Source organism: Corynebacterium sp. UMB6689 (assembly GCF_030215295.1).
GTDB lineage: Bacteria > Actinomycetota > Actinomycetes > Mycobacteriales > Mycobacteriaceae > Corynebacterium > Corynebacterium aurimucosum.
The window spans coordinates 1-57,671 of sequence record NZ_JASOLS010000010.1; the positions used below are offsets into that span (position 1 = coordinate 1).

General features: G+C 61.9%; 48 protein-coding genes, 3 tRNA genes and 1 pseudogene (1 of these 52 running past the window's edge). 17 read left to right on the forward strand and 35 right to left on the reverse strand.

Annotated features, from left to right (window positions below; genetic code table 11):
- Positions 1-283 precede the first annotated feature (283 nt).
- The 7 genes from QP363_RS06955 to QP363_RS06985 are packed head-to-tail and all read right to left on the reverse strand — an operon-like array spanning position 284 to position 8,290.
- Positions 284-1,030, reverse strand: a complete 747-nt coding sequence (locus QP363_RS06955; RefSeq protein WP_284763642.1) for a GntR family transcriptional regulator — start codon at positions 1,028-1,030, stop codon at positions 284-286.
- A gap of 56 nt (positions 1,031-1,086) precedes the next feature.
- A complete protein-coding gene (locus QP363_RS06960; protein ID WP_070644659.1) occupies positions 1,087-1,761 on the reverse strand; it encodes an SDR family oxidoreductase in 675 nt (224 codons plus the stop codon).
- 17 nt (positions 1,762-1,778) lie between these two features.
- Positions 1,779-2,966, reverse strand: coding sequence for an alkylhydroperoxidase domain protein (locus QP363_RS06965; protein ID WP_284763646.1), 1,188 nt, complete (start codon positions 2,964-2,966; stop codon positions 1,779-1,781).
- A gap of 29 nt (positions 2,967-2,995) precedes the next feature.
- Positions 2,996-4,696: an ABC transporter ATP-binding protein gene (locus QP363_RS06970; RefSeq protein WP_284763648.1), complete on the reverse strand. Its 1,701-nt coding sequence runs from the start codon at positions 4,694-4,696 to the stop codon at positions 2,996-2,998.
- Position 4,697: 1 nt separating this feature from the next.
- On the reverse strand, positions 4,698-5,552 hold the full coding sequence (locus QP363_RS06975) for an ABC transporter permease (RefSeq protein WP_070443618.1): 855 nt from the start codon (positions 5,550-5,552) through the stop codon (positions 4,698-4,700).
- Positions 5,549-6,574, reverse strand: coding sequence for an ABC transporter permease (locus tag QP363_RS06980; protein ID WP_070719355.1), 1,026 nt, complete (start codon positions 6,572-6,574; stop codon positions 5,549-5,551). The genes QP363_RS06975 and QP363_RS06980 overlap by 4 nt, the downstream gene beginning before the upstream one ends.
- Complete coding sequence (locus tag QP363_RS06985; RefSeq protein ID WP_284763653.1) at positions 6,575-8,290, reverse strand: TIGR04028 family ABC transporter substrate-binding protein; 1,716 nt, start codon at positions 8,288-8,290, stop codon at positions 6,575-6,577.
- A 56-nt stretch (positions 8,291-8,346) separates the two neighbouring features.
- On the opposite strand from QP363_RS06985, the gene QP363_RS06990 reads away from it, so the two are divergent.
- The gene (locus QP363_RS06990) at positions 8,347-10,236 is read left to right on the forward strand and encodes an FAD/NAD(P)-binding domain-containing protein (RefSeq protein WP_284763656.1); all 1,890 of its coding nucleotides are present in this window, start codon (positions 8,347-8,349) and stop codon (positions 10,234-10,236) included.
- 53 nt (positions 10,237-10,289) lie between these two features.
- On the opposite strand, the gene QP363_RS06995 is transcribed toward QP363_RS06990, so the two are convergent.
- Positions 10,290-11,450: a cystathionine gamma-synthase gene (locus QP363_RS06995; protein ID WP_070443606.1), complete on the reverse strand. Its 1,161-nt coding sequence runs from the start codon at positions 11,448-11,450 to the stop codon at positions 10,290-10,292.
- A gap of 206 nt (positions 11,451-11,656) precedes the next feature.
- Here QP363_RS06995 and QP363_RS07000 point away from each other — a divergent pair, with 206 nt between their 5' ends.
- Both QP363_RS07000 and QP363_RS07005 read left to right on the forward strand, forming a co-directional pair.
- The gene (locus QP363_RS07000) at positions 11,657-12,568 is read left to right on the forward strand and encodes a mechanosensitive ion channel family protein (protein ID WP_253287096.1); all 912 of its coding nucleotides are present in this window, start codon (positions 11,657-11,659) and stop codon (positions 12,566-12,568) included.
- A 2-nt stretch (positions 12,569-12,570) separates the two neighbouring features.
- Positions 12,571-12,960, forward strand: coding sequence for a globin (locus QP363_RS07005; RefSeq protein WP_070443600.1), 390 nt, complete (start codon positions 12,571-12,573; stop codon positions 12,958-12,960).
- Here QP363_RS07005 and ald read toward each other — a convergent pair.
- The 6 genes from ald to QP363_RS07035 all read right to left on the reverse strand — a co-directional run bounded on the left by ald (position 12,957) and on the right by QP363_RS07035 (position 20,193).
- The gene (gene ald / locus QP363_RS07010; RefSeq protein ID WP_070729507.1) at positions 12,957-14,039 is read right to left on the reverse strand and encodes an alanine dehydrogenase; all 1,083 of its coding nucleotides are present in this window, start codon (positions 14,037-14,039) and stop codon (positions 12,957-12,959) included. The two genes, QP363_RS07005 and ald, sit on opposite strands and share 4 nt — an antisense overlap.
- Positions 14,040-14,339: 300 nt before the next feature.
- Positions 14,340-14,996: a hypothetical protein gene (locus QP363_RS07015; protein ID WP_070644648.1), complete on the reverse strand. Its 657-nt coding sequence runs from the start codon at positions 14,994-14,996 to the stop codon at positions 14,340-14,342.
- Positions 14,996-15,454 carry a thioesterase family protein gene (locus QP363_RS07020; protein WP_070443562.1) on the reverse strand — a complete coding sequence of 153 codons (459 nt, stop codon included), beginning with the start codon at positions 15,452-15,454 and terminating at the stop codon, positions 14,996-14,998. Before QP363_RS07020 ends, QP363_RS07015 begins: the two co-directional genes overlap by 1 nt.
- Positions 15,455-15,503: 49 nt before the next feature.
- The gene (ettA, locus tag QP363_RS07025) at positions 15,504-17,174 is read right to left on the reverse strand and encodes an energy-dependent translational throttle protein EttA (RefSeq protein ID WP_070443559.1); all 1,671 of its coding nucleotides are present in this window, start codon (positions 17,172-17,174) and stop codon (positions 15,504-15,506) included.
- A gap of 80 nt (positions 17,175-17,254) precedes the next feature.
- Positions 17,255-17,899, reverse strand: a complete 645-nt coding sequence (locus tag QP363_RS07030) for a single-stranded DNA-binding protein (RefSeq protein ID WP_070443557.1) — start codon at positions 17,897-17,899, stop codon at positions 17,255-17,257.
- Between the two features lie 221 nt (positions 17,900-18,120).
- Positions 18,121-20,193, reverse strand: coding sequence for a cytochrome c oxidase assembly protein (locus QP363_RS07035; protein WP_070443551.1), 2,073 nt, complete (start codon positions 20,191-20,193; stop codon positions 18,121-18,123).
- Between the two features lie 76 nt (positions 20,194-20,269).
- Between QP363_RS07035 and QP363_RS07040 the strand changes: the two genes are divergently transcribed.
- From QP363_RS07040 to QP363_RS07050, 3 genes are all read left to right on the forward strand, one after another.
- Complete coding sequence (locus tag QP363_RS07040) at positions 20,270-20,551, forward strand: LysR family transcriptional regulator (protein ID WP_070443549.1); 282 nt, start codon at positions 20,270-20,272, stop codon at positions 20,549-20,551.
- A gap of 60 nt (positions 20,552-20,611) precedes the next feature.
- Positions 20,612-20,685, forward strand: a tRNA-Arg gene (locus QP363_RS07045).
- A 76-nt stretch (positions 20,686-20,761) separates the two neighbouring features.
- Positions 20,762-21,394 (forward strand): hypothetical protein, encoded by a 633-nt coding sequence (locus QP363_RS07050; protein ID WP_070719340.1) that lies wholly within the window; start codon positions 20,762-20,764, stop codon positions 21,392-21,394.
- Here the strand turns inward: QP363_RS07050 and QP363_RS07055 are convergent, their stop codons facing one another.
- A complete protein-coding gene (locus QP363_RS07055; protein WP_070443435.1) occupies positions 21,395-21,580 on the reverse strand; it encodes a PspC domain-containing protein in 186 nt (61 codons plus the stop codon).
- A gap of 127 nt (positions 21,581-21,707) precedes the next feature.
- On the opposite strand from QP363_RS07055, the gene cmrA reads away from it, so the two are divergent.
- The gene (cmrA, locus tag QP363_RS07060; protein WP_070644644.1) at positions 21,708-22,520 is read left to right on the forward strand and encodes a mycolate reductase; all 813 of its coding nucleotides are present in this window, start codon (positions 21,708-21,710) and stop codon (positions 22,518-22,520) included.
- Between the two features lie 47 nt (positions 22,521-22,567).
- Here the strand turns inward: cmrA and QP363_RS07065 are convergent, their stop codons facing one another.
- A complete protein-coding gene (locus QP363_RS07065; protein ID WP_070443432.1) occupies positions 22,568-24,112 on the reverse strand; it encodes a sodium:alanine symporter family protein in 1,545 nt (514 codons plus the stop codon).
- Between the two features lie 269 nt (positions 24,113-24,381).
- Between QP363_RS07065 and orn the strand changes: the two genes are divergently transcribed.
- The 4 genes from orn to QP363_RS07085 all read left to right on the forward strand — a co-directional run bounded on the left by orn (position 24,382) and on the right by QP363_RS07085 (position 26,759).
- Positions 24,382-25,014, forward strand: coding sequence for an oligoribonuclease (gene orn, locus QP363_RS07070; protein WP_246815673.1), 633 nt, complete (start codon positions 24,382-24,384; stop codon positions 25,012-25,014).
- A gap of 48 nt (positions 25,015-25,062) precedes the next feature.
- Positions 25,063-25,135 (forward strand) — tRNA-His (locus QP363_RS07075).
- Between the two features lie 190 nt (positions 25,136-25,325).
- The gene (locus QP363_RS07080) at positions 25,326-26,186 is read left to right on the forward strand and encodes a siderophore-interacting protein (protein ID WP_216380493.1); all 861 of its coding nucleotides are present in this window, start codon (positions 25,326-25,328) and stop codon (positions 26,184-26,186) included.
- A gap of 27 nt (positions 26,187-26,213) precedes the next feature.
- Positions 26,214-26,759: a DNA-3-methyladenine glycosylase gene (locus QP363_RS07085; RefSeq protein WP_070719336.1), complete on the forward strand. Its 546-nt coding sequence runs from the start codon at positions 26,214-26,216 to the stop codon at positions 26,757-26,759.
- A gap of 42 nt (positions 26,760-26,801) precedes the next feature.
- Here QP363_RS07085 and sucD read toward each other — a convergent pair whose 3' ends face one another.
- The 3 genes from sucD to QP363_RS07100 form a co-directional block, all read right to left on the reverse strand.
- The gene (sucD, locus tag QP363_RS07090; RefSeq protein ID WP_144656649.1) at positions 26,802-27,680 is read right to left on the reverse strand and encodes a succinate--CoA ligase subunit alpha; all 879 of its coding nucleotides are present in this window, start codon (positions 27,678-27,680) and stop codon (positions 26,802-26,804) included.
- An 8-nt stretch (positions 27,681-27,688) separates the two neighbouring features.
- The gene (sucC, locus tag QP363_RS07095) at positions 27,689-28,861 is read right to left on the reverse strand and encodes an ADP-forming succinate--CoA ligase subunit beta (protein WP_284763762.1); all 1,173 of its coding nucleotides are present in this window, start codon (positions 28,859-28,861) and stop codon (positions 27,689-27,691) included.
- Positions 28,862-29,079: 218 nt separating this feature from the next.
- Complete coding sequence (locus tag QP363_RS07100) at positions 29,080-30,309, reverse strand: Ig-like domain-containing protein (protein ID WP_070729985.1); 1,230 nt, start codon at positions 30,307-30,309, stop codon at positions 29,080-29,082.
- A gap of 289 nt (positions 30,310-30,598) precedes the next feature.
- On the opposite strand from QP363_RS07100, the gene QP363_RS07105 reads away from it, so the two are divergent.
- Positions 30,599-30,671, forward strand: a tRNA-Lys gene (locus tag QP363_RS07105).
- 39 nt (positions 30,672-30,710) lie between these two features.
- Here QP363_RS07105 and QP363_RS07110 read toward each other — a convergent pair.
- From QP363_RS07110 to QP363_RS07130, 5 genes are all read right to left on the reverse strand, one after another.
- Positions 30,711-31,226: a 2'-5' RNA ligase gene (locus tag QP363_RS07110; protein WP_284763670.1), complete on the reverse strand. Its 516-nt coding sequence runs from the start codon at positions 31,224-31,226 to the stop codon at positions 30,711-30,713.
- Positions 31,227-31,237: 11 nt separating this feature from the next.
- A complete protein-coding gene (locus tag QP363_RS07115) occupies positions 31,238-31,999 on the reverse strand; it encodes an ABC transporter ATP-binding protein (RefSeq protein ID WP_070443416.1) in 762 nt (253 codons plus the stop codon).
- Entirely contained in the window at positions 31,990-33,105 is a 1,116-nt protein-coding gene (locus QP363_RS07120) for an iron ABC transporter permease (protein ID WP_236659388.1), read from the reverse strand. Before QP363_RS07120 ends, QP363_RS07115 begins: the two co-directional genes overlap by 10 nt.
- A gap of 2 nt (positions 33,106-33,107) precedes the next feature.
- Positions 33,108-34,244, reverse strand: a complete 1,137-nt coding sequence (locus QP363_RS07125) for an ABC transporter substrate-binding protein (protein WP_070645947.1) — start codon at positions 34,242-34,244, stop codon at positions 33,108-33,110.
- 267 nt (positions 34,245-34,511) lie between these two features.
- On the reverse strand, positions 34,512-34,790 hold the full coding sequence (locus QP363_RS07130; RefSeq protein ID WP_010191207.1) for a DUF3618 domain-containing protein: 279 nt from the start codon (positions 34,788-34,790) through the stop codon (positions 34,512-34,514).
- A 198-nt stretch (positions 34,791-34,988) separates the two neighbouring features.
- Here QP363_RS07130 and bcp point away from each other — a divergent pair, with 198 nt between their 5' ends.
- A complete protein-coding gene (bcp, locus tag QP363_RS07135) occupies positions 34,989-35,459 on the forward strand; it encodes a thioredoxin-dependent thiol peroxidase (RefSeq protein WP_070443412.1) in 471 nt (156 codons plus the stop codon).
- Positions 35,460-35,462: 3 nt separating this feature from the next.
- Positions 35,463-36,101 carry a TetR family transcriptional regulator gene (locus QP363_RS07140; RefSeq protein ID WP_070443410.1) on the forward strand — a complete coding sequence of 213 codons (639 nt, stop codon included), beginning with the start codon at positions 35,463-35,465 and terminating at the stop codon, positions 36,099-36,101.
- Between the two features lie 13 nt (positions 36,102-36,114).
- Here the strand turns inward: QP363_RS07140 and QP363_RS07145 are convergent, their stop codons facing one another.
- The 6 genes from QP363_RS07145 to QP363_RS07170 all read right to left on the reverse strand — a co-directional run bounded on the left by QP363_RS07145 (position 36,115) and on the right by QP363_RS07170 (position 48,580).
- Positions 36,115-36,540 carry a holo-ACP synthase gene (locus tag QP363_RS07145; RefSeq protein ID WP_284763763.1) on the reverse strand — a complete coding sequence of 142 codons (426 nt, stop codon included), beginning with the start codon at positions 36,538-36,540 and terminating at the stop codon, positions 36,115-36,117.
- A 36-nt stretch (positions 36,541-36,576) separates the two neighbouring features.
- A complete protein-coding gene (locus QP363_RS07150; RefSeq protein ID WP_201829201.1) occupies positions 36,577-37,329 on the reverse strand; it encodes an ATP-binding cassette domain-containing protein in 753 nt (250 codons plus the stop codon).
- A 2-nt stretch (positions 37,330-37,331) separates the two neighbouring features.
- On the reverse strand, positions 37,332-38,390 hold the full coding sequence (locus tag QP363_RS07155) for an ABC transporter permease (protein WP_070729988.1): 1,059 nt from the start codon (positions 38,388-38,390) through the stop codon (positions 37,332-37,334).
- A complete protein-coding gene (locus QP363_RS07160) occupies positions 38,387-39,382 on the reverse strand; it encodes a substrate-binding domain-containing protein (RefSeq protein WP_070719325.1) in 996 nt (331 codons plus the stop codon). The genes QP363_RS07155 and QP363_RS07160 overlap by 4 nt, the downstream gene beginning before the upstream one ends.
- A gap of 97 nt (positions 39,383-39,479) precedes the next feature.
- On the reverse strand, positions 39,480-48,404 hold the full coding sequence (locus QP363_RS07165) for a type I polyketide synthase (protein WP_284763764.1): 8,925 nt from the start codon (positions 48,402-48,404) through the stop codon (positions 39,480-39,482).
- A 5-nt stretch (positions 48,405-48,409) separates the two neighbouring features.
- Positions 48,410-48,580: a hypothetical protein gene (locus QP363_RS07170; RefSeq protein ID WP_168163690.1), complete on the reverse strand. Its 171-nt coding sequence runs from the start codon at positions 48,578-48,580 to the stop codon at positions 48,410-48,412.
- A 37-nt stretch (positions 48,581-48,617) separates the two neighbouring features.
- On the opposite strand from QP363_RS07170, the gene QP363_RS07175 reads away from it, so the two are divergent.
- On the forward strand, positions 48,618-49,385 hold the full coding sequence (locus QP363_RS07175) for an HNH endonuclease family protein (protein ID WP_284763687.1): 768 nt from the start codon (positions 48,618-48,620) through the stop codon (positions 49,383-49,385).
- Positions 49,386-49,513: 128 nt separating this feature from the next.
- Positions 49,514-49,669: pseudogene (locus QP363_RS07180) on the forward strand (ABC transporter permease subunit); the annotation flags it as partial.
- A 60-nt stretch (positions 49,670-49,729) separates the two neighbouring features.
- Here the strand turns inward: QP363_RS07180 and QP363_RS07185 are convergent.
- The 5 genes from QP363_RS07185 to pflB form a co-directional block, all read right to left on the reverse strand.
- Entirely contained in the window at positions 49,730-50,929 is a 1,200-nt protein-coding gene (locus QP363_RS07185) for an SPFH domain-containing protein (RefSeq protein WP_284763688.1), read from the reverse strand.
- Between the two features lie 106 nt (positions 50,930-51,035).
- The gene (locus tag QP363_RS07190; protein WP_284763692.1) at positions 51,036-52,286 is read right to left on the reverse strand and encodes an alpha/beta fold hydrolase; all 1,251 of its coding nucleotides are present in this window, start codon (positions 52,284-52,286) and stop codon (positions 51,036-51,038) included.
- 4 nt (positions 52,287-52,290) lie between these two features.
- Entirely contained in the window at positions 52,291-53,160 is an 870-nt protein-coding gene (gene pflA / locus QP363_RS07195; protein ID WP_284763695.1) for a pyruvate formate-lyase-activating protein, read from the reverse strand.
- Positions 53,161-53,412, reverse strand: coding sequence for an autonomous glycyl radical cofactor GrcA2 (grcA2, locus tag QP363_RS07200; RefSeq protein WP_039676708.1), 252 nt, complete (start codon positions 53,410-53,412; stop codon positions 53,161-53,163).
- A 35-nt stretch (positions 53,413-53,447) separates the two neighbouring features.
- On the reverse strand, positions 53,448-55,559 hold the full coding sequence (gene pflB / locus QP363_RS07205; protein ID WP_284763698.1) for a formate C-acetyltransferase: 2,112 nt from the start codon (positions 55,557-55,559) through the stop codon (positions 53,448-53,450).
- A 355-nt stretch (positions 55,560-55,914) separates the two neighbouring features.
- On the opposite strand from pflB, the gene QP363_RS07210 reads away from it, so the two are divergent.
- Positions 55,915-57,671, forward strand: partial view of a solute carrier family 23 protein gene (locus tag QP363_RS07210; protein WP_070645927.1) — the 5' portion only. It continues 166 nt past the right edge of the window; the window shows 1,757 of its 1,923 coding nt (coding positions 1-1,757); its start codon is at positions 55,915-55,917; the stop codon falls past the right edge of the window.

Here is a 57,671-nt window from a genome sequence, read left to right on the forward strand (position 1 = left end):
GCACGCGGGGATCCCTGACCACGGCTAATGCGCCACAAAATGCAGCGGGGTGTACCGGGACTCTTAAGCCCTTAAAGAACTAAACCCGCCAACCGTTAGAAGGGGGACGGGAAACTAGGAGATCCCAGACCACAGTTCACATGCCGCAAGATACAGCGGGAGCAGCGGGCCCTTTAGCTCTTAAAGAACGAGACCCACCAACCCGATGGTGGTTGGCGGGTTTCCTGGAGTACACGTTCGTATTCCCGGCGGGGAAAACTTATGGCGCTGCCCTCGCTGGTGTCTAGTCGAGGGTCGGCGTGGGATCCTCGCCAATGACGACCTCCACCGTGGCCGCATCAGGGCGCAGGGTCTCTTCCAGCTGAGCGGCTACGACGCCGCCCTCTGCCTTGATGGTTCTCGTAATGCGTAGGACCGGTTGGTTCCGACCTACTCCAAGGGCTTTCTGCTCCTCCGTGCGAGCGGTGGCGGCCACGAGCGAGTCCCGCTTAAACACGGGTGTCAGGTCAAGCTCCGTCAACAGCTCGGTCAGTGGCTTCTGCACATCCTCTTCCGTAAGTCCTGGTGCTAAGACTTGCGGGATAAAGAGCGTGGAGGCCATGATGGGCGAGCCCGCCGACACCTGCACCGTACGGCACTCCCACAGGGAATCCCCCTCCTCAATCCCAAAGGCGGAAGCAAGGTGCCCGGGAGCATCAATGAACATCAGCGACAGCACCCGCACCTCAACATCGAGGCCATGTTCACGCAATTGATCGAGGGCACTGCGGCCACTCGTCAGGCTCAACGTGGGCGGGGTGGCACGCACGAAGGTGCCACCGGTGCGCCCACGCTTGCGATCAATGAGGCCCTCAATCTGGACGATGTCCAGCGCGTGGCGCACCGTCATGCGCGCCACCTTGTATTCCTGAACCAATTCCCGCTCGGTGGGAAAACGGTCACCCGGCTTTAATTCGCCGGATTCAATCTTGCTCCTAAGCGAATCCGCGATCACCAAATAGGCGGGGCGGCGACGTTGAGAGGTGGACACGCCTCATAACTGTACCCTGTGCTGGGTTTTTCGCATCTTGAGAGAAAACGCGCCACCTACTTACGCTGGTTCAACTCAATGCGCGGGCGCACACGGATCTCAGTGAGCTGCGTCGTCGGCCCAGCATCAACGGTGGTGCGAATAGCCTTCGCCACCTCGACCGGGGCGATGACATGCTCCGGATTGTAATCCTGCAAGCCCTGCAGCATCGGGGTATCCGTCGGACCCGGCGCGACGGTGGACACGCGGATGCCGAGTTCGCCGAGGCGGAGGCCGTCGGCAAGCGCGTAGAGTGCGTGCTTCGTGGCGGCGTAAATGACGTTGTCACCATAGGAGTGGATGCCGGCACCGGAGTTGATGAACACCGCGAGGCCCTCCGCCGCACGCAGCGCAGGCAGCAGAAGGCGGGTCAGCTCTGCTGGCACGTGCACGTTGAGGTCCATCTGCGCACGCCAATCTTCCGGGCTAGCGCTTTCCACTGAGCGCTTATCCGCCCGGGCCGCCGCATGCACGAGCACGTCCACGCGCTCCAGTTCAGAAAGCTCGGTGGGAAGCGCCGCACCATCAAGTAGCGACAGCAGGTCGATGCCCACCGGCACGATGTTCTCCGCCTCCGGCAGCTCCCCGGCGCGCCGCCCTAATGCATACACGCGGTGGTCTCGCGCAAGGTCCTTGATGATCTCCCTGCCCATTCCACCGGTTGCCCCGGTCACAACGGCAGTCTTCACCATGATTGTTCCTCCTTCAGTTAGCGGAAGCGCTTCGGCACATCCGGCTCCCCCAGCGTCAACATCAGGCGATTTGCCCAGTTGAAGAACGCGGAGGAGTTGATGACATCGATGATTGCCAGCGTATCGAAACCCACCTCGCGGAGACCATCCACGTGGGAGGCGTCGAACGCAAAGGGCGACTCGGTCAGGGCCAGGGCGGCGTCACGGATGGCGGACCACTGCGCCGAGCCCAGGTCAGCAGAAACGCCCTCGTCGAGCAGGCGGTCAATCGCTGCGGCGTCACCGCCCTCCTCCTTGGCGCGCTGCTGGTGTACCGATGCGCAGTACTCGCAGCCATTGAGGCGCGAGACCACCGTGGCGGCCAGCTCACGCTGGGCGCGCCCCAATCCGCCGTCGGTGTTGTAGAAAATGTCCAGGTCCGTCAGCGTGCGCGCCTTGAGCGCTGCCGGGTCGCGGGCCAGCAGGCGGAAGTACTCCATGTCGATGCGCTCGGGCTTAATCAGCGCGTCACGCTGCGCGTCGGTGAACTCCTCCTTTGGCTGCGGCGGCACCCACGGCTTCCAGCCTAGGGTGTGTGCCACAAAGCCCTGCGGCTTGACGACGTCCGGCACCAACGTCCCCTCCCCCGGCACCCACTCCGGAGTCTGGGTGGGACGCGGCGCCGCAGTCACAGGCGTGGGCTGGGCGGCACCGGCCAGCACAGACAATCCGTGCGCCACACGCAGTTGGAAGGACAGGAAGCTGACGATCTGTCCCAGGGTCACGATGTCATCGTTGGACCAGCCGGCTGCCTGGAGGTGACCGATCGCGGCCGGGGAGGCGTCCTTGGGGTGGAAAGCCAGAAGGTGGGCGAAGTCGAGGGCGGCGGCGAGACGTGGCGAGCCGTCGAAAAGTGTGAAGCCGCCACCAGAGTATGGGCCGGTGGTGATGCCGCGCTCCACCGCGCGGGCTACTTCTGCGGCGAGCTCCTCGGATTCCTCCGCCAGCAGGTCGGAATAGAACTCCACCGCCTGCGGAGCCTGGTAAATGCCAGCAACAAACGTCGCGATGGCGTAGCGCTCCGCATAGCTGAACGTGCCGGACTCTTTAGGCTCAAGGAGCGCGGCGAAGGAGGCCTGCGCATTCTCCTTAGCTTCAGGCCGGCGCTCGCGCAGCTGGGCGACGTCCTCGCTTGCATCCGCCAGTAGGTTAATAATGTCTGCCATGAACTAATCCTTTCTTGATTGGCCCCAGGCTACAGGCCGAGGTTGAGGTCACCGGCGCGGTAGCGCGAGCCGGGGATGGCCTCGATGAGCTTCCGGGTAAACGGTGACTGCGGGTTGCTAAAGACCTCGGCCGTGGGCCCGCATTCCACCTGCTGGCCCTTCGAGAGCACGGACACGGTATCGGAGATCTGGTTGACCACAGCTAGGTCGTGCGAGATGAAAATGTAGGTCAGGCCAAGCTCCTCCTGTAGCCGGGCCAGCAGCCGCAGGATTTGGGCCTGCACGGTGACGTCGAGGGCGGAAACGGCCTCATCGAGGATGACCAGCTCCGGCTCCACAATCATCGCGCGGGCGATGGCCACACGCTGGCGCTGGCCGCCGGAAAGCTCGCGCGGGCGCCGGTCATAATAATCCGGGTTAAGGGCGACCAGCTCGAGGAACTCTTTGGCCTTGGCTTTCGCGCTGCTTGCCGACGCCCCCTTCAAATTCCGCAGCGGCTCCGCCACCGTCTGGCCAATCGTCTGCTTGGGGTCCAGCGAGCCATAGGGGTTCTGGTAGACCAGCTGGATGTTGTTTCGCTCTTCGCGCGAGGCCTTGCCGCGCAGGCCTACGATGTCGCGCCCGCCGACGGTGATGCTGCCCGCAGTCGGGGTATTGAACATGGCGATGCTGCGCCCGGTGGTGGTCTTGCCGGAGCCGGACTCGCCCACGATGGCGTGGGTCGAGCCCTTAGCCACGGTGAAGGAGATGTCATCGACCGCGGTGAAATCACCGAAGCGCTGGGTCAGGCCTTCGACGCGCACCAAAGGTTCGCCGGCAGCGCGAGTAGTCGGCGCGCCGGTAGATTCAGATGAAGCACGCTGAGTGCTTAGGTTGCCCTGGGGTGCGACGGCGCGGGCAGTTGACGTGCCGGCGTCGGCGACGGTGAGGGAGGGGGCGTCGGCAAGCAGGCGTTTGGTGTAGTCGTGGCGCGGGTTGGTCAGCACTGTGGCGGCTAGGCCTTCCTCGCGCAGCTGGCCAGACTCCATGACCACGACGCGGTCGGCGCGGTCACCGGCCACGGCTAGGTCGTGGGTAATGAAGAGGATGCCCATGCCGAGCTCTGCGCGCATGTCATCGAGGAGGTCGAGGATGATCTTCTGCACGGTGACATCGAGAGCAGAGGTGGGCTCGTCGGCGATGATGAGGTCCGGCTCCAGTGCCACCGCAGCGGCAATGAGTACGCGCTGCTTCATGCCGCCGGACAGCTCATGCGGGTACTGGTGATAGCGGCGCGCAGGGTCATCGATGCCGACGCGCTCCAACAGCTCCAGTGCCTTAGCCTTGCGCTCTGCAGCGCTGCCGACCTTGTGGATGCGCAGCCCCTCCTCCACCGAGGCGCCGATGGTCTGGACCGGGTTGAGGGAGTTATTGGGGTCCTGCGGGATCAGCCCGATGCGACGCCCTCGCAGCTCACGCCACTGACGGCGGCGCAGCGAAGTGATATCGCGGCCATCGAAGGTGATGGTTCCGGCGTCGATGGTGGCATTCGAGGGCAGCAAACCGATGGCTGCCATGGCGGAGGTGGTCTTGCCGGAGCCGGACTCGCCCACGATGGCGGTCATCTGCCCAGGATGCACCTCGAGGCTGACGCCCTGGACCGCGGGAACGTCACCACCTGCGGTGGAATAGGACACGTTGAGGTCCCGCACGTGCAGCAGGGGCTGCGCTGCATTCTTTGAAACAGACATGTTAGGCCTCCACGGGGAAGTTCTGGGACAGACGGTTGGCGGACATCACCACGGCCACCAGCGCGATGCCGGGCAGGATAATGAGCCACCAGGCGGTGGCCATGAAGTCGCGGCCCTCGGCGATGATAAGCCCCCACTCCGGGGTCGGAGGCGGGGCGCCGTAGCCCAGGAAGCCGAGGATCGACAGCTGCAGAATGGCGGTGCCGAATTGAAGGGTGGCCAGGGCAATAACCGGGGTGAGTGAATTGGGAAGGATATGGCGGAAGAGCACGGTGGCGTGGGTGGCGCCCGCACCGTACGCGGCCTCGATGTAGTCCGAGCTGGCTACGGAGATTACCTGGGAGCGGGCCAAGCGCGCGAAGGTCGCCACCGAGGTCGCACCGACAGCCACCGCCGCCTGTACGGAACCAAAGCCCAGCACGATGATGATGGACAGCGACAGCAGGATGCCCGGGATGGACAGCAACACGTCGACCACGCGCATGAGGACGGTATCCACCGCTCCGCGCAAAGAGCCGGCGAGAAGGCCGATCAGCGTGCCGACGACCAGGCCGACGGCCACGGCGATGAGCGCGCCGAGCAGCGACTGGCGGGCACCGTAGATGATGCGCGCGTAGAGATCGCGTCCCACCGCGTCTGTTCCCATGATGTGCCCGGACTCTCCCGGCGGCAAGAGGGCCACATCGGTGCCCGCATAAGGGTCTGCTGAGGTAAACAAGCTCGGGAACAGGGCCGCCAAGAAAGCGATCGCGAGGATCACGATGGCGATGATGGAACCCGGCGCGAGCCACGGGTTAGAGGTCTGGCGGCGCGGCGCCCGTGTAGAACGCAGCGGCTTAGTGTGCGTCATGCTCATGAGCGCACCGTCCTTTCCGAAGTAGTGGCCGAGGAGTCAGTCGCCGGAGTGGCGGCGGAATCTGTGCGGTGAGCAGAACTGCGTTCCGAGGTGCTGGCGCGCAGGCGCGGGTCCAGCACCGGGTAGAGCAGGTCCACCACGAGGTTGATGATGATGTAGGAAGTGGCGGCGATGAGAACCACTGCCAGCAGAACCGGGGTATCGCGGTTAGCCACGGCCTGGGCCACCATGTATCCCAAGCCGGTGCGGCCGAAGACGGTTTCGGTCACCACGGCACCGCCAACGAGTTCACCGAAGAGCAGGCCCGCCATGGTCAAGGTAGGCAGCAACGAGTTACGCAAGACGGTGCGCCAGAAAATCCCGGACTCCGAGGCACCGCGTGCGCGTACCGCTTGAACGAAGGGCCGTGATTGCGTCTCGTCGATGGAGCGAATCAGCACCTGAATCAACGGCGCGGCCATGGGCACCGACAGCGTCAGGGTAGGTAGGATGAGGCCCTCCACGCTGCCGGGTTCGATAACGCGCACCCAGCCCAGCTGGAAGGAGAAGAACTGGATGAGCAGGATGGCAATCCAGAATCCCGGCAGAGAGACCATGAAGGAAGGCAGGCCTCGGAAGAAGGAACCGATGGCACCGAGCCCCGGCAGCGTCGCTAGGAAGGCAACGAGCACGGCCACGATGAGTGCCACGCCGATGGCGCTGGCGGCGAGGATGAGGGTGTGGGGAAGGGCGTCGGCAAGCAGCGTAGCTACCGGGGCGCCCGACTGCGTCGAGTTACCAAAGTGCCCGGTAAGGAAGCCACCCAGGGACGTGAAGTACTGCACGAAGAGCGGCTTGTCCGCGCCCATTTCCTCCCGGATGGCGTCAATCTCCGCCTGGGATAGGCCCAGAGCGGGGTCGCCGAAGCGGGACTGCACGGCATCCGACGGCAGCGCCGACAGAAGCAGGAAGGCCACGGTGTAGGTAATGAGCAGCACGAGGAGGGCCTGCCCAATGCGGCTGAAAATCTGGCGAGTTGTCATTTATTTCTCCTCCTCATTCGATGCTGCGCGCTGCGGCGCGGCGTCGATGCTGACCTCGTAGAACCACGGGCGTGCCACCGATTCCGGGCTAAAACCCGAAATGCCCGGCCGCACGGCATAAACCACGGGTTCCTCGAAGAGCGGGAGCACATAGGCCTGCTCGGTGAGGTAGTCCTGGACCTCTTCCGTGGCCTTGGTGCGGCCTTCTTTATCGGGGGTATCGAGGACGGCGTCGAGAAGCTCCTGCAGGTGTTCGTCGATGGGATTGCCCTCCGCGTCCTGGTTGAGGAAGGCATCGCGGTTGTTGATGCCGTAGAGCGAGGTGATGACGTCGTAGTCGGCGCGGCCCACCATCGAGTGGTAGATCTGCACCTTGTTGATGTCCTTGGCATCGGCATTCTGGGTGGCCTGGTCACCAGCATTGACCTGGATACCAATGCCCAGGGCGCGCAGCTGATCCTGCACCATGGTCATGACTTCCTTGGAGCGCGGCTGCGGCAACGCGGTGTTGGTGCGCAGGACGAGGCGCTGGCCGTCCTTGACGCGGATGCCATCGGGCCCGGGCTCCCATCCGGCCTCATCGAGAAGGCGCTTGGATTCCTCCGGGTCGAAGGTATAGGCGGCGGACTGGTCCTTATACGCCAGGCCGGTCTCGGCCACGGAGGAGGTGGCGAGCGGGTAGGACTCGGAGAAGAGCACGCGAAGGATCTCCTCGCGGTCCACGCCGTGGATGATGGCCTCGCGCACGCGCTTGTCTTGCAGCAGCGGGTGGTCGAAGCGGAAGGCGAACTGGTTGTTCATGGAGTTCGTGCCGCGTGAGACGATGTCAACACCTTGTTCTTTCAGCAGCGGCTCCTGCGGGGCTGAGATCTGGCGGGCGATATCGGCCTGGCCGGAAAGGATTGCTCCGGTGCGCACGGATTCCTCGGCGGCGAGGATGTAGTGGACGCCGTCGATCTCCGCGCGGCCCTGGTGCTTGGCCGCTGGTGGGGCCCAGTCGTAGTCCTCACGGGTCTTGAGCTTGAGGTCGGTGCCGATTTCTTCCGACTCCACTACAAAGGGGCCAGAGCCAATAACGTTGACCGCGTTGCCGGGGCCGAAGCCCTCGTTGTCTAGAGCCAACGTGGAATCAGAGAGCAGGCCGGCGTTATAGGCGGAGGTGGCTTGGAGGAAACCCGGGGAGGGCTGAGTGAAGTAGAACTTCACGGTGTCCTCGTCCACGACTTCGCCGCGGTCATAGTTGGCGATCTGCTCGGAGCTGGTCAGCGTGCGGGATTTATCGCCGCGGCCGAAGAGGTCGAAGTTGGCCACGACGTTCTCGGCGGTCAAAGGAGAACCATCGGAGTAGGTGACGTCGGTGCGGATAGTAAACGTGTATTCCGTGGCATCGGCGTTGACCTTGGGCATCTCCGTGGCGATCCATGGCGAGAGTTCCAGGGTCTCGGGATCCTGATAAAGGAGGCGGTCGGTCAGCTGGTTGACCACGCCACCGTTGGGGTAAAAGCCGGCGGCCGGCGGATAGAGCGTGCGGAAGAATTGCGGCTCGAGGTAGGTGAGGACGTTATCCTCCCCGTCCGGCCGATCCGCGGCAGAGCAGCCCGCTAAGGCGAGGGCTGCTGCCAGGGTGGCGGCGAGTGCGCGTAGAGTTTTCACGGTAATGCTTTCAGAAAGTCGGTAGTCGGTTTGTGCTGTGTCTCTGGATTTAACACAACGCATACTGAGCGGTATTATTCCACTAGACAGCACAGTCTAAAAGTTTGAGGTTGATTTATATGCCCGCCATCGCCATCGTCGGGGCCGGCCCGCGCGGTATCTCGCTGGTCGAGCGCCTTGCGGCCCATCTGCGCGCGACCCCCCTTCATTCACCCCTGCGACTCCACATCATCGACGATGCCCCGCTGGGCGCCGGCCGCATTTGGGATACGGATCAGACCCGCACGCTGTGCATGAACACCCTGGCTGGCGCGGTCACGTTATTCACCGAGCCTGATTCCACGACCACCGCGCCGGTGCTGGAGGGTCCCATTCTCTACGAGTGGATCCAGCTTCTGCGCGGCGAGCGCCCCGACATCGCGCCCGCCAAGCTAAAGCTTTATGATTCCCACCCGCCGCGCGAGGGGCTCGCCGCCTCATTTGCCACAGAGCTCGCGCAGACCCGCCCGGAATCCAACCCTTCCCGCGCGCTCTACGGCGCCTACTTGGAGTGGGTCTTCGAGGTTGCACTGGCCCAGCTGCCGGAGAACGTGGACGTCGTCCAGCACCGTGCGCGCGCGTTGTCCGTAGAGGAGCGCGGTGAACAGGACGCCATCGAGCTTTCCGACGGCACCACCGTCACCGCCGATGCCACCGTCCTGGCTTATGGCTGGCAAGTGCCTGCCCTGACCGAGTCCGAGCGTGCCCTGGCGGAGGCCGCAGATTCCGGCCTGCACTGGGTGCGCCCAGATAACCCGGTGGAGCAACCGGTGTCTGAGGTTCCTGCGGGCGAGAAGGTCCTAGTTCGGGGCCTGGGCATGGGCTTCTTCGACGTCATGGCGCTGCTCACCATCGACCGCGGCGGCGAGTTCGTCGAGGATCCCTCCACCCGCTCCGGGCTGCGCTACGAGCCCAACGGCGAGGAACCGCACTTCATCGTCTCCTCCGGCCGCGGCTACCCTTATATCCCGAAGTCGGAGTATCACGCGCTGCCACCAAAGGCTGAGCTGACCCGCTTCCGCGCCGCGGTCGTCGCGCTTGATCCGGAAGCGGAGCTGGACTTTAGCACGCAGCTGCTACCGCACATTCTGCGTGATTCCTACGCCGAATACTACGAGAACCAGGCTCGTGTATTCCCAGATGCCCTGCAGCGCCCGCTTGCGGATATCCTCGCCACGATTGATTCCACGGAGCTCACCGCCCCAGATCTCCGAGGCATGGCGGATCAGCTGCGCGTGGCGCTGGAGGGCACATCGACTGCCCCCCTCGACCTTGCCCACTGGGCGAACCCGCTGGCGGACTTCGACAGCGCGGAGGGCGCCGAGATCACCGAGTACATCGCCGAGGGCCTCGCCCGCGATATCCGGGAGGCCGTCGCCGCCGCCGATTCCCCGCTGAAGTCCGCGCTGTGGGCCATCTCAGCCGCGCGCAAGCCCTCCTCCATCGCCGGCTCGGAGGGCCGGATGACGTGGGAGTCCCGGACCAGCACCTACAAGGAGTTCATGGCCTTTGGGCAGATGGTGGGCTCCGGCCCGCCGCTCTTCCGCACCCGCCAGCTGCTGGCGCTTGTCGACGCCGGCCTCGTCACCTTCCTGGGCCAGCGCCCCCAGCTGGAGATCGGTGAGAAGTTCACGCTGCGCACCGCGCACGGCGAGGCTTCCTCCACCTGGCTTATCGACGCCTGGATGCACTCCCCCGATGTCCGCCGCGCCGGCGACCCACTTGCGGTATCCCTCAACGGACGTGTTCGCGCGTTCGTCGACCATGGGCAGGCCACCGGCTCGCCGGAGACGACATGGAACCGTCGCGTGGTCAACCCCGGCGGCACCGAGGACCCGCGCCTGCACATCGTCGGCATCCCCACCTATTCGCAGTGGCCGGATACCACCATCTCCCCCATGCCGGGCACCGATCCGCTCATGCTGCAAGAAACCGACCGCACGGCCGGTTCCCTGCTCACTTCCCTCTAACCTCACACAGCGCAAGCGCCGAGGCCCACACTGCCTTGGCGCTCTCGGTGGTTTTAGTCCAGGGCGTCGAGGGCTTGCTCCAAGTCTGCGAGCAGGTCATCAATGGACTCAATGCCCACGGAGATGCGCACGAGGTCTGCCGGCGGGACGAGTTCGGAGCCTTCCGCGGAGATATGCGTCATGTTCTGCGGGTGCTCGATGAGGGACTCCACACCGCCGAGTGACTCCGCCAATGAGATGAGCTTGGTGTTGAGACAGATCTGGCGAGCATGCTCCTCGCTATGGAAGCGCACGGACATCATGCCGCCAAAGCCGCGCATCTGCTTCTTCGCCAGCTCGTGGCCCGGATGCGAGGGCAGGCCCGGGTAGAGAACCTGCTTGACCTCCGGGCGGGACTCCAGGAATTCCGCCACGGCCTGTGCATTGGAGCAGTGGCGATCCATGCGAACCTCCAGGGTCTTTATGCCGCGGGCGGTGAGGTAGGCGTCAAAAGGCGAAGACACCGCGCCGACGTTGCCCTGGAAGTACAGCAGGCGCTCATCCATCTCAGCGGAGTTGGTCACGACCGCACCACCCAGCACATCCGAGTGGCCGCCCAGGTACTTCGTGGTGGAGTGCAGAACGTGATCCGCGCCCAGCTCCAGAGGGTTCTGCAGGTAGGGAGTGGCGAAAGTGTTGTCGACGACAATCTGGACGTCGCCAGCCGCCTTGACTGCCTTAGTGACCGCAGCGATATCCGTGATCGTCGTCGCCGGATTGGTCGGGGTCTCCAACCAAATGAGCTTGGTGTTCTCCTTCAACGCCGCCTCCACCGCCGCGGTATCGGCGGTATTAACGATGGACAGCTCGATGCCCCACTCACCGTAGTCATGGTGCAGGAGACGGTACATGCCGCCGTAGGCATCGTTACCCAAAATCACGTGGTCACCTGGGCGCACGATGATACGGATGAGGGTATCGACGGCCGCCATGCCCGTGGCGAAACAGCGAGCATACTCGGCATTCTCTAGCGCCGCGAGGGTCTTCTCTAGGGAATGAACGGTGGGGTTGGCCACGCGGCCATACTCGTAGCCGCCGCGCAGCTGCGCGAGGCCGTCCTGCTGGTACGTGGTGGAAGCGTAAATCGGTACGTTGATGGATCCCATGTAAGGATCCGGCTGGTAACCGGCATGGATGGAACGGGAAGAAAAGCCAAGAGTGCGGTTGTCAGTCATGAGGCACAAGTCTAGACCAAGCTGTTCAGTTGCGAGAAAGACTAGCTTTTTATATTCAACTCTCTTCCCTACTATCGATAGGCGTCAGTCGTGAGCGACAAAAAGAAAGGACACGCGTGACTGCATTATCCGCACGCCTAGGCTCAGCCTCCGAAACAACCAACGACGCCGTCGACACAGTCACCAGGTGGTGGCAGACCGAAAACATGCAGTCCTGGCTCATAGACAAACCCATCGGCATCGCGCTCATCCTCATAGTCGCCATCATCGGTAGCTGGCTGCTGCGTCGGCTCATCACCAAACTGGCAGACAACAGCATCAAGAAAGGCAAGCTCAGCTCGCCGCTCTCCCCTCGCAAAGCTCACCGAACAACCGATAAGGCGCTCGAGAAAACGCAAGAGGCACGGCGCACCTCCCGCATCCAGACTCTCGCCGGCGTCGGCCGCTCCGCGGTCGCCATATTCGTCTGGGTCTGGGCAGTGCTGGCCATCTTAGACAAGCTCGGAGTCAACGTCGCCCCGCTCGTGGCCTCAGCCGGCGTGGTTGGTGTCGCCCTTGGTTTCGGTGCCCAGGCGCTGGTCAAGGACTTCCTCTCCGGCATTTTCATGCTCATGGAGGACCAGTACGGCATCGGTGACACCATCGACCTCGGCAACGGGGTCTTCGGCGATGTAGAGTCCATTTCCCTGCGTATCACCACGGTCCGCGACATCGATGGCGCGCTATGGTACGTCCGCAATGGCGAAATCCTGCAGGTGGCCAACCACTCCGACCGCTACTCCGTAGCCCGCGTCCAGGTCCCCATCGCGCTGAGCAACGACCCCACCCGAGCAGTCGACGTCATCACCACCGCAGCAGAAGAAGCCGCCCGCGACTCCGACATCAAGGACTTCATCCTGGCCACCCCCACGGTCAACGGCATGTCTGGCCTGGAAGTGGACCACATGTCCTACCGCGTTTCCGTCAAGACGCTACCGGGCAAGCAGTGGGATGTGCAGCGCGCCATGCAGGCGAAAATCCTCACCGCCATGCACACGGAAGGAATTACCACGCCCTACCCGCGGGGGATGGCTATCTTTGATCTGGAAGAACCCAGCCTGACGAGAAAGGAAGATTAGGCGTGCAACCAACGAGCGTGTACGACGCCGTCGGCGGAATGGAGACCTTTGAGAAACTCGTCGGCGGTTTCTACGCCCAGGTGCGCGAGGATGATCTCATCGGCCCGATGTACCCACAGCAGGACTGGGAGGGATCAGAACAGCGCCTGACCTGGTTCCTTGTGCAGTATTGGGGAGGGCCACAGCTCTTTTCCGAGCAGCGCGGCCACCCTCGCCTGCGCATGCGCCATGCGCCCTACCCCATCGACATGGCCGCCCATGATCGCTGGCTCGAGCTCATGGGCAACTCCTTGGCGCAGATCGACGAGGAGACCATCCCGCCGGCCTATCGCGCCATGATTTGGGACCACATGGAGCGAGTGGCGGCGATGCTCATCAACCGCGCTCCCTAAAGCCCGAAGGCGTCCTTTACCGGCTGGGACAGCAGCTCTCCCCCACGAGTCATGAGTCCATCGCCCAAGCCTGGGTAGCGCTCAACCGCACCGTCAAAGCCATCAGCAGCCACTGCACGCATATAGGGCAGCGTGGCAGAGCCCAACGCCCGGGCGGAGGTATTCGCTACCGCGCCCGGCATGTTGGCCACGCAGTAGAAGATCGTGTCGTGCACCTTGAAGGTGGGCTCGTCGTGCGAGGTCTTTCGGGAGTTTTCAAAGCAGCCGCCTTGGTCAATGGCGACGTCGACAAGCACAGCCCCCTTCTTCATCCGCTCGACCACATCTTCGCGCACCAACTTCGGCGCCGCAGCACCTGGAACCAACACCGCGCCGATAACCAAGTCCGCCTCCAGCAACTCAGCCTCGAGCGCCGCCGGATCCGACACAATCGTGCGCACGCTGCCCTGATACTGCTCATCGAAGCGCTGCAACACGTGCGGGTCAAGGTCCAACACCGTCACCTCGCCGCGCAGGCCGTGCGCCATTGCTACTGCCGACGCCCCCACTTGGCCACCACCGATAACGACAACGCGGGCTGGCCGCGTGCCTGGTACGCCAGCAACCAGCAAACCTCGCCCACCTTCGGTGGAGAGCAGATGGTGCGCGCCCTCGATTACGGCAAGACGACCAGCAACCTGGGACATCGGGGTCAACAGTGGTAGGGTGCCGCGAGAATCGGTCACGGTTTCATAGGCTACGGCCGTCGTCCCCGATGTGATCAGCGCTTCCGTCAACGGGCGGTCCGCAGCCAAGTGCAGGTAGGTGAACAGCAGGAGGTCCTCGCGCAGATATCCATATTCTGACTCGAGTGGCTCTTTAACCTTGACCACCATATCCGCAGCCCAGGCCTCCGCTGCGGAGGGAACGATGGTCGCGCCGATCTCTTCATAGCTGGAGTCCGGAAAAGAAGCACCTTCCCCGGCCGTTGTTTCCACTACAACCTCATGGCCATCCTTCACCAGCGTCCCGGCCGCGCTGGGGGTAAGCGCGACGCGGTTTTCGTTATTCATGATTTCTTTGGGTACGCCAATACGCATGCTTCGAGCCATCTCCTTTTGCTGAAGAAAAAGAATTCGACCCCTTTAGGGTAACGCAGATCACCCCTTAGATGTGTTGTTCCTGCTCAGCAGGCACGGCTCCCCGTCAGACGTTAGTATGCGGAGCATGAGCACACTGCGCGATGTACGGTCCTGTAAGCCCCATCATCACTCACGGAGTTACGGGGTGGGCCTCGGCGCTGATCGCAGTGGGCACAGGAATAGCACTCTTATGCAAAGCCCCGCCGTGGACGGTCGCCGTAGGCGCCGCACTGGCGGGGTACGCACTGCTTTAGACCTTTAGAACAAGGACAGCCGCGTCGAGTGGTAAACGCTGCCATAAGGCGCATCAAGGCGCACCCAGCGCCCCTTGCCCGCCACGCGAAGGTGGCGGGGGATCTCGAGTGAGGCGGCAAAGCCCGGGATGAGCCCCAAGCTCGTGCAGGCGAAAATCATCCGCATAGGAATCTCCACCTGAGTCTCCGCATCATTCACGGTGAGCACCGTCTGATTCAGCAGGCTCTTCGGAGGTCCCATCGGCCCGGAGAATTGGCGGGCCAGCTGGCGGCCCTTGTCCGCGAGTTCACGGACAACGTCGACTGGCAGCGAGTCGATCTCCTTAAAACCCTGTGCCGGCGGCAAGGCCCCCGGCCAGGACGGATCACGTGCTGGACCTAAATCAAGTTCCACGCCTCCCTCGTGGCCGAGGGAATCAGGGGCGGTGTGGAGGGCGTCGAGAAGCGCCTGCGCCGACACCACGGCACCGTCGCGGCCCACGGTCCCCTCGCAACGCCGAGCCACGACGACGTCGAACGGCGTGGTCACAAAGACCTCAGCCTGGTTGGTGTCGTACTGACGCAGGCGCACCGCTGCGGATGCATCCAGCCCCGTCGCGCGGGAGAGGAGGGCGCGCAGCCCTACCCCACCGCTGCGCAATGTCAGAGTTTCGCGCTCCATTACTGCTGCTCAAGCTCGACGACAGCGTGCTCCAGGATAATGTTGCGCTCCTGCTCAGAGACCTCTCGCGGCATCTGAGTATCCGGGTCAATGGTGACCTGCACGCAATCAATGACGCAGGCCACTTGGCCCTGCGCATCCTTGATCGTCTGGCGAGTAGTGAAAGACGTGGTGCCGAGGCGCACCACCGTGGTTTCCACCGTCACCGTTCCATGGCGTCCATCCCACTTGATGGGGCGGACATAGTCCGCTTCGATGTGACGAACGAAAGCCACCATATTGACGCCACGTGCGTAGAAGTGGTGCATGGCAAAAGCCAAGCGCGCCTCCTGCGCCAGCTCAATGAAGTTGGCATTCATCATGTGGCCGTACATGTCAAAGTCCGACCAGCGCACGCCCACAGTAAGCGCGTGGACGTTGTCCTTGGTCTCCTCCGACACAACATTCTGAGCGGACATTCCAAGTTCCTTCCGGAGTTCGTGCTTTAACGCTAGGGACTTAAAGGCCCTAGCGGCTGAGCTTACGGTGGGTAACGCGGGACGGGCGTGCAGCCTCCTCGCCGAGACGCTCGACCTTGTTCTTCTCGTAGTCGCCGAAGTTGCCCTCGAACCAGAACCACTGGCCTTCTGCGACGTTGCCCTCCCACGCCAAGATGTGAGTACAGGTGCGGTCGAGGAACCAGCGATCGTGGGAGATGACCACGGCGCAGCCAGGGAACTTCTCCAGGGCGTTTTCCAGCGAGCCCAGGGTTTCCACATCCAAGTCGTTGGTCGGCTCATCGAGAAGGATCAGGTTGCCGCCTTCCTTGAGGGTCAAGGCCAGGTTCAGGCGGTTACGCTCACCACCAGAGAGGACCTTGGAAGGCTTCTGCTGGTCAGCACCCTTGAAACCGAAAGCGGAGAGGTAGGCGCGGGACGGCATCTCGTTCTGACCGACGTGGATGTAATCCAGCCCGTCGGAGACGACCTCCCACACGGTGGCCTCCGGGTCGATGTTCTCGCGGCCCTGGTCAACATAAGACAGCTTAACGGTCTCGCCGACGTCAACGGAACCCGAATCCGGCTGCTCCAAGCCCACGATGGTCTTGAACAGGGTGGACTTACCCACACCGTTCGGGCCGATAACGCCGACAATGCCGTTGCGCGGCAAGGTGAAGGAAAGATCCTTGATGAGGACACGGCCGTCGAAGCCCTTGGTCAGGTTCTTGACCTCCACGACCTTGTTACCCAGGCGCGGCGGAGTCGGAATCTGAATCTCTTCGAAGTCGAGCTTCTTGTACTGCTCGGCCTCCGCAGCCATTTCCTCGTAGCGCTGGAGACGAGCCTTGTTCTTGGCCTGGCGGGCCTTCGCGCCGGAGCGAACCCACGCGAGCTCGTCCTTGAGGCGCTTCTGCAGCTTCTTGTCCTTAGCGCCAGCAATCTCGAGACGCTCGGCCTTCTTCTCCAGGTAGGTGGAGTAGTTGCCCTCGTAGGGGTAGAGCTTGCCGCGGTCCACCTCACAGATCCAGCCCGCGACGTGGTCGAGGAAGTAGCGGTCGTGGGTCACGGCGAGGACCGCACCCGGGTAGGACTCGAGGTGCTTCTCCAGCCACTGGACGGACTCGGCGTCAAGGTGGTTAGTGGGCTCGTCGAGCAGCAGCAGGTCCGGCTCGCTCAGCAGCAGCTTGGCCAGCGCGACGCGGCGGCGCTCACCACCGGAGAGGTTGGTCACTGGGTCATCGGACGGCGGGCAGCGCAGTGCTTCCATGGCCTGCTCGATCTTGGAATCCACTTCCCAGGCATCGGCAGCATCCAGCTCCTCCTGGAGCTTGCCCATCTCCTCCATGAGTTCATCGGAGTAGTTGGTGGCCATCTCTTCGGCAATCTCTTCGAAGCGCTGCTTCTTCTGGAAAATTTCTCCAAGGCCCTCTTCGACGTTCTCACGGACCGTCTTTTCCTCGTTGAGCGGCGGCTCCTGGAGGAGGATGCCGACGGTCTTGCCCGGATCGATGAAGGCCTCACCGTTGGAAGGCTGATCCAGTCCGGCCATAATCTTCAGGATCGAGGACTTACCTGCACCGTTGGGGCCCACGACGCCGATCTTGGCGCCCGGGTAGAAAGCCATGGTGACGTTGTCCAAAATAACCTTGTCACCGATGGCCTTACGCACGTTTTTCATCGTGTAGATGAATTCGCCCATGTTTCACCCTTTGCTTTTGTCAGGATTGGTAAATAACAGTACAAAGACTACATGACATGGGCGGCGGTAGTCCTTTGTCCTTAGACCATCGCTTCTTCTGGCTCCGGTTCAAGGTATGGCTCAGCCCCGGACTGCGCTTGCTGACGGTCCGCCGCGGTGTCCTGCGGAGTATCTCCCGGCCGCAATGCAGCTGGCATTGCTTCTTCCGTTGCACTCTCCGAGCCTTCTGTGCTCTCTGTGTTCTGCGTATCCCTTGCGTTCTGTGAATCGCTCGGCGGCGCCGTGTAATCCACGTCCAAAACCGGCGGATTCTCCCCTAGCCAGAGGGCTTCGCTGCCCTCCTCACCATAGGAGGTACCGATCTTTGTAGAGGTGATGCAGAAGCGGTTGAGGTCCAGGCCCACGTGGGCGATTTTGATATAGGTCCTAGAGCGCTTCGCACCGTGCTGATCTTCCCACCGGTCAGTCACGATGGAGCCCATAACGAAGACGGGCATGCCCTTAAACAGTGACTTCTTCACGTTGATGGCGCACTGCCCCCACACTTCTCCATCGATAAAGTTGAGATCCAGCTCCCGCCATACGGTTTTGCCTTCCTCGTCTTTCTCCGGAACGCTGCGGGAAGAAGCGATACGGATGCGGGCCTTATACATGGTGTCGCTGATTTTGGTCAGGTGCGGGTCGTGAGTCAGACGTCCTGTAATGGAAATTGGGTATTGAGACATTGCTTGATTCCTTTGCTGGTCATGGCTGGTAGCTTTCTTGCGGTTGAGGAAGCGATGCGCCTCCCTTACCTCGCATCTTTGCCACCAGGAACAGCACCCGCAATGACTCCGCCAGCAACCTGTGGATAACTTGTTGCAAGCGTCAACAAAAAATCCGTTTATCCAGGCAGAAGTACCCTTTCCATCACCCTGGACGCGCCAGCTCTCTCGTGCTGGCACCCCTAGTGCTGGCGGAAGCTAGATTCGTCGCCTTCCCCCATTTGCTTGAGCATCGCGTTATAGCGTTCCAGATCAGCATCGCCGTCCACGTCTGCCTTAGCATCATAGCGCCGAGCAGTCGCGCGATCTTCCCGCAGCCAGTCCCGGAATAGTGAGCCGAACACAATCACCAGCGGGAATTGGCCGAATCCCCAAGAAATGCCGCCGCCGGTCCGCTGGTCCTTCACAAAGTCCGGGTTCCACGGCAGGTTCAAGGATTCATAGAAGTCCAAACCAAGAATCACCTGCATCTGCATGAGATAAACACCGGCGAAGAGGTGCAGGGGCATCGACACAAACAGAATCAACAGGCGAACGCCCGTGGGCGCGCGCCACGGCAGCGGATCCGGGCCGATGACCTCCCAGTAGTAGATATAGCCGGAAATCAAGAAGACCCAGTTCATGATGACGTGCCCTGCATGTTCCGAAATGGCGACCTCATAGAAGCTCGGGAAGAGGTAGAGCACGTAGAGGATGGCCAGGAACTGCAGGACATTGACCGCTGGGTGCGTGAGCACACGCAGGGTACGGGATTTGGTGAGGGCGACGGCGGCGTCGTGAAGCGTCGGCTTGCCCGGCTCACCCGGCTCAAAGGCTTCCATCACCAGCGTCACTGGGGCGCCCAACACGAGGCACAGGGGAATTGCCATCGACAGAATCATGTGCACCAACATGTGCATGGAGTACAGCGCCGGCATGTATAGGCCGATGCCATTGCTCAGGATCAGCGTCAGGCCCAGTGAGCCCACAAGGAACCAGGTAGTACGCACCGCCGACCACGTCAGCCCACGCTGCTTCAGACGCCAGAGCGCGTACAGGTAGAAGCCGGCTAGCACGAGTCCGAGCGAGCCAAACATGAGATCAAAGCGGAACATGGTCCACACGTTGGTGGCTGTGGGGGCGTCGAAAAGCTCGTAGCCCACGAGGATCTGCATGGCGTTGAGGTTCGGATCCCGCGGCGGCGGGGGCGGTGTACGGCCCATCGAGATGGCCACGCCGACTGTGGCCGCCATGATGAGAACCTCCACCACGGCCACCCGGATGAACAGGCGCGGCGCGCGTTGCAGCTGGGGAATGGTGACCCGGCGATGCACAAAGCCGATGGCCGCGAGCACCACGGTGAGCACTGTTTTGCTCAACACCAGCAAGCCATAGCGAGTGGTGAATAAATCCCCTAGCTCAACGCGGATGAGCGCGTTGACCACACCGGTCGCCGCCAGCCCCAAGATGGACAGCAGCGCAACCGTAGAGTAGCGGCGAACCGCCACGCCCATGTCAGGGCCTAGGCGGCGGCCATGCGCAATGAGACCCATGAGCCCGCCGACCCACAGCATGATGAAGAAAAGGTGCAATAGCAGCGAGTTCGTGCCGTAATCATGATCGCCGCCGGAGGCCGAGTGACCCTCCATGCCGAGGGGCACCGTCAACAACAGCGACAGGAAGAACGTGGCAACCTGTCCCGCCCAGGTGCGCGCAACAAAGCCCATGATGGCAACGAGCGCTGCGATTCCCGCGGTGAGCAGCCACACTTGCGACGTGGCAATCTGCCCCACCGCCATGCCCATCAGCTCTGGGTTGAGGACTTGGCCCAACGGGGTACCGGTGAGGTCCGACATCACGAGGGGAACCTCAATCAACGACACCACCGCAGCGCCCACGGCGGCCCACGCGCCGGTGCGCGCCGCAATGTGCCCATCGACGGTCAGGCCAGCCTCGATGAGACGCTCGTTGTCCTTGTCCGGCACGGCCGGGTAAATCAAGAAGGCGCTGGACATAAATGAACCGATGGCTAGCGCCATGAGCATCCAGGCAACCGCACGGAAGAAGGGAAGGCCGAACGTTGTCATGCGGCCTGGGTCAGGGATGCCCAGGGCGGCAAGCGAATCCGCGAGAAAGAACAAGGAAATAATTCCTCCCACGAGGCCCGCGAAGACGACGAAAGAAAAATTCAACAAGCGGGAAGGCTGCGCTCCCGACCCCGAGTGCGCCAGCCCCCGAAAGTGCTGTGAACTGGGATTTTCTTTCTCAGTGTGCATGGTGGGCAGTCTACCGCCACAGACGTTCTCTTACCTAAAAGGTAAATTATTCTCAGCATTCGTGTAGTCTGCTCTCATGGACTCTCGCCAGCTTCACCACTTTCGGGCCGTCGTAGATCACGGTTCTTTCACGCAAGCTGCGGAAGCGCTACAGCTCACACAACCTTCTTTGAGCCTGACCGTCCGCAAGCTTGAAAAAGATCTCAATGTGAAGCTACTTTCCCGCGGACGCGGCGGAGTCCACACCACGGAGGCTGGGGATTATCTCTACGGCGTGGCTACCTCGATCGATTCCCTCCTCACCACCGCCACCGCCCGCCTTGCCGAATTTGCTTCCTCAACACCAGCGCAGAACTAACACCAGCGATAGCCCGATAATCAGGTGGTCCGCAGCGGTGCGTTATGATGTTTTCGGTACGCCTCCATAGCTCAGTGGATTAGAGCAGTGGGTTTCTACCCCATGTGTCGCGGGTTCGAATCCTGCTGGGGGCACGCAGGTCAAGGCCACTTTCTAGGGCTTCACTAAGCCTCAGAAAGTGGCCTTTGGGCACAGATTGGACTCTCTTCCATGGACATCACCCTCGCGACTTTTGACCACGCCCCGGAATCAGCGCTGCGCGGTATGCGCTTCACTAACGCGTGGGTACCGGCACCAAGCTATGCGGCATCACGCCGCGCGGTGCTCACCGGACAATATCCACAGCGCGGAGCCACAACGCGCATCACGGAGATTTTCAAGGCCGCTGGCTTCGAGGTTCGGGAGGATACCCAGCCAGCTTCTTCGCAGGTCTTTCGTCTTCTCGAACAGCCGAACCCCCAGCTACTGGACACCCTCGATGGTGTGGTGGCGGTGGCTTCCCTGCAGGGAGATAAGGCCGCCATGTCCCTCCTGTGGCCCGGGGTTGCAGAATCCGGAGAGTGCACAGAGCTCGTCTCCCCGCTCGACTTGGCACCCACGCTCGCGGCGATCGCGGGGCTCGATGTGCGCCCCAACGCCCCGCTGTCTTTCGATGGGCTCAACTTGGTGCCGGTCCTCCGCTACGGGGCATCCGGGCACGCGGCTCTCTTCTTCGACAACGGCGTGCGCATGCAGGACGCCGTGCTTGTCGACGACTCCGCCACCCCACCCAGCGCCTTGCCACGCTTGCGCGAAGAGTGGGAAACGTGGAAGCGGTTCATGGCTCTGGGCCCGCTGCAGTAACTACTCCACTGGGATGACAACCCAGAGGATGAGGTAGAGCAGAATGCCTGAGAAGCCCAGTAGGGTCGCAACAACGAAGAGAATGCGCACCAGGGTCGGATCAAGGTTGTAGGTGTGTGCGATGCCGCCGCACACACCTCCGAGCATCGTGTCAGTTGTGGAACGGGTCAAACGTTGGTTGTTCATGATCTCTCCTTTCACCTTCCATTATCCAGAGTTGGGACTGAGGATTCATCGGTGTTTACCCTGATTTAAACCCTGATTGCTCTACGCTGGGTGGAGACTTCCCACCCTGAGAGAAAGGATGCCGCTTATGGCTCACTCCCCTGGGCTGCCCGCCCCTACCCGCTCCTCCTATGCGCTGCTGACCGGCGCTAGCCAGGGAATTGGCGCTGCGATGGCCAAGGACCTGGCCGCCCGCGGCTACAACGTCATCCTCGTCGCACGCCGCGAAGACGTCCTCGAGTCCATCGCTGCGGATCTGCGCTCACGCCACGAGGTGGACGCCATTGCGCTGGCAGCGGACCTCTCCGAGGCAGCGGACGTGGACCGCGTCATCGAGTTCATGGCGGGCAAGGAAATTTCCATCATCGTCAACTCAGCGGGTATCGCCAGCTTTGGCAAGTTCATGGATCAGGACTGGGACTATGAAACCCGGCAGTTCGACCTCAACGGCAAGGCCGTTCACCGTCTGACGCGCGCTGCTCTGGAGCAGATGCTGCCGCGGCGCAGCGGCGCTATCTGCAATGTGGGCTCGGCGGCGGGCAACGTTTCCATTCCAAACAATGCCACCTATGTTTTCACCAAGGCAGGTGTCAATGCCTTTACTGAGGCCCTGCACTACGAGCTCAAGGGCTCCGGCGTGACCTGCACGCTGCTTGCCCCTGGCCCGGTGCGCGATGCCGTCATCCCCGAAGAAGAGCAATCGATCGTGGACAAGGTCGTCCCGGATTTCTTGTGGACCACCTACGAGTCTTGCTCTGAAGAAACTCTGGAGGCCATGGCCCGCAACCAGCGCCGCGTGGTCCCCGGGCCACTTTCGAAAGCAATGAACGCGCTGGGCAAGATTGTGCCCACCCCAATTGCTGCACCGCTCATCGGTAGCTTCTATTCGAAGATGGCTTAGAACACCACAATGCCCGCTCTCCTGTTTTAAAGAGAGCGGGCATTGCTTTACTTACCTTGGAGCGGCGATTGCTCCGCGATAGCTTTCTGCGCGGCTTCCTGCCGGGCAGCCTTGCGCTCTACCCAGAACTCTGCGTTCTTAATTCCCAACGCCTCTGGGTCAAACTGCGGGTCCTTGCCAGCAGCCTTCTGTGCGCTGTAGTCCTTGAGGCACTTGAGAGCCGGGACCTGCAGGAAGAGGATGGCGATGATGTTAAGCCATGCAGTCGCGCCAACGCCGATATCACCCAGCGCCCAGGCTGCACCCGGAGTCGTGGTAGCTCCGACAATCACGGAGACCACGAGGAGAATGCGCAGGAGCCACACCAGCGCGCGACGGGTGGTCTTGTTGCTGATCCAGCGGTTGAAGTAGGTCAGGTTGACCTCTGCCATGTAGTAGTAGGCCAAGACGGTAGTAAAGGCAAAGAACGCGATGGCGATGGCAATGAAGCTCGGTCCGAAACCTGCCAACAGGGTGTCTAGACCGTGCTGGACAAAGCCCGGACCCACCTCAACACCATCCGGGATAGAGCCGGCATAACGCACGGGACCGTCCTCAGATTCGCCCTCGAAGACCTTGTACATGTCGGTAGAGATGATGATGAAGGCGGTTGCGGAGCATACGAAGAGGGTATCGATGTACACCGCGAAAGCCTGAACGAACCCCTGCTTAGCTGGGTGGGACACCTCCGCGGCCGCAGCAGACTGCGGACCGGTACCCTGACCAGCCTCGTTGGAGTAAATACCGCGCTTGACTCCCCACATGATGGCCGAGCCCAACAGGCCGGAGAAGGCCTGCTCGGCGCCGAAAGCAGACTTAAAGATCATGCCGAAGACTTCGGGAATCTGGTTAAAGTTCATGATCAGAATGATGATGGCAAAGAGAATGTAGGCAGCCGCCATGAACGGAACCACGAGGGACGCGAAGTTCGCGATGCGCTTGACACCACCGATAATGATGATGGCTAGAATCCCGCCCAGAACCAGGGCAGACCAGCCGACTTCAATACCCCAAGCGTTCTGGACTGCAGCGGCCACGCCGTTCGCCTGGATACCAGGCAGGAAGTAGCTGGTGGCCAGGATCATCGCAATGGCGAAGACGATGCCATAAACCACCATGAATGGTCCGGCCTTAGTGTGCTTGTAGGCCTTCTCGATGTAATAAGCCGGGCCACCACGGTACTCACCGGTGTCCTGGTCCTTCTCCTTATAAACCTGCGCCAGAGTACATTCCACAAACGAGGTGGCAGATCCCAGCAGGGCCACGGCCCACATCCAGAACACCGCACCTGGTCCACCGAAGGCAATAGCCGTCGCTACACCAGCGATATTGCCCACGCCGACACGGCCCGCTAGCGAAATCATCAGCGACTGGAAGGAGGAGACACCCGAATCGGAGCTTTCACCATCCTTCAGCTGCTTAATCATGTCCGGAATGCAGCGTACCTGCAAGAACTTGGTGGCCACGGTGAAATAGATTCCCGCGCCAAGACACAGGAAGACTAGTGCTGGTGACCAAATCAAAGAGTTGAGGGTGTCGAGAAAGGCTGACATCGGTAGGTTACCGTCCTTCGCAATATGTGAGTGCCGTCACGTTAAAGGCTGACCTAATAATGCCCCTTCCACGACGACTTTCGTGCGTGAAATCATAAAAAAGTTGAGAAGGCACCACCCTCAACATTGACATCCAGCACAAATCCCCAGCACATATCGATTAAGAGACCGATTTCGATAAGCACACTCTTCCCCCACCCCCACTTACCCCCACCGAGCCAAGAGCGCGCGTTCCCGACCACGCCCCAAGAGAAACTATGGTGGAAGACATGAGTGATATCCCCGCTAAGAACGACCGCCTCGTCTGGATCGACCTGGAGATGACCGGGCTTGATCCGAAGCGCCACGTGATCGTGGAAGTTGCCGCCGTGATTACCGACGCCGAACTGAACATTCTCGACGAGGGCATTGACCTCGTCGTCCACGCCACGGAGGAAGAACTCGCGCAGATGGATGACTTCGTCACCGAGATGCACGCGAAGTCTGGGCTGGACAAGGAGATTCGGGAATCTGCAATCACGATTAAGGAGGCAGAGGAGGCGGTACTGAAGCTCGTCGAGAAGCACTGCGACGCCAACCATCCGGCACCCCTTGCCGGCAATTCCATCGCTACGGACCGCACCTTTATTCGCGAATACATGCCGCGCCTGGACGCCGCGCTGCACTACCGAATGATTGATGTCTCCACAATTAAGGAGCTGGCACGCCGCTGGCACCCGCGGGCCTATTACAACCAGCCCGACAAGGGGATGGCACATCGAGCCTTGCAGGACATCATCGAGTCCATTCGCGAGCTCGATTTTTATCGCCGCAGTGTGTTCCGCACAGATAACGGCCCCTCCACCCCGGAAGCTGAGGAGCTCAAGGCGGCTACTACCAACGACTACCAGGCGTTTTTGTAAAACGGACAACGTGGGTTAACCTGTATCTCGTTGCTTTCCGCAACGATGGTGGCTGTAGTTCAGCTGGTAGAGCACCAGGTTGTGATCCTGGGTGTCGCGGGTTCGAGCCCCGTCAGCCACCCCGAATAGACCCCGCATTCTGCTTGAGTAGGATGCGGGGTCAACTTTTTGCATTGAGCCCCAGCACCACCGCACCGCACCGCCAAGCCCCACAGCCTGCCGGACTTGAGTATGTTAGCCTTGCCTAATTGTATAGTGCGTAGGCTTCCTCCAACACAGCAACTCAAGTTTTTCAAAGGACAGTGATAACGATGGCTGGCCAAGCTAAAGAGGCAGCGCCGAAGCGCAAGCCCCGCAAGGCGCATGAAGCAACCGTGACTGGTCGCCACCAGGTCTCTCCGGATTTGATTCGGTTGAGCATGAACTCTCCGGCTTTTGTAGGCAAGGAGCTGGAGTTTACGGATCACTACATCAAGCTGTTGTTTGTGCCAGAAAATGCTGACTACTCTTGGCCGTTTGATATCCAGCAGATTCGCGAAGAGCAGCCGCGTAATAAACAACCAATTCTCCGCACCTATACCCTGATTAACCTAGACCCGGAGACCGGGGACTTCGACGTTGATTTTGTCACCCACGGTGATTCCGGTCTGGCTGGTCCGTGGGCACGAGTCGCTAAGGCCGGAGAGAAGATCGGCTTCCTCGGCCCAGGTGGCGCGTGGGGACCTGCCGAAGAATATGAGCACTTCATCTTCGCCGGCGATGAATCTGCGGCACCGGCCATCGGCGCTGGTCTGCGCCACCTCCCTGAGGGCGCGACCACTACGGCCTTCATCGAGATCGAAGACGAAGACCGCAAGTTCGAGCTGCCCACCCGCGAGGGTGTGGAGATCGTCTGGGTAATCCGCAACGGCGCTACCCACGGCACTGAGCTATCCCGCGTGGTACGCGAGGCTGGTATCCCCAAGGAGAAGAAAACCAGCTGGTTCATCCACGGTGTCGCCGAGATGATCAAAGAGCTGCGTCGCTTCCTTTTCGTGGAATCTGGAATTCCCAAGGAAGACGTTTCTATCTCTGGCTACTGGCGTATCGGAATGACTGAGGACCAATGGCAATCCTCCAAGCGCGAATTCAATGCAGAGATTGAAGCAGAGGAAGAAAGAGCTAAGGCCTAACGCTTGTTTTCACGTTAGACTGCGGCAATGATCGATTTCACCGACACCGCCGACGTCGTTGCTCCCCAGCTTCTGGGCACGGTGCTCACGCACAACGGCGTTTCAGTACGCATCACGGAGGTCGAGGCTTACCTCGGCGCAGACGATGAGGCCTCACACACTTTTAAGGGCCGCACGCCGCGCAACGCAGCCATGTTTGGCCCACCCGGGCGCCTCTACGTCTACATGTCTTATGGCATCCATCGGAACGGCAATCTCGTCTGCGCGCCCGAAGGCACCGGTCAGGGTTGCTTGCTCCGCGGCGGAGAAGTCATCGACGGGCTAGACATTGCCTACCAGCGCCGGGGCGACACGGATTTTCATAATCTCGCCCGCGGCCCTGGCAATTTGGGCAAGGCCTTAGGATTCAGCCTTGAAGATAACGGAACCCCGGTAAAACTTGGCGCACGCGAAGAGGAGCCCGAGTGGGTCCGCGGGCCGCGCATCGGCATCTCAAAGAACCAAGACGCCGCGCTGCGATTCTGGATTCCCTTCGACAAGACGGTGTCTCGACGTCGCGGTCTCCCCCGCTAGCCCCTACCGGCGCATGAGTCCTGAGACTCATGCGCCTTATCTTTAAGCCAAGGCTGCTCGCACCAGCTCCGCGGCCTGCGAGGGGGTCTTGCCCACCTTCACGCCGGCCGCTTCCAGCGCCGCCTTCTTGCCTTCTGCCGTACCAGAACCGCCAGACACGATGGCGCCAGCATGCCCCATCGTCTTGCCTTCCGGCGCGGTAAAGCCCGCGATATACGCAATCACCGGCTTCGTGACGTGGTCCTTGATATAGGCAGCGGCATGCTCCTCTGCATCACCGCCGATTTCACCGATCATAATGATCGCCTCGGTATCCGGATCATTCTGGAAGGCCTCAATCGCTGAAATGTGCGTGGTCCCGATAATCGGATCTCCACCGATTCCCACGCACGTGCTAAAGCCAATATCGGATAGCTCGTACATCATCTGATACGTCAGGGTGCCCGACTTCGACATCAAGCCAATCTTTCCTGGGTTTGGCGCAGTCTCTGCCGGAATAATGCCCGCATTAGATTCACCCGGTGTGTAGAGCCCCGGACAGTTCGGCCCAATGATGCGGGTTTTGGATTCTCGTCCCAGCGCATAGAGCTCAGCGGTGTCCTTCACCGGAATTCCTTCCGTAATGATGACCACGAGTTCAATACCGGCGCGGATGGCTTCTTCCGCTGCGTCCTTAGTGAACTTTGCCGGCACAAAAATGACGGTGACATTGGCATCGGTAGCCTGCATGGCCTCACGCACGCTGCCGAAGACGGGAATCTCACGCCCCTCAATATCCACGCGCTCACCTGCCTTGCGCGGGTTGACCCCACCTACGATGGTGGAGCCGGATTCCAGCATGCGACGCGTGTGCTTCATACCTTCGGACCCCGTCATGCCCTGGACAATGATCCGCGAGTCTTTGTTGAGAAAAATCGACATGTCTACTCCTAGTTCGCCAGCTCCGCAGCCCGGCGGGCCGCAGCGTCCATGGTTTCAACCTGCTCCAGTTTGGGCAGGTGTGCGTCATTCAGAATCGTGCGTCCCAATTCCGCGTTGTTGCCATCCAGGCGCACCACGAGCGGCTTGGGTTCAATCCCCTCCGAGTCCAGGATTTTGTAGGCCTGCACGATGCCCTTGGCCACTTCATCGCAGGCGGTAATACCGCCGAAGACATTGACAAAGACCGATTTCACCTGCGGATCACTGAGAATCACTTCGAGCCCGTTGGCCATCACCTCCGCATTAGCGCCACCACCGATATCGAGGAAGTTCGCGGGCTTCGGCTGCGAAGAAAAATCCTCGCCGGCATAGGCCACGACGTCGAGCGTGGACATCACGAGGCCAGCGCCATTGCCGATAATCCCCACGGAACCGTCAAGCTTCACGTAGTTCAACCCCATCTTCTGCGCCTTGAGCTCCAGCGGATCGGTCGCCCCGTGGTCTTGGAGGTCCCGGTGCTCGGGGTGGCGGAACTGCGCGTTATCGTCCAGCGTGATTTTGCCATCGAGCGCGATGATCTCACCGCTCGATGTCTTGACCAGTGGGTTCACCTCTACAAGCGTGGCGTCTTCTTCCGTGTACACCGTGTAGAGCTTCTTGAATACGGGAACCAGCTTGGCGACGTCCCCCTCGTCAAACCCCGCCTCATACGCCATGTCTCGAGCGAGGGTGTCTGTCATGCCATCGAGTGGGGAGAAGCTGCGCTTAATCAGGGCATCTGGGCGCTCTTCGGCCAGCTTCTCAATCTCCACGCCGCCTTCTTTGGAGAGCATGGCCAGGTAACGGCGTTTGGTGCGGTCCAGGAGGATGGAGAAGTAGTATTCCGCAGCGATGTCGGCACCTTCTGCCACCATGACCTTGCGCACGGTGTGCCCCTTGATCTTCAGGCCTAGAATCTCATTGGCCTTCTCCGCGGCTTCCGCAGGACTGTGCGCTAGCTTGACTCCCCCAGCCTTTCCGCGCCCACCGGTTTTGATTTGTGCTTTGACCACGACCACCGGTGTCCCCAACTTCACGGCTGCTTCTTCAGCCTGCACGGCCGAGGTCGCAACGATGCCTTTGAGGGTGGGAACGCCATGAGCTTCAAAGAGGTCTCGAGCTTGGTACTCGTAGAGATCCACTTCTGCCTCCATCTTTGCAGTGAATAACTAGTTCTCCACAAGATTCACCAAAACAAAGACGTGATGCAAACCACTTTGCAGAAGTTAAAGTATTACACTTCACACACTTTGCATTACATGCGCGCACGTCGCAATGCTGCCCGTTACAGCCATTTAGGCCACTGACGCCGAATTAGCTGTTTTAACTTTCGGGTGCACCCTGATCGATCCCCGGGGAGCTACTGATTAGCGGTAGCATTCCCCGCAGACCACGTCTCCCAGTCCATATTCCAGTCCCCTAGACCATCGAGCGCACTCAGCACACCACCGCCGGTGTTGGAAACCCTCACAATATCGCCGCGTTTGACCGTGTTTTGGAACCACTGAGCAGCCTCAGTAGTTACATTGATACAGCCGTGGGACTGGTTGTAACTGCCCATCGCACCCACAGCCCAAGGCGCCGCATGGACATAGATTCCGGAATAGGACATCTGCGTCGCCCACTGAACGTCGGTCTTGTAACCGCCAGCGTCGAGAGCCAGGCCAAAGGTAGTCGAGTCCATGGTGAGGGACGGGTACTGGTCACCGATGATGTAGGCGCCGTTCGGGGTATCCCACTGGCCATCCCTGCCCATCGAGACAGGAATACGTCGCAGCACCTCACCATTCTTGAACACCGACATCATCTTCGTGTTGTTATCGATCAGCGTGATGACGCGGTCGCCGATAGTGAAGTTGGTGGAGGCATCCTCGCCGCCGTAGACGCCGCCGCCAAGGTTACGGCCGTAGAGATCGACGTCAACAGTCACCTTCGTACCCGGCTCCCAATAGTTTTCCGGACGCCACCGCACTTCCTGGTTATTCACCCAGTAAAAAGCACCGTCGACGGCGGGCTCTGTTTTGACCGTAATGGCCTTTTCGGCCGCCTTGCGGTCAGTGACGTAGTTGCCAAAGCGCACGCCGATAACCTGACCCACGCCTACTTCGGAGTCCGGCAGTGGGCTCAAAGCTACCTCGGATACCCCTGCGGCCTGCGGGGTGGTGAACGTGATGGTCTTGTGGGTGCCATCTTTGTCCGTGGCATCGATGGTGTACGTGCGGTTATATCCCAGCACCTCAGCACTCTTCCACGTGGTCGAGTCCGAGGACAGCTCATCTTCCACTTCAATGCCAGCCTCGTTGGTCATCGTCACCGACTTCAGGCCAGCCGGGGAGTTCACTTCTACCGGTTCGGATGGATCAACATTGCTAGCACCGTCCTTGACGGAAAACTTCAGCTGCTTCGCTTTAGCGGCTGCCGAGGCCGACGCCTCCGCCGAAGCACTCGTCTGAGCATCTGCTTCCGATTGGTTTTCGGCTGGGCCAGAATCCGCGGCCCCGCCGATGGTGCAGGCGGCCAGAAGGGAAGCCGTTGCAACGAGGCTCGAGAGAAGTACTGCGGGACGTGCAGAAGGGAATAGAGAACGCACAGAAACCCCTAGCTCATATAAATGATTAAAGACAATGACAAGAGTTCTCATAGCCTAACCGCCAGCGCACCTCTCAAACCAGTTGACGCCACCACCCTTAACCGTTTCGTTACCCACCCGTTGCGCACCCAATTCGCCCCTCCTTCAAAGCGGCCACAACGCCACCACCGAAGACCCCAATAAACCACCAACTACCTGGCGATTTTACCTTTTTACAAAGAGGGTGTTAAAGTTACATCTCGTTGCACGGCAGGCACTGAGGAAATCAGCAGTCACCGAGTAAACACAAGCGCCATTAGCTCAATTGGCAGAGCAACTGACTCTTAATCAGTGGGTTCGGGGTTCGATTCCCTGATGGCGCACAGTTCAACCCCCTTCATCCTTCGATGAAGGGGGTTTCCTCATTCCGTGGCCGCCCCAAAGACCTCCAGGCGCTGCGTCTTGGGCCGCCACCAGGCGGCAGATTCTGCCCTGAATTCTTTATGCTCCGGCCCGGCAATCTCATCGAGGGCGCGCATATAGTCAGGCACCAGCGCCCGGGGCAGGCGCAGGCCCATCGTCAGATGCGGCGTCCACCGTGGTCCGCGCCCCTCGAGGTTCTTAGCGCTTATCTTCCGCGCCGCAATTTCTAGCTCATCGGTGGTCTCCAGAAGCCAGGCCACGGTCTGCTTGCTTTTCCTTCCGAAGACCACCGTTCCTACGCGATGAAATTGCGCCGGCATCAGCGGTGGGAGCAGGCTGCGAGCCTCGTCGACGACTGAAGTCTCGAGCACCGGCGCGAACGTCACCGTAATGTGCGGGCGCTGGTGCTGCACCGGAAAGCCACGCTGAGCCAGGGCTGCGTAGACTTCCCGGATGGTGTTTTCGTCCTCCGGGGTGAGGTACAACAGGAGGTTCTCGGGCGAATTTCGGCTCACACGGCCCGAGTCTAACTAACCTCCCGCAGCGCCACGACGGGTTGCCCGCGGTGGTCCAGCACATCCGTCTCTACGCCGTAGACCTCGCGCAAGAGTTCCTCCGTGAGCACCTCCCCCGGCGCGCCATGGGCGCGGGCCTTGCCACCGTGGAGCACGACGAGCTGGTCACACATCCGGGCCGCCAGGTTGATGTCATGAATCGCCACCAACGCGAGGCTGCCTTCCTCCCGAGCTTTTGCCCGCACGCGGCCCAAGACGAAGAGCTGGCGGTTGAGATCGAGGGCGGAGGTGGGTTCGTCGAGAAGCATAAGCCCAGGGGTCCCCACCAGCATCTGCGCCACGGCGACGAGCTGGCGCTGGCCGCCGGAGAGCTCGTTGAGGTAGCGCTGCGCAATGTCGTCGAGCCCCATGGAGTGCAGGACCTCGGCGGTGCGGGTGACGGGGTCCTCACATGCTTCCCGACGCGCCGCAATCAGCACCGCCTCAAACGCCCGCAGCGCCGCGGTGTGCGGCAGCCCCTGCGGCACATAGCCGATAAGCTGGCGGCGCCGCTGTCCGCTCGGAACCTGGCCGTCGACGCGAAAGCCCACCGTGCCACCCCGCGCGCGGTGCACCCCGGCGAGCGTCTTGATGGTGGTGGTCTTGCCGGACGCGTTCGGCCCCAGCAGCCCCACGACCTGCCCGCCGCACAGGGTGGGAAGGCTCAGCCCGTCCACCACCGTGCGCGAGCCATAGCCGGCAGATAGATCGGTGATGGTGAGTTCTACGTCCACAATGCCCTCCTTCGGGTCATGACGATGGCGATGAAGAACGGCACGCCCAGAAGCGAGGTGACGATGCCAATGGGGATGGCCAGCCCGGGCTTAATCAGGAGGCTTAGCGCGTGGGCGGCGCACATCACCGCCGCGCCCGCGGCCATGGAGGCCGGCACGAAGTAGCGCTGGTCCTCGCCTACCAACATGCGTGCGATGTGCGGGCCCACCAGGCCGATAAATCCGATGATGCCGGCAAAAGCCACGGTGGTTGCCGCGACGAGTGAGACCACGACGAGAACAATCACGCGCAGGCGGGAAGTGTTGATGCCGAGGGCGGTGGCGCGGGCGTCGCCAAGCCGCAACGCCGTCAGCCGCCACGACAGCGCCCCCAGGATGGGAATCGCCACCGCAAGCACGCCGGCCAGCACGGCGTTGGCCTGCCAGCTAGCGCGGGTGAGGGAACCCATGGACCAGAAAACGATCTGCTGGAGAGCCTCGCTAGAAGAGCGGTATTGGATGAGCGCCAACATGGCCTGGAAGAAGAAGACGAGGCCGATACCGAGCAGCACCATCGTCTCGGACTTCGCACCGCGGATGACGGCGGCGACGACGATGATGGCCGTGGCCAGCGCCGCCGACAGCCACGCGATGAGCGCGAGGTTGAACTGCGGCTGGGCCAGGAGCTGCCACCGCAGAACGATGGCGCTGGCCCCGCCGAAAGCAGCCGCCGCGGAGATGCCGAGGGTAAAAGGCTCCGCCAGCGGATTATCCAGGATGGTCTGCATCTGCGCGCCAGCCAGTGACAGGCTAGCCCCGATGAGCAGCGCCATGACGGCCATAGGCAGGCGCAGGCTCCACAGGACTGTACGCGTTTGCTTGTCGACGCCTCCCGGGTCCACCATCCCCCGCAGCACCTGCCCCGTGGTGAGGTCGATGGCGCCAACGATCACGCTCACGACGAAGGCGGCGAGTGCTACGGCGATAAGCCCGGCGACGATGGCGATGCGGCGGCGGGTCACGCGGGAATGTTCGTGTGCGAGGGCCTCCACAGGAAGTTCCGCGGTTTCTGCGCGCGTGGTTCGTTCAGGGTTTGCCGTGCGCGTGGTTGATGTGAGAATGCTCATGACTAGTTGGTGCTGAAGAAGGTTCCGTCGCCGGGGACGGGCGAGTATTTCTCTTGGGCTTCGGCCCATTCTTGCTGAACGTTGACGTCTGCGTAGTCCTCCGGGTGGAGCCACGCGGCGATCTGGAGGAGCGCCAGGTAGTTGAAGGGCGAGTTGTAGAACTGGTGCCACAGGCCGTGGAGGTTGTGCTCCTTGACGGCAGAGAGGTCCTCAAAACCAGGTTGGACGCTGGCCAGCGTCTTGGCGCTGTCGTGGGCATCCTTTTCGCTGATGCCATAGCCAGTAGCGGCGAAACCGGTGTGGCCCCTTGCGTTATCCACCTTGGTGGACCAGTCACCGCCGGTGGCGATGACCATGTCGGGATCGACATCGATGACCTTCTCCGGGGTCAGTGCGCCGGACTCGCCCTCGATGATGCCATCTGCCACGTTCTTTCCGCCGGCGACGTTGACCAGTTCAGAAATGTTGGAGTCGTTCCACGAGCCGCAGCAATCTGAGATACCTGCTGCACGCCACACGAAGGTGGAGGGCTTGTCCTGCGCCTTCTTTGCGCGCTCAGTTACCAGGTCAACGTTCTTTTGCCAGTCTGCGATGAACTCCTCCGCGCGGTCCTCGTGGCCGAAGATATCGGCGAAGATTTCCATGGTGGGCACGGTGTTCTCCAAGGGCTTGGAACGGAAGTCTGTGACGGCATAGGTCAGGCCAGCCTGGTCCAGCTTGTCGGTGAGCCCGGCGGTCTGGGAGGCCTCATATTGATCCTTGGAGAGCACGATGAGGTCCGGGTCGAGGCTGATGAGCTCCTCCACGGTGACGTCACCCTTGGTGAAGCCGCCGATTTCCGGCAGCTCGTTGACTTTGGGCGTGGTCTTTTCCAGCTCGCGGTAGTAGTCGGGCACATTCTGCTTCAGGTCCGATCCGATGGCCACGACCTTGTCCAGCGGGTCTTCCTTGTTGAGGATGCCGGTGGCAAAGACACTGCGGCCCTCTCCCAGGATGACGCGTTCCGGCGCGTGGTCCAGCTCCACCTGGCGGCCGGCAAGGTCTGTGAAACTCACAGCAGCAGTCCCGGCCTGCTCGCTGCCAGCACCGGCATTGTCGGCGGCACAGCCCGCCAGCGCGCCGGCCAGCGCCGCCACCATGGCGCACGCCCCTACTACTCGCCCGGTGCGTGGACGGGATGCCTGACCTGCAGGCGTCGATACGTGAAGCACAATTTCTCCTTCAAACTTTCGTCTTGCGGTCTGTCCGGAGGTTCATACTACACAGTCAGGTAAGGCTACCCAAAGCTGTCATAGGGTAGGCAATGCTCTTTCTAATTTATGCGGAGCGTAAAACGGCCCCACCCCAGGCATTCCCCAAGGCAGGGCCTCTCTGCGCGCAGTCGCGCCCACTGGCGCGCGCCCGCGCTAGCGACGCTCAGCGAGCAGGCGCTGCAGCTCCTTGATATCGGACTTACGGCGCTTGGAGCGGAAGACGGAAAAAGCGATGAGGCCTACGACGGCCGCGCCAACGCCGGCGAGCGCCATCTGCACATTGCGCTCCTGCAGCTTCTGGGTTGCCGCGCCCTTAGCATCCTCGACGAAGTTCTGCGGCTTGCTGCGATCAGCGAGCTCATCCAAGGTACTAGCCAGCTGACGGCGGGTGCGCTCGATGTCGCGCTGGATATCATCAATGTTGCGTGCCACGTGAATCTCCTGAATTTTGGCTTCGTTCGGTGTTGTTGCGGTTAGCTTCTATCTAACCGTTGTGGTTCTAACGTGGACATTCTACATTGACCACCAGCGTGTCTGCAGAGTTGGTCAACGTTTATCTCACCCACGCTGCACCGAGTGAACATCGATGAGCGAAAGAGCCCTTGAACAGAGCACGGTAAGGTAGACACCATGACTGAAGCACAACGACTGTCCGTAGGGGACAAAGCCCCCGCTTTTTCCTTGAGCGATGATGCCGGCAACACCGTGAGCCTGAGCGACTACGCCGGCCAGCGCGTCGTGGTTTATTTCTACCCGCGCGCCAACACTCCTGGCTGCACGAAGGAAGCCTGCGACTTCCGCGACAGCCTGGAACAACTCAATGGCATGAACATCGCCGTGGTGGGAATCTCCCCTGACAAGCCCGAGGCACTGGCGAAGTTCCGCGAGGACCACGAGCTGAATTTCCCGTTGCTGTCTGACCCCGACAAGGAGGTCATGACGGCTTATGCTGCTTTCGGCGAGAAGAAGAACTACGGCAAGATCGTCCAGGGTGTTATCCGCTCCACGTTCCTCATCGAGGAAGACGGCACCATTGGCCAGGCCATGTACAACGTCAAGGCCACTGGCCACGTCGCCCGCGTGCTCAAGGGGCTCAACTAAACCGTGGAATCTAGCTCGAAGTCACCGGAGATTCTGGTCCCTAGGCGCCGCCCAGCGCAGGCACGCAGCCGGGCCAAGTATGACCGGATTTTGTCCTGCGCGCGTCAGACGCTCGTGGACCATGGCTTTGAGTCTTTTACCTTCGACGAGGTCTCGCGCCGCGCGGAAGTACCGATTGGCACGCTCTACCAGTACTTTGCCAACAAGTACGTGCTGATCTGCGAGCTCGACCGCCAAGACACCGCCGCAATGCAGGCGGAGGTCGAGCGTTTTTCCCAGCGCGTGCCGGCCCTGCAGTGGCCGGACTTCCTGGAAGAATTCATCGACCGTATGGCCCGCGTCTGGCGCAACGACCCCTCTCGCCGCGCGGTGTGGCACGCCGTGCAGTCCACACCCGCGACCCGCGCCACGGCCGCCGACACGGAGCTCAGCCTGCTCAAGCCCATCGCGGAAATCATCGAGCCTCTTGCCCAGGGCATGGACGCCGACGCCCGAGTGGAAATCGCCGCCTTCCTCGTCCACACCGTGGTGTCCTTGCTCAACTACAGCACCATGCGCTCCGAGGAGAGCTTCGATGGCGTGGTGGAAGAGATTAAGCGCATGCTCATCGCCTACCTCTTCGCCATCGCGACCAGCGCCTAGGTCATGGCGTGGGTTATGGCGTGTGCCGCGAAAGGTGCACGGTAGCGGTGGCGTAGTCACCATCGTGGCTGATCGACAACGCCGTAGAAAAATCCCCCAGGGATTCCCGCGCGAGCCGGGCAATCTCCCCGCGCAGTTCAACTGCCACGCGCCCCCACGCATCCGGGCGGACCTCAATCTCGGCCCAGTCCACGGCCTCCTCCGCCAGGACCGGCGGGCGCCCGTAGAGCGCTTGCGACCACGCCTTGATGAAGGCCTCCTTCGCTGCCCAGCGCCCCGCGAAGTGCTGCGCGCGGGCAGCACCGATTAGCCCACGAGCCTGCGCCACGCGCAGCTCGGAGGCGCTGAAGACCCGCACAAAACGTGTGCCGGGAAGCTCCAATTGCTGGGCAAAGGACGGAATGTGCACCAAGTCGGTGCCCACGCTCACGCCACTCATAGTCATGCAGACCAGCTTAGTTGCGCCAACCGTGGTCTAGCGCGCCAGCTCCTGCTTGAGCTCCTCCAATTCGTCGCCGCCGGCCATCCACTGGGTCAGCTCCGGCAGCGTGACCTCCTCCTTGGAAGCGTCGAGAGACATCTGCCCCACCGTGAGCACGATGAAGTGATCGCCCACGAGGTAGGCGTGTTGCGGGTTGTGCGTAATAAACACCACGCCCATGCCGCGTTCGCGGGCGGCGTCGATAAAGCGCAGCACCATGCCTGATTGCTTCACGCCGAGCGCGGCGGTGGGCTCATCCAGGATGATGTAGCGCGCGCCGAAGTAGATGGCGCGGGCAATGGCGACCACCTGGCGCTGGCCACCGGAGAGGGCGGAGAGTTCCACGGAGACATCGCCAAGCTCAATGCCCATCTCGGACAACTGCTCGTGCGTAATGCGCTTCATTTCCTCCTCACGCAAGCTCCCCAGCGCCCCGGTGAGCTCTTGGCCTAGGAAGAAGTTACGCCACACAGACAGCGAGGGCACTAGCGCCAAATCCTGGTACACGGTGGCAATTCCGGCATCGAGGGAATCGCGCGGACTCGTGAGATTCACCTCTTCCCCATCGACGGTGATAGTGCCGCCGGTGGGCTGGTTGAGGCCGGCGAGGATTTTAATCAGCGTGGATTTACCCGCGCCGTTATCACCCAGCACGCAGGTCACTGCGCCTTCCTTGACGCGGAGGTTGATACCGCGCAGGGCGTGGAAGTTGCCAAATGTTTGGGAAATATCGTGCAACTCAATCATGGTTATCGCTTCCTCGTAAAGTTGGCCACCGAAGTGTTCGTGAGCACGGCAAAGAGCAGCATGGCGCCGAGGAAGAACTTGAACCAGTCGGGGTTCCAGCCGGCGTACACGATGCCCTGGTTGGTCATGCCGAAGATGAGTGCACCAATGGCGGTGCCCACCGCGGTACCGCGCCCGCCGGTCATGGAGCAGCCGCCAATCACGGCGGCGATGATGTAGAGGAACTCGTTGCCAATGCCCTGGCCGGCCTGGATGGAGTCGAAAGCAAAGAGGGTGTGCATGCCCACGAACCACGCTGCAAATCCGACGAGCATAAACAGCGCCACCTTGACGCGGCGCACGGGAACACCGACGGCGCGGGCGGCTTCATCGTCGCCACCAACGGCGAAGATCCAGTTTCCCCAGCGCGTCTTGTACAACACCCACGAGGCGATGGCGACGAAGAGGATCCACCAGATGACGGTGGCGCGGATGCTCAAGCTGCCGATGTGGATGGTGCCGGAAAAAATGATGCGGGCAGAATCGAAGCCTTCCATGTCCGAAATGGTGGGGGTGGCCACCTGGCCGGTCACCAGCTTGGTTATCGCCAAGTTGAGACCCTGCAGCATAAGGAAGGCCGCCAGGGTGATGAGGAAGGAGTCAATCTTGGTGCGCACCACAAGGAAGCCGTTGAGCGCACCGATGGCCAGTGCGGTGATGAGGGACAGCCCCACGCCCACCCACGAGTTGAGGTGGAAGTTGTAGTTGAGCATGGTGGCCACGAGCGCCGCGGAGGTCACCGCCACGCCGGAGGACAAATCAAACTCATTACCAATCATGAGCAGGCCCACCGCCAGGGCCACGATACCCAGCGTGGAACTGGCGTAGAGCACCGTGGAGAAGGCCTCCACCGAGCGGAAGGCGGGCGCCACAATCATAAAGAGGACGAAGATGACCACCGCGCCGAGCAAGCTGGCCAGTTCCGGACGGCGGATGAAGCGCGCGAAGCCACTGCGGCGGGTCAGGCGGGTATCGGCGGGGGTTGATTGCGCCTCGTCTGATGCAGTCGTGGCTTCGCTCATCGCAGGCCTGCCTTAGCGGATTCGGAGATGATGTCCACGTTGGTGGAATCCACGAAGGAGGGGCCGGTGTACACGGGGCGTCCGCCGCCCAATGTGGAGCCGTTGCGGTGTGCCAGCCACAGTGAATCGACGGCGAGGTAGCCCTGCATATAGGGCTGCTGATCGACGGCCCACTGGATACGCTTATCCGCAATGGCGTCGACAAGCTCGGCGTTGGTGTCGAAGGTGGAGACCTTGGCCTCGGAGGCGGCGTCAGCAACCGCGTCGGCGGAGCGCATGGCCACGGAGGCCTGCAGCGCCATGACCCAGTCAATGGACGGGTCCTGGCTCAGCTTCGCGTTGATGGTGGACTGCGCGGCGGTGAGATCCTTGCCATTGACGTACAGGATCTCAACCTCGCCGTTGTCCAGCCCGTCCTTCACGCCGGCACAGCGCGACTCCTGCGAGGAGTTGCCCTGCTCGTGGATGACGCACAGTACGTGCTTGGCGCCATCGTCTTTGAGGCGCTCGCCGGCCTTGGTGCCGGCTACCTTTTCCTCTTGGCCGAAGAAGGCGCTCATGCCGTATTTCTGGTAATCATCCATGCCGGCGTTAAGCCCCACGGTGGGGATGCCAGCATCCACGGCCTTCTTGGCCACCGGTCCAATCGCCCCAGCGTTGGGCATGGTCACGGCGATGCCATCCACCCCGGAGTCGATGGCGGACTGGACCAAGTTTGCCTGGTTGGGCGCTTCCGGGTCGGAAGAGTAACGCAACTCGATATTGTCCTTGCGCGCGGCGTCCTCCGCGCCCTTACGCACGAGATCCCAGTACGTATCACCTGGTGCGCCATGGGAAATCATGGCAACGACAAGACGCTCGGTGTCGACGCCACCGGCTAGCTCACCGTCAGCTTCGGGACGGGGCGCACCACCGGTGGCGGAGCAGGCGGCAAGAAGGGTGGCAGCGGCTACCGAAATAAGGCCTAGTAGTGGCTTCTTAGCTTTATTCACCCTTGCATGGTGCCCCAGATTGGGGGACTTCTCCAACCCGCCTGACCTGCTTCTTTATCGTTCCAGAGGGGACACGCTGGGGATACTCTAGCGCCTGCTACCCCCGTTTCGTTGTGTCTCCTCCCTCCGGTTCGAGCATGCCGTTGCGAAGCCGCGCGGATTCGCTCAGCAGCGTTGCTGCCTCACGTTCTGCTACCTCGTCAGCTGTGCCTGCTCCCAAGTTGCGCTTCACCGGCCGCTCGTACAGCGATGGCCCACCGCGCATGCCTTCTTCTAAGCGCCGCAGTCCACGCAGCTCGCGATCGGCGGCGGCCACCCGCCAGGCTTCGGCCACGCCCTCACCCTGCTCCCGGGCCAATGCGGCAAAGAAAGCACTCGGGTGAACCAGCGCGATGAGGGCGGAGACGTGCCCGAAGCCCAGAGATGTCACCAGGCCCGCCTTCGGCGGGGTGCGGCGAAGGTCCAACGGCTGGCGCAGCCACAGCAGGTGCGAGTGACGGCGCAGCACGGGGTCGACGCAGTCCAGGGAACGATTCGGCGGGAGGACCCCACTACGCAACACCTGGGTCAGACCGATGAGTTGGAAGGCCGCTGCTCCGCCCTTGGCGTGCCCGGTCAGGCTCTTCTGCGATATCACATAGAGCGGGTTGCCGGGGCTGCGGCCGAGTGCGGCGGCGATGCGCTCGTGCAGGTCCGATTCGTTGGGGTCGTTGGCGTTGGTGGAGGTATCGTGCTTGGACACCACAGCGATATCGTCCGCACCCACGCCGAGAGCCTCCAGGGAGCGGGCCAGGCGGGAGTTCTGCCCGCCCCGCGCCGCGGAGAGTGCGCCCAAGCCCGGCGCGGGGATGGAGGTGTGCGCGCCGTCAGCGAAGGACTCGGCAAAGCCCACCACGCCCAGCACTGGCAACCCCATCTCCGCCGCAAAGCTTCCCCGGGCGAGCAGGATAGTCCCGCCGCCTTCGGATTCCACGAAGCCGGCACGACGGCGGTCATTAGCGCGGGAGAAGAAGCGATGCTCAATCCCCTTCGCTTCCAACTCCGCGCTATCGGCAGTGGCTGCCATGTCACCAAAGCCGGTAATACCCTCGATGGACAGGGCATCGATGCCGCCGGCCACGACGAAGTCCGCCTTGTGCAGGCGCAGCTTGTCGAAGCCCTCCTCCACCGACACCGCTGCCGTGGCACAGGCGGCCACCGGGTGCACCATCTGGCCATAGCCGCCGATATAGGACTGCATCACGTGCGCGGCAATAACGTTGGGCAGCGCTTCCTGCAGGATGTCATTGGGGCGTGGCTGTCCCAGCAGCTTGTCGACGTACAACGAGCGCAGCGCCTCCTGGCCTGCCATGCCGGTTCCCTGGGTGGAGCTCACGCGCGCCGGGTGGACATGGGCTAAGAGCTCGGCCGGGCTAAAGCCTGCAGAAAGGAAGGCATCCACTGTGCACACCAGGTTCCACAGGGCGAGCCGGTCGAGGTTATCCACCATGTCCGCGGGGATGCCGTAGACCTGTGGGTCAAAGCCCTCCGGAATCTGGCCGCCCGCAAAGCGGGTCATGGCCACGCGCCGCGGGACTCGCACCGCGGAGCCAGCAGGGCGGGTGACCTGCCATTCGACCTCACCTGTCGCGCCATCGACGCGGCGGAGTGTGGCGCCCTCGCAGCTGTCAACGAAACTGCGCGCCGTCTCTTCATCCTGCACGGTGAAGCTCAGCGGCTTCTCTAGATAGATGGTGGTCAGCTCGGGCGCGAGGTTATCCAGCATAGGTAGGTGTGGTCCGAAGTCATCGTGGAAGCGGCGTACACCAATCCCAGCGAGAACTTCGTCGTGGAAGCGCTCGTAGACGTCTTCCTCTGCTAACTTTTCACCTTCGGCCGTCAGCCATCCGGCTGTGCGCTCATCCCAACTAATGAGTCCGCGACTCCAGGCCAGCTCCAGCACGCCGGCCGCGGAGAGCTCTCCGCCGACCTCCACCTCATAGCGGGTACGCGAGGAGCCCAGCGGACCGAGCTCTCCCGCGCCGACGATGACCACCATGTCCTCGAGAGTCTGCGTTACCCCACTGAAGTCGGGGCTGGTCGACTCCGCAGGTTTCAGCACGTTCGGCAGGGCCTTCGCCGTTCGCGAAGCCTTCTCTACGCGCGAGCTACCAGCTGCCAGTGGTGCATCTGCTTCCTCTGGCTGTGACGCCCGGGCAAGTGCGGCTAGGTCCAACTCAGCATCGGCCAGCCCGCCGGTGAGGTCGACGCTCAGCGGTGAGGACGCTGCCTGAGCGCGGATCTGCGGGGACGCGGTGACGTCGAGAAGCTGCACCGCCATCTCCTTCGCTGAGAAGGTCCGCACGCCGCGGGCCTCCACCTGCTCAACCAGCGGATCGTTGCCGCCCATCAGGCCGGTGCCGCGCACCCACCCGATGTGGGCGTGCACCAGCGAGGTGCGCGCTCCCCAGCTGGATTGCTCGGAAGACCAGCGGTTAACCAAGGCATCGAGGGCCGCCTTGGCCTCGCCGTAGGCGCCATCGCTGCCGAAGCGCCCGCGGTTGGGTGAGCCCGGCAGCACCACGTGCAGGCGGTGGCCCACGCGTGTATCCGTACCCACAGCGGAAAGCGCCGCAATAAGTTTTTCCACCGACCACAGCAGCAGGCGCATCTGGGACTCCGCCCCCGCACCGGCATCCTGGAGGGTACCGGTAACGCGCGGCGCGGCGAAGGGAAAGAGCAGGTCCGGCACATAGGCCGGTTTTATCTGCACGGTTTTACCGCCCACGGTGGCGGTGTGCTCTGCCGCAATCCATTCCACGAGCGCATCCACGTCCGCGAAGGAACTGAGGTTTGCTGGAACTACCCACAGCGCGGCCGCGCCGACAGCCCGCCTGCGGTAGAGCTCCTTATAAAACTCCAGGCGCTCGTGGCTTAGCTGGGAGGTCGTCGCAATCACGGTTGCGCCCTCCGCGAGCAACTCGCCAATGAGCTCGACGGCAATCGAACCCGGCGAGCCACCCGTCACCACCGCCACCTGGTCAGCCAAGAGCAACCCATCGGCCGGGGTGCGGGCATCGCGGGCCAAGTCCACATAGCCGAAGTGCTCGGCTAAGAGCGCTACCTCCTCACCGGCGCCCAGCACGTCGAGTTCGGGCTCTGTTTCTCCGGCGGCGGCTGCGCGGGCGATGTCCTCGCGGGCGCTGGCCCAGCGGTCGTCGAGAAGCACTGCCTTGCGCGCATCAAAAGCGGGGGCGACGCGCTGCTGCCAGTCCGGCCCCAGCTCCGTGGCAACGAGCTGCTCCAGCTCCGTGCGTGCTGCGCTGTCTCCCTGCTCAATCAGGGTCTCCTCACAGCCGAGGGCGGCGAGTGCGGCGCGGGCGGAGTCCTCCAGCGCCGATTCAAGGCGCTCGGTATAGGCGCGCACCGCTTCCGGGTCCACGGCCTCGTGTGGCGTTGCCGCTGCGGCCTTCTGCAGTGAGACTCCTTCACATTCCCCGGCGGCGCACACGGCGGCATCAATCAGCGCATCAAGCTCAGCTACCGACGCCACACCGGTCGTGGGCAAGCTGGCCAAGTCCCCGCCGCGCAACGAGGAGCCCTCGCGAGTACCCAGGACCAGCTGCACAGTCGCGCGGTCGACCCAGCCTGGCCCCAATCCCCAGGTACCGCTCACGCGCTCGGCCACGTAGCTGGGCTTCTTGCCCGCCGGTCCCGTGAGCCGGTTGAGCGCCTGCGCAACCTGCTCTGTGAGGACCTCCCCGAATGGTGCATAGCCCGGCGCGCGCTGCGCCACACTCTCCGCCAGCTGCGGGATGGGTGTATCCGCAGCATTCTCGATGGCGCTGATGCCGAATTCCACGCCAAGGTCAACGAGCAACTGGTTGCGGCGGGAGGATACGCCTTCCACGAGGGTTTCGATGGAATCAGTCGCGGCCATTTGATCGGGGCGGACCTTCGTCCACAACGCAATAAGCATCTCGAGTGCCTGGTGCGCATTCAACGGGCAGTCCTCGACGACGGCCGGAACCTCCTCATGCGATGCCTGCACCATTTCTTCCTGGTGTGTGGTCTGCGGTGACTGCCTCGACTCAGATTCGACCGATTCCGCTTCGGCGCTAACCGGTTGTGCGGCTTGCTCTGCGACCGCCTTCGCTGCTGGCCCGGGTGCCGGCTCGGCGTCTTCGGCAAAGACTCGCCCATGGTCGCGCTCATAGTTGAGCACCTCGAGGTCTGCGCTGCCCGCGTGCTGGGGAAGGCGCAGGGTTTGGCCCAGCATGTTGGTCAGCGTCGGCGCGGCGCCCACACCGACCTCGATGAAACGCTCCACGCCAAGCTGCGCGAGGAGCAAATCCTGGGTCTCTATCCAGCGCACGGGGGAAGCAAACTGCCAGGCCAGAAGCTCGATGAGCAGGGTACGGCCCAGGCGCGCCGGGCTCGCCACGGCACCATCGAAGTCCGCCAGAATCTCCGCGATGGGTTCCGAATCCACCACCGCGGCGATGGATTCCACGAACTCGCGGCTCAGCGCGAAGGGCCGCGCCACAAGGTTTGGAATATAGCGCCCCACCAGCGGGTCGAGATTGATTTCTTCAGGAATGAGTACATCGAGGTGCGCGCGGAAATCTGCCACGCCGCCCACTAAGCGGGAGGAGTGGAAGGGCACGTCAATCCCCGGAATGGGGATAACGGCACGCTGCCCAGGGGCGCGGCGCTCGGCGTCATCCGCCAACGCATCCAGCCCCGCTTTCGTACCGGCCACTGCATATTGTCGCCCGGCGATATTGTGGTTGACCACCTCAAGGAACTCGCCCGTATCCGCGGCCACGCGCGCAACGTGGGCAAAGGCCTCGCTCGCGCTCATCCCCATCTTGTGCGGACGCAGCGCCGCCAAACCGTAGAGCGACTGGCCAGCGGAATCGCGCTCGACCAGACGGTGCATGGTTAGACCGCGGACATAAACGATGTCCAACACTGCTTCCAAGGACAGGACCTCGGCATAGGCGGCCAGGGCGTTGTACTCGCCCACCGAGTGGCCAGCGAAGAAGGCACAACTTTCAAGAACCTCGGATTCTTTAAGCGCTGCAATCTGTGCGCAACCCAGCGTCGCCATAGCCACCTGCGTGAACTGCGTCAGATATAGCACGCCATCCGGGTGGGTGAATGCCTCACCATCCACCACCACGGTGTCGGGGTTGTGGCGGACGATCTCCAGGATGGAGAAGCTCAAGCTCCGCCGCGTGTGTTTATCCGCACGCTCCCACACGGCGCGCGCCGCTGCGGATTCTGCGTAGTCCTTCATCCCCATCCCCGGGGACTGGATGCCTTGGCCCGGGAAAGCATAGAAGGTGGTGGGGCTGCTCATCGTCGCTCGCGCCTGCAGCACCGGTACGCCCTGGCTGGTGGCGGTCACGCTGCGGACCTCGCCGTAGCCGCGCCGCTTGTCGACGCCCACCCGTTCCACATCAAACTCCACCTCACTGCCGGGAAGCACGGGTGCAAGCCAGGTAACGGACCACTCGAGAACGCGGGTGCTGTCAAATGCCGCAGCCGCCTGCGCCAGCGCCGAGGTCCACATGCCGTGGACGATCGGGCCTTGACGATGCCCCGCCAGTGCCGCAGCGTTCGATGACAGGTGGATGGGGTTCCTATCCCCCGTTACAACGGCGAAGGGCCGCAGTGATTCCGGTGCCACCGCGGTGGTGCGGTGGCGGAAGGAACACGGAGTCTCACGGAGAGAGGACCCTGCACTGTTTTCTTGGCTGTTTGCTTGCGCGTTGGTTTCGGATGCATCACCATGCCGTCCGGTAATCAGGAAGCGCTCGTGCATCTGCGCGAATTCATGTTCTTCGTCGCGCACGGCTGTAGTCACGCCGACTGTAATGTCGACAACGCGCCCCGACGGTGTATCGCGTACCTCCTCCAGCTCGGCGGTGTAGCGCAGGTCCAAAGGCTCAGCGTCGGGGGCGGCGCTGCTGCGAAGCCGATCCCAGGCGTGCGGTGTGAGGCTCAGCGAGTGCTCGAGGTGGACAAGGTTGAGGAAGCCCTCCACTATCGGCTCCCCGCACTCGGTGTGGGCGCCGGCCAGGACTGCGAAGAGTGCCGGCCAGGCGCGGCCAACGAGGACATCGGGCGAGGCAGCAGTGCTCATCTCCCCGCTCGTCACCGCACCATACTGGGCAATGTCGGTGGCACTGAGGTCAGCGCTGATTGTTGCGGCCCCGGAATCAACCTCAGGTAGGTCGCCGCCGGCAGCTTGGCGCAGCAGCTCCCGCATGGCGGATTCGGCATCGTCGACAATGACCAGTGGTGAGGCGCCCGGAATGCGCGGCGAAGTGATGCGCACACGCAGCTCAGCTCCGGAATGGAACGGAACGGTCAACCACATGGCATCGTCGCCGGCAGCCTCCAGTTCCACGCCATGAAGGCCCAAGCGCAGAGGGTTGGGCTGCTCGCGCCCGGCCCAATTCAGCCCCGGGGCGCGGCGAATGAGCTCTTCAGTGCTGAAAGCGGGCTCGCCAGAGCCATCCTCGGTCTCGTCAAGAAGCGCAAGTGCCGCCTGTTCGAAGCGGCCAAGTATCTGCGCCACCGGCCCGTTGGCCTGCTCGATTCCCTCAACGGCTGCCGTGCCAGGGATGATGCAGACCTCATCGGCCTCGTAGTGCTCATCGTGCGCCTGCCACAAGGTGTCGCGGCGCCAGCGGCGGCGTACGTCAGAATCGATGACCGGCACAAAGTTTGCGGGTTTGCCCGGACCATCCACGAGCTGGATGAACCATGCGGCGTCGGTCGGGTGCAGCGCGGCGTCACCGTAGAGTTCGGTCAGTTGGGCACTTGCCGCAGCCGGGTTTTCGCGGTCAACCTCAACGCGCAACTCAATCTCGCCGTGGTCGGTCGGATGAAGGCGGGCTTCGGCGCGAGCCACCATGCGCAAGAATCGACTCAACCAGGATTCATCGACCCAGCCGTCCAGGTAGGACAGCTCAAGGTAGCGCTGCAGCCACTCGGAATAGGACATCTCATTAAGGTCCCCGAAATAGGGCTTGCACGTGCACCCGATGGCCTCAATGATCTCCGCGCGGTGAGTCTCCACGGCCGCAGCGTCACCGGCCACCTCATCCAAGAGGCGCCCAGCGCGGGCAAAGGAATTGTCCAGCTCGTGAATGTCTGCACCCAGGTCCGAGCGTCCCGATACAACGTCGTCGCGCTTCGCAGCGACGAGCGCTTGCTTTACCGACTCGGATGCGGTGGATTCCTTCGCCGCCATGGCAGCGGTGCCCACCATGATGGCATCGACTGGCGCTGCGGGCAGACCGTAGCGCTGCGCCCACGTGCCCAGCAGGTACTCTGCTCCACGCGCTGGGGTACCGATTCCCCCACCAACGGCGAGAAGGACATTGTCGTGCTCACGGATCCGCGCGTAGGTAGCAACAAGGACCTCATCGAGACTTTCTAAAGAGTGGTGGCCACCGGCCGCGCTACCTTCCAGCTGCATGATGACGGTGGTCTCAGGGAGAGCGTCCGCAACGCGGAGAACCTCCTCCACCTGCGCCGAAGTTCCCGGCTTGAAGGCGACCCACGGGATATTCGCTGCGTGGAGCTTCCCCACCAGCTCTATTGCCCCCTCCACAGGCGGAATACCAGCGGAAATCACCACGCCGTTGATAGGCGCTCCCACTGCGCGTGCCTGCAGAATCGAATTCGGCCCCTCGATCTGGCGGCGCCACTGGGAAGCCGCGAGGTACAGCGCATTGAACTGGGCGTTAACCCCAGGCTGCAGTAGCCGGCCCAGGGTGTGCAAGTTCTCTTTAAGGATGGCATCGGTGTGCTGTCCCCCGCCGGCCAATTCGGCCCAGTGCCCGGCATTGGCTGCCGCGGCGACGATGTCCGGGTCCACCGTGGTGGGGGTCATCCCGGGGAGCATGACTGGTGAGTAGCCGGTGGCCCGAGTGAAAGCAGTCGACAGACGCCCGTTTACCACGCGCGGGGCCCACTCGGACCACGCGCGTGGCAGAGAAGGTGCGCGTCCCGGTTCCACGAGCTGAGCCAGTCCTTGCGCTGTCCCCACGGCCAGCGTGCCCACGCCGTGCCCGGCAACGAGATCGCGTGTCAGCGGCTCCACCCCGCGGGTGGGCCCGACTTCAAGGATCCAGCGAGCCCCAGCGTCAAGCGCCGAATCAACGCGCTCGGGCCAGTCCACGTAGTCCGTGAGCACGGCGCGCGCGAGCTGCGCGGTGATTTCTGGGTCCAAGCCGATTCGCCCCGCCCAGCTTTCTACCTGTTCCACCGCATACTGCATGGTGGGATGGTGGAACGCGGCCGAAACGTCAAGGTCGGAAACGGTAACTGCGGCGGGCTTGACTTCCTCCCCTTCCGTAAGGGTCGCGTTCTCCTGCAGCGCGGCCTTCACTCGGGCAAGCTCAACCGGTGTTCCGACGATGACGAAGCGCCCCCGTCCGTTGTCGAGGCCAATGCGGGCACCGGCTTCATGCAGTTGCTGCTTCGTCGCACCGGTCACCGCCGCCATGGGTGCGCCCTGCGCGGTGCGGACGAGCCCAGCGCTGCGCGCGGTAGTCACCATGGCTGCGCCGATGAGACGCGCCAGTGCCAGAGCCCCCGCTGGGCTCATGCGCTTCTTCACCACCGCTGCGGCGAGCACGCCTTGGGAATGGCCGATGCTGCTCACAGCGTCCTCGAGTTCTACTCCGTGTGCGCGCAGGTTTTCTAGCACCGCCAGCTGTGCGGTGAGGATGCCGGGAGTGGAAAGTGGGACGTCGGCAAGCGCGTGCGCCCACGCCGGCTCCGCATCCGCCCAGGCCAGGGGTGCAAACCCGTGTGGCGCAGCGGGCAGGAGTTCCTCGTCCAGTGGGGCAAGCAGTTCTTCCGCCTCAGCGAGGTACTCAGTCAGTTGCGGCCCGACACCAGTGGCAAGGGCGTCGCGCAACGTCGGCAGCCAGGCATAGCCTTGTCCGGAGAAAGACAGCGCGAAAGGCTCGGAGCCCAAGTGCGCAACCAAAGGCACAGAGACGTGGGAATCGGACACCGTCACTACTCCCCCAAAGCGCGAGCGACAAGCTGCGCGGCCTCATCGAGGGAAGACTGGGTCTTCGACTCAGGAATATCAGAAAAGACCTGGCAGGCGTGGTCTGGGACAACCTCGGCCGAGCGCTGCAAGCCGCGTTCAGCAAGGTACTCGTCAAAGAACATATCGATACTCATACCGTGTGCCGATTCTACCCACTAGGATCACTACGTCATGTCCACTCGTACCCCGTTCTTCATCGCCGCACTGCTTAACGCCGCGATAGCCGCACTGGTGGCTGTGGGCCTTTTCCTTCCCGCCCCAGCCGATCCCCCATTCGAGCAGCCCAGCGCCACAACGGCAGCGGCGCCGGTCCAGGAGGGACCTACAGAAGAACAGTCCGAAGAGGCCGCTCCCGCGCCGGAGATCGCCGAAACACTCGCCGCCTTGAATTCCTTGGAGGTCAAAGGCCGCGCTCCCATGACCGGTTATGAGCGTGAGGAATTCGGCCACGCGTGGTCCGATGATGTGACGGTGGACTTCGGCCACAACGGCTGCGATACCCGCAACGACATCCTCCGCAGGGATCTGGATCCGGAAAGCCTCGTGCTCAAGGAAGGAACCCACGACTGTGTGGCACTGTCCGGGGTTTTGCACGACCCCTATTCGGGCCAGGACATTGAGTTTCAGCGCGGGGCGCAGACCTCACGCGCGGTGCAGATCGATCACGTTGTGGCGCTGGCCGACGCCTGGCAGAAAGGCGCCCAGCAATGGTCACCGGAGAAGCGCCGCAACTTTGCCAATGACCCACGCAACCTCCTTGCCGTCGACGGTCCTCTCAACCAGCAGAAAGGCGCTGGTGATGCCGCCACGTGGCTACCGCCTAACAAAGGTTTTCGCTGTGAATATGCGCGCCGCATCGTCGAGGTAAAAGCGACCTATGGAATCTGGGTTACGGAGGCAGAAAAGGATGCACTCAGTCGGCTGCTGCACGCCTGCTGAGTATTTCTATCCCCCTTAATGTGTTTTAAGCGTTGCGGGTGCGTTCCGGCTACCCCCCGAAATTATGCGCATAATATTCATCCGCACCTAACGCTGGAGCTTAGTTTTCCGCGATCGGAATTCCGGGGCGCACTGCACGGGCAAAGGACCTGACCCGTTCCCAAGCCATCCGCAAGCACGCCCTGCGCACTTCCATCATTCCGGTTGCGACCTCCGCCGCTTTCTCCGTTCCTGGCATCTTCACCGGCGCCATCATGACGGAAACCATCTTCGCGTGGAAGGGCAACGAAAAGAGGGTCTTCCCAAAAAGCGGGAAGGCCCTCTTCATGTGGTTTTGAATGTGCTTAGTTATTGCCCTTGTTGAGCTGGTTGCGCAACTGATCAAAGTAGTCGCGCGCGCTCTGCGGCTGGTTATTGCCCTGCGGCGGGGCCGGGAAACCTGAGAACTGACCAAAGCCCTGGCCCTGCTGTGCGTTCTGTACGTGCTCCTGTGCTTGTTGCTGTGCGCGCTGCGCCTGCTCCATCGCTTCAGCATCGCGGCGGGCACGCTCATCGCGCTCGCGGCGCTCCTGTTCCTCACGGCGGCGACGCTCAGCGGCGGCGTCTTCGCGGCTGTGCTTTGCTTCGCCGGCCGGCACCTTCGGCTTCGGGGCTTCATTAATAGCGTTCGTAGACAGCAAAGTATCGCGCATACCGCCGAAGAGATCCTGCATGCCGCCCGGGTTAGACGGCATGTACAGCACATTGGTGTGGGCGCGGTCGGCCACGTCCACCATGGCGTCGAGGTACTGGGAGACCAGCATGAGGGTCTCGGGGTTCTCCTGCACGCCGGCGGCACGCAGCAACTCGTACTGCTGGGCAATACCTTCGACGATTTCCTTACGCTGGTCAGCCACACCGCGACCCTGCAGCTTCTTGGCCTCGGCCGCACCTTCGGCTTCCTTGACCACACGGATCTTCTCAGCTTCTGCCTGCGCCACGGCAGCCTCGCGCTCACGCTGTGCGGCGTTAATGGAGTTCATGGACTCGCGCACGCGGGCATCCGGGCGAATATCGGTAACGAGGGTGTTGACGAAGTTCCAGCCGTAGGCGGCCATGTTATCGCGCAGGGACATCGCTACGTTGCGGGCGATGGTGTCCTTGGAAGAGAAAGAATCATCCAAGTTCATGTTCGCCACGGAGGAACGGACGTTGTCCTGCACATAGGCCACGATCTGCTGCTCGTGGTTGGACAAGGTGTAGAAAGCCTGACGCTCGCTGCCCTGAACTACCTCGTACTGCACGGCAACGGGGATCTGGACGAAGACGTTGTCCTTGGTCTTGGTTTCCACCATGACATCGAGCTGACGGATCTGCAGGCTAATCTTGGCGCGCACGCGGTCGACATAAGGCACCTTGAAGTGCAAGCCCGCGTGAGCAACGCTCACGAACTTACCCATCCGCTCAATGATGGCGGCCTCCTTCGTCCGGACGATGAAGAAACCGTCGAAGGCAGTGGCAATAATAATGAGGAGAATCACGCCAATGACGATGAGACCGGCCATAGGCTTATCCTTTCTGCTCGGTTAAGGTTTTCCTAACCAGTGTGCCATACGGTGACCACCACCACATCTCGAGAAAGAACATTCCCCGAGAGCTCTCGGAGCACTCTTATCGCTCATCAGCCGCGCGGAAGAGCTCGCCCAAAATCCCCGCGCCGTCCTCACTAATACCGTTGTGCTGGAAGCGGTTGGTCACCACTGGGCGCAAGTCGCGGTAGGTCTCTCCTGTAGCCAGGGAGTCTTCGAAGGGCACGAAGATATCGTCCAAGTAGATGGCGGCGGAGGCGGTAACGGGTGCGGCGGCAAGCGCAGCGGCGTCATACGGAGAGCTTGCCCACTCGTGGGCGGCGAGCTCCTCGGCGGCCTGCTTGAAGGGGCGCAGCGCCGGATCCTCATCGAACTGCCAGGGGAAGATGTGCTCACCAGTGAGATAGGTACCATCCTCGGCGAACTCGGGGAACTCCTCACGCATGCGGTGCGCAGCCCAGCCGGTGACGGCCTGGCCGCCGACGCCACCGTAGATAGATTCATGGATGGCCGCGTACAGCGGGCCAGCCTGGAAGCTCACGCGGCTTCCGACGTCGTTGAGGAAGTCCGAACGCAAGCGCTTCTTCCCACCCACGGTGCGGAAAGGTTCCTCCAGCAGGTAGCCCAAAGAATCGAAGCCAGTGCCGCGCCCCAACTCAATTCCGATAGTGCGGAAGCGGCGCGCAGACAGGCGCTCCCCTGTCGGAAGTAGCTCCTCCGAGTTGTCTAGGTGGTGGAGGATTTCCTCGACGCGCGCTTTAGCCCACGGGAACTGGGCATAGAAACGCTCGTGACGCACCTTGAGCTTGGCAAAAGTCGTGCGGTAGAGATCATCTGCACCTTTGGTCAGGGTGGGCAGGCCACCTGTAAGGAAGGCACGCCCAATGGAATCAGGGAACATCGAGGCATAGGCGGTGATGATGAAGCCGCCGAAGGATTGGCCGAAGAGATCCCAGGACTCCTCCCCCAGGTGCGCACGCAGGTGTTCGGCATCGCGCACGATGTTTTCCTGGCGCAGTTGGGCCAAGCGCTGTGCGGTGCGGTCCTCGGCAGGACTCAGCTCATCAATGCGGTGGCTGCGACCCGTGCCGCGCTGGTCCATGAGGATCCAGCGGTAGCGCTCCAAGCCCTTCCCGATGAGTCCGGAAGCACCCGTCGGCCTTGGCGCGGGAAAACCCGGCCCGCCCTGGTTATAGAGCAGCGCTGGGTAATTCTCACCGCCGGGCGGGATGATTTCCCGGGCGTAGAGCTCGAACTCCCCCGCGGCGGGATTGTCATAGTCCCAGGGGACGGTGATGGTGTGTTCCTTGATGGTGTGGCCGAAGCGTTTCATGCTTCTAGTAGACCACGAAACCCTCCTCGCGGAACGCATCGCGGATAGCTTCAACGTCTTCCGGTTTCGGCGGCTTCGTATCCTCCAAGGTGTAGGGGTAGCCCAACTCGCGCCACTTGTCCGCGCCCATGTTGTGGAAAGGCAGGACCTCGACGCGCTCGACGTTGCTCTTCCAGCGGGAGACAATCTTGACAACGTTAGCGACGTTTTCTAGGGAGTCTGTCAGGCCAGGGACGACCACGAAGCGAATCCACACCGGCTTGCCCATCTCATTGAGACGGTCACCGAAGTCGATCGTGGGTTGCAACTCGCGGCGAGTGACTTCCTTGTAGGTCTCCTCGTCACCAGCCTTGACGTCCAAGAGAACCAGGTCGATGTTGTCCATGTCCTCATCGCGCACGCGTGAGCCTAGGTATCCCGACGTGTCAATCGTCGTATGAATACCGGCGTCATGGACCTCTTTGAGCAGGCGCCGGGTGAAGGCGATTTGGAACAGCGCCTCGCCACCCGACAAAGTCAGACCACCTCCTGAAGCCTTGAAGACGGGCTTATAACGCTTGACGCGCTTGACCACATCCTCGATGCGCTCCAAGGTGCCAACCTTCATCTCCATGGTGTCAGGGTTGTGGCAATACTGGCAGCGCAACGGGCAGCCCGACATGAACATGGTCATGCGGGTTCCGGGGCCATCAACAGCCGTCACCAGCTCCCAAGAATGCACGAGCGCGACATCGCCGGAGCGGCGAGCCTGCATCAGCTCCGAGCGGGTAAAACCGTCGAGGTCGTTGTCCGTTCCTAAACCGGCGGCGGCGCCGCGCACCTTCTCCCCTTCTTCAGGAGAAAGACGCACGACGCCGGTAATGCCATCTGCCATTTAGGAACCCTGGTGGAAGGTGCGGGAGATAACGTCCAGCTGCTGCTCGCGTGTGAGCTTCACAAAGTTCACCGCGTAGCCGGAAACGCGGACCGTGAGGTTCGGGTACTTCTCGGGGTGCTCAACGGCGTCCTCCAAGGTGGACTTGTCCAGGACGTTGATGTTGGCGTGGTAGAGGCCCGAGTCCATGTTGTTGGCGGTGCGGTTGGCCTTCATGGTGGCGAGGCGCTCGTCAAAAGTTGGGGTTGCCATGATGTGTTCTCCTTGGGAAGTGGTGTGGAAGTGGTCTATTCGGAATCCATGATGAAGCCGGCATCGAGGACGCCCACCAGGTTGGTGATGCGCTCCTCCGGGGTGCGGCCCAATCCGGATGGGGTGATGGTGTTGGTCAGTGAGATGCCATCGAGGGCATCCTTGTAGTCCAACTTGCCCACCGACAGCATGGAGGCAACCATGCCGTGGTTATCCGCGCCGTTCTCCGGGTTAGCGCCTGGGGCGAACGGGGTACCTGCCTCGTGGCCGGACGGGAAGGAACCAGTTGCCTTGCCGTAGACCACGTTGGAGGTAATGGTCAGCACCGACTGGGTCGGAATGGCGTTGCGGTACATCGGGATGGCCTTAATCTTCGCCATGACGGTGTGGACGATGGTGGCGGCGATATCATCGGCGCGGTCATCATCGTTGCCGTAGAAGGGGAAGTCACCTTCCGTCTTGTAGTCCACGATGAGGCCGGTCTCATCGCGCACCGGGTAGACCTTGGCGTACTTAATGGCGGAAAGCGAGTCAGCCACGATGGACAGGCCGGCGATACCGCAGCCCATGGAGCGCACGATATCGGAATCGTGCAGCGCCATCTCAATGGACTCGTAAGCGTACTTGTCGTGGCAGTAGTGGATGATGTTCAGAGCCTCAACGTAGGTGCCGACGACCCAGTCCAGCATCTCCTCGTACTTCTGCCAGACCTCGTCAAAGTCGAGCGGGCCATCACCCTGGATAGGCTCGTAGCCATCCACAACCTGCTTGCCGCTGACCTCGTCGCGACCGCCGTTGATGGCGTAAAGCAGGGCCTTGGCGGCGTTCACGCGGGCACCGAAGAACTGCATTTGCTTGCCGACGGCCATCGGGGACACGCAGCACGCAATCGCGGCGTCATCGCCCCACTGGTCACGAATCTGCTTATCGGACTCGTACTGGATGGAGGAGGTCTCAATCGAGATGTGGGCGCAGAATTCCTTGTAGCCCGCCGGCAGCTGCGGATCCCAGAAGATGGTGATGTTCGGCTCCGGTGATGGGCCCAGATTAATCAGGGTCTGCAGCAGGCGGAAGGAGGTCTTGGTGACCTGGTGGCGGCCATCCGTACCGAAACCAGCATCGGTCCAGGTTGCCCAGTACGGGTCGCCGGAGAAGATCTGGTCATAGTCCTCGGTACGCAGGAAGCGCACGATGCGCAGTTTGAGAACCAGCTGGTCGATGATCTCTTGGGCATCTTCCTCAGTGAGGATGCCTGCGGCGAAATCACGCTCAAAGTAGCAGTCGAAGAAGGCGGAAAGGCGGCCGATGGACATCGCTGCACCGTCTTGGGACTTGATGGAGGCCAAGTAGCCAAAGTAAGTCCACTGCACTGCTTCGTGGGCAGTCTTCGCCGGCTTCGAGATATCGAAGCCATAAGACTCAGCCATGATCTTGAGCTTCTTCAGGGCCTTGATCTGCTCGGCGTGCTCCTCACGGTAGCGGGCCCAGTGCTCGGAGAAACCGAGGTCTCCCACCGCGCTCTTGGATGCTTCCTTCTCGGCGATGAGGTAGTCCACGCCATAGAGAGCCACGCGGCGGTAGTCACCGATGATGCGGCCGCGGCCATAAGCATCCGGCAGGCCGGTGATGATGTGGGAGGAACGCGCTGCGCGGATGCGCGGGGTATAGATATCGAAGACCGCATCGTTGTGGGTCTTGCGGTAACGCGTGAAGATCTTCTCGATCTCCGGATCGGTTTCCTTGCCGGCTTCCTTAATGGCCTGCTTGACCATGCGCCATCCACCATTGGGCATCATGGCGCGCTTGAGCGGAGTATCCGTCTGCAGACCGACGATGACGTCATCATCCTCGGAGATATACCCAGCCGGGAAAGCATCGATATCGCTCGGGGTGTGGGTATCCACATCGAAGATGCGCTTCTGGCGCTCGACGGAAAAATAGTTCTTCTCCAAATGCTCCCACACGCGCTGCGTCTTCTCGGTGGGCCCAGCGAGGAAGGAAGAGTCCCCGTCATAAGGGGTGTAGTTGCGCTGGATAAAATCACGAACGTCAATGTTCTCAGTCCACGGGCCGGGCTCAAAGCCCTTCCATGCCTCGAACTGCACAGACTGTTCCGTTGCGGTGGTCACTATATTGACTCCCTTCATAGTTCACACGACGCGTAAACACTTAGTCGCAGAAGGGTTGTAGGTGACTTCGGCTCACGGGCAATTCGGTCAACACGTATCGTCACCGAACCCCTCTCTGTAGCCCATAGTAGGGGGACAAACGCATAACCTCACATCGGCACATGCGTGCCCCGCGCCACCGAACGGGCTGGTTTTAGCACCACACAGGTCAGCTCTCTCATAGGTAACGGCCGTACGGTTGGATGCGGGGGTAAATCACCCCCTGACGTGGCCTTTCCCACACCTTTCGGGCGAGTTCTTGGTGCCTGTCCGCGCCGCACTCTATTGTTATGCGCAGTATCCTCATCTCGCCCTTCAGCAAGGAGCTCTTTGCGTGTCTCACACCGCCGCTACCGCTAGCCCTGCCACTGTCCCAACCCACCCCGTTGATGTGGTCCCGCCGGCGCCCAAGCTGGCGGCACTCGGACTCCAGCACGTTCTCGCTTTCTATGCCGGCGCGGTCATCGTGCCACTGCTTATCGCTGGTTCCTTGGGCCTCGATGAGGCCACCACGATTCACCTCATCAATGCAGACCTGTTGACCTGTGGTCTGGCGACGTTGATCCAGGCGGTGGGCGTCGGCAAGCACATCGGTGTCCGCCTTCCCATCATCCAGGGTGTGACCACCACGGCGGTAAGCCCGATCATTGCCATCGGCATGAGCGCTGGCGACCAGCCGCTGCCGACGATTTATGGCGCGATTATTGCTGCCGGTATCTTTACTTTCTTTGCTGCGCCGGTCTTTGGACGCGTGCTCAAGTACTTCCCCCCAATTGTCACCGGCACCGTGCTTCTGGTGATGGGCACGTCGCTGCTGGCGGTCTCAGCAAATGACTTTGTCAATTACGCGGACGGGGTTCCGGCCGCACGCGATCTGCTCTATGGTTTCGGCACGCTCACCATCATTATCATCGTGCAGCGTTTCTTCCGCGGCTTCCTGGGTACTCTGTCTGTGCTGCTTGGTTTGGTCATCGGTACTGGCGTGGCCTTCGCACTGGGCGATACGTCCTTTGACGGCGTGCGTGAAGCCGATGCCATCGGTATGACAACACCTTTCTACTTCGGTATGCCGAAGTTCGACATCATGGCGATTCTTTCCCTCATCATCGTCATGATCATCACCATGGTGGAAACCACCGGCGATGTCTTCGCCACCGGTGAGATTGTGAAGAAGCGCATCAAGCGCGATGACGTGGTGCGCGCCATTCGCGCCGATGGTCTCTCCACCACCCTTGGTGGCGTGATGAACTCCTTCCCCTACACCTGCTTCGCGCAGAACGTCGGCTTGGTTCGCCTGACTGGTGTGAAATCCCGCTGGGTAGCCGTGTCCGCAGCGGGCTTCATGATCATTCTGGGCCTGCTGCCCAAGGCCGCAGCTGTTGTGGCGGCTATTCCCTCCCCGGTGCTCGGCGGCGCCTCCCTCGCATTGTTTGCCAACGTTGCGTGGGCGGGCCTGCAGACCATTGCGAAGGAAGACATTACTGATGGCCGCAACGCCGCCATCGTTACCACCGCGCTGGGACTGGCCATGCTCGTTACCTTCAAGCCGGACGTGGCCACCGCCTTCCCGGAGTGGGCGCAGATTTTCGTCTCCTCCGGAATGTCGATCGGCGCTATCACGGCGATTTTGCTCAACTTGCTCTTCTTCCACGTCGGCTCGCAGTCTGGCGATGATGTCAGCCGTCTCGACGGCGCCGGCGTCTCGCTCAAGGAGCTCAACGACATGGACCGCGACAGCTTCGTCAGTGCGCTGCGCCCGCTCTTCAACAACGAAACCTGGCCGCTCGAAGCTGCCTGGGAGCTGCGCCCCTTCCAGGATGTCAGCCAGCTGCGCGAAGCAATCCAGGTCACGGTCCTCACTGCCCCCGGCGAGCAGCGCCGTGCCCTGATCCACGACTACCCGGCGATGGATGAGCTACTGCTCGCTGATTCCGACACCGCCGCCACTATCTCTGCTGACCGCGGTTCCTTGGCTCTGGATGACCTCGACGACGTTCAGACACAGCAGCTTATTGACGTCTCACAGGCCTACCGCGAACGCTTCGACATGCCATTTGTGGCGTACCTAGACACCAATGACTCGGCCGATCG

Bases quoted from the DNA above. Each gene is read 5' to 3' on its own strand.
- QP363_RS06995 (WP_070443606.1), bottom strand. From the start codon at position 11,450: ATGACTGACAACCGCACTCTTGGCTTTTCTTCCCGTTCCATCCATGCC.
- QP363_RS06975 (WP_070443618.1), bottom strand. From the start codon at position 5,552: ATGAGCATGACGCACACTAAGCCGCTGCGTTCTACACGGGCGCCGCGC.
- QP363_RS06985 (WP_284763653.1), bottom strand. From the start codon at position 8,290: ATGCGTTGTGTTAAATCCAGAGACACAGCACAAACCGACTACCGACTT.
- QP363_RS07125 (WP_070645947.1), bottom strand. From the start codon at position 34,244: ATGGTGGCGGCGCTGGCCGGCGCGCTGGCGGGCTGTGCCGCCGACAAT.
- QP363_RS07190 (WP_284763692.1), bottom strand. From the start codon at position 52,286: ATGAAACGCTTCGGCCACACCATCAAGGAACACACCATCACCGTCCCC.
- QP363_RS07015 (WP_070644648.1), bottom strand. From the start codon at position 14,996: ATGGAGCGCGAAACTCTGACATTGCGCAGCGGTGGGGTAGGGCTGCGC.
- QP363_RS07055 (WP_070443435.1), bottom strand. From the start codon at position 21,580: ATGAACAACCAACGTTTGACCCGTTCCACAACTGACACGATGCTCGGA.
- QP363_RS07145 (WP_284763763.1), bottom strand. From the start codon at position 36,540: ATGAGTGGCGTGAGCGTGGGCACCGACTTGGTGCACATTCCGTCCTTT.
- sucD (WP_144656649.1), bottom strand. From the start codon at position 27,680: ATGTCGATTTTTCTCAACAAAGACTCGCGGATCATTGTCCAGGGCATG.
- QP363_RS07170 (WP_168163690.1), bottom strand. From the start codon at position 48,580: ATGAGTATCGATATGTTCTTTGACGAGTACCTTGCTGAACGCGGCTTG.
- QP363_RS07040 (WP_070443549.1), top strand. From the start codon at position 20,270: ATGGACTCTCGCCAGCTTCACCACTTTCGGGCCGTCGTAGATCACGGT.
- grcA2 (WP_039676708.1), bottom strand. From the start codon at position 53,412: ATGGCAACCCCAACTTTTGACGAGCGCCTCGCCACCATGAAGGCCAAC.
- QP363_RS07020 (WP_070443562.1), bottom strand. From the start codon at position 15,454: ATGTCCGCTCAGAATGTTGTGTCGGAGGAGACCAAGGACAACGTCCAC.
- QP363_RS06980 (WP_070719355.1), bottom strand. From the start codon at position 6,574: ATGACAACTCGCCAGATTTTCAGCCGCATTGGGCAGGCCCTCCTCGTG.
- QP363_RS07065 (WP_070443432.1), bottom strand. From the start codon at position 24,112: ATGTCAGCCTTTCTCGACACCCTCAACTCTTTGATTTGGTCACCAGCA.
- QP363_RS07085 (WP_070719336.1), top strand. From the start codon at position 26,214: ATGATCGATTTCACCGACACCGCCGACGTCGTTGCTCCCCAGCTTCTG.
- QP363_RS07000 (WP_253287096.1), top strand. From the start codon at position 11,657: ATGCAGTCCTGGCTCATAGACAAACCCATCGGCATCGCGCTCATCCTC.
- QP363_RS06970 (WP_284763648.1), bottom strand. From the start codon at position 4,696: ATGTCTGTTTCAAAGAATGCAGCGCAGCCCCTGCTGCACGTGCGGGAC.
- bcp (WP_070443412.1), top strand. From the start codon at position 34,989: ATGACTGAAGCACAACGACTGTCCGTAGGGGACAAAGCCCCCGCTTTT.
- pflB (WP_284763698.1), bottom strand. From the start codon at position 55,559: ATGAAGGGAGTCAATATAGTGACCACCGCAACGGAACAGTCTGTGCAG.
- QP363_RS07050 (WP_070719340.1), top strand. From the start codon at position 20,762: ATGGACATCACCCTCGCGACTTTTGACCACGCCCCGGAATCAGCGCTG.
- orn (WP_246815673.1), top strand. From the start codon at position 24,382: ATGAGTGATATCCCCGCTAAGAACGACCGCCTCGTCTGGATCGACCTG.
- ettA (WP_070443559.1), bottom strand. From the start codon at position 17,174: ATGGGCGAATTCATCTACACGATGAAAAACGTGCGTAAGGCCATCGGT.
- QP363_RS07150 (WP_201829201.1), bottom strand. From the start codon at position 37,329: ATGATTGAGTTGCACGATATTTCCCAAACATTTGGCAACTTCCACGCC.
- QP363_RS07175 (WP_284763687.1), top strand. From the start codon at position 48,618: ATGTCCACTCGTACCCCGTTCTTCATCGCCGCACTGCTTAACGCCGCG.
- QP363_RS07155 (WP_070729988.1), bottom strand. From the start codon at position 38,390: ATGAGCGAAGCCACGACTGCATCAGACGAGGCGCAATCAACCCCCGCC.
- QP363_RS07030 (WP_070443557.1), bottom strand. From the start codon at position 17,899: ATGTCTCAATACCCAATTTCCATTACAGGACGTCTGACTCACGACCCG.
- QP363_RS07035 (WP_070443551.1), bottom strand. From the start codon at position 20,193: ATGCACACTGAGAAAGAAAATCCCAGTTCACAGCACTTTCGGGGGCTG.
- QP363_RS06990 (WP_284763656.1), top strand. From the start codon at position 8,347: ATGCCCGCCATCGCCATCGTCGGGGCCGGCCCGCGCGGTATCTCGCTG.
- cmrA (WP_070644644.1), top strand. From the start codon at position 21,708: ATGGCTCACTCCCCTGGGCTGCCCGCCCCTACCCGCTCCTCCTATGCG.
- QP363_RS06960 (WP_070644659.1), bottom strand. From the start codon at position 1,761: ATGGTGAAGACTGCCGTTGTGACCGGGGCAACCGGTGGAATGGGCAGG.
- QP363_RS06965 (WP_284763646.1), bottom strand. From the start codon at position 2,966: ATGGCAGACATTATTAACCTACTGGCGGATGCAAGCGAGGACGTCGCC.
- QP363_RS07080 (WP_216380493.1), top strand. From the start codon at position 25,326: ATGGCTGGCCAAGCTAAAGAGGCAGCGCCGAAGCGCAAGCCCCGCAAG.
- pflA (WP_284763695.1), bottom strand. From the start codon at position 53,160: ATGGCAGATGGCATTACCGGCGTCGTGCGTCTTTCTCCTGAAGAAGGG.
- ald (WP_070729507.1), bottom strand. From the start codon at position 14,039: ATGCGTATTGGCGTACCCAAAGAAATCATGAATAACGAAAACCGCGTC.
- QP363_RS07120 (WP_236659388.1), bottom strand. From the start codon at position 33,105: ATGAGCATTCTCACATCAACCACGCGCACGGCAAACCCTGAACGAACC.
- QP363_RS07185 (WP_284763688.1), bottom strand. From the start codon at position 50,929: ATGGCCGGTCTCATCGTCATTGGCGTGATTCTCCTCATTATTATTGCC.